51 protein-coding genes and 1 pseudogene (2 of these 52 running past the window's edge) are annotated in these 56280 nt (G+C 61.0%); 32 read left to right on the forward strand and 20 right to left on the reverse strand.

The annotated features are described in order from the left end of the window. The 8 genes from OJHNALOF_RS04595 to OJHNALOF_RS04630 all read left to right on the forward strand — a co-directional run. A protein-coding gene (locus OJHNALOF_RS04595) for a PilN domain-containing protein (RefSeq protein ID WP_094200264.1) crosses the window boundary here: on the forward strand, positions 1 to 537 show its 3' portion. 18 nt of this gene lie to the left of the window's left edge; only the last 537 of its 555 coding nucleotides appear in the window; the start codon falls outside the window, past its left edge; its stop codon occupies positions 535 to 537. Further along, entirely contained in the window at positions 534 to 1118 is a 585-nt protein-coding gene (locus OJHNALOF_RS04600) for a type 4a pilus biogenesis protein PilO (protein ID WP_094200263.1), read from the forward strand. The genes OJHNALOF_RS04595 and OJHNALOF_RS04600 overlap by 4 nt, the downstream gene beginning before the upstream one ends. Then, positions 1115 to 1633 (forward strand): pilus assembly protein PilP, encoded by a 519-nt coding sequence (locus OJHNALOF_RS04605; protein ID WP_165661293.1) that lies wholly within the window; start codon positions 1115 to 1117, stop codon positions 1631 to 1633. Before OJHNALOF_RS04600 ends, OJHNALOF_RS04605 begins: the two co-directional genes overlap by 4 nt. Before the next feature lie 32 nt (positions 1634 to 1665). Continuing rightward, positions 1666 to 3690: a type IV pilus secretin PilQ family protein gene (pilQ, locus tag OJHNALOF_RS04610; RefSeq protein WP_240919635.1), complete on the forward strand. Its 2025-nt coding sequence runs from the start codon at positions 1666 to 1668 to the stop codon at positions 3688 to 3690. A 157-nt stretch (positions 3691 to 3847) separates the two neighbouring features. After that, on the forward strand, positions 3848 to 4366 hold the full coding sequence (aroK, locus tag OJHNALOF_RS04615; protein WP_094200261.1) for a shikimate kinase AroK: 519 nt from the start codon (positions 3848 to 3850) through the stop codon (positions 4364 to 4366). Positions 4367 to 4380: 14 nt separating this feature from the next. Further along, entirely contained in the window at positions 4381 to 5448 is a 1068-nt protein-coding gene (aroB, locus tag OJHNALOF_RS04620) for a 3-dehydroquinate synthase (RefSeq protein WP_165661294.1), read from the forward strand. Between the two features lie 11 nt (positions 5449 to 5459). Further along, a complete protein-coding gene (locus OJHNALOF_RS04625) occupies positions 5460 to 6818 on the forward strand; it encodes an SPOR domain-containing protein (protein WP_165661295.1) in 1359 nt (452 codons plus the stop codon). Positions 6819 to 6880: 62 nt separating this feature from the next. Beyond that, the gene (locus OJHNALOF_RS04630) at positions 6881 to 7702 is read left to right on the forward strand and encodes a Dam family site-specific DNA-(adenine-N6)-methyltransferase (protein WP_165661296.1); all 822 of its coding nucleotides are present in this window, start codon (positions 6881 to 6883) and stop codon (positions 7700 to 7702) included. A gap of 75 nt (positions 7703 to 7777) precedes the next feature. On the opposite strand, the gene OJHNALOF_RS04635 is transcribed toward OJHNALOF_RS04630, so the two are convergent. After that, positions 7778 to 7957, reverse strand: coding sequence for a DUF2970 domain-containing protein (locus OJHNALOF_RS04635; protein ID WP_165661297.1), 180 nt, complete (start codon positions 7955 to 7957; stop codon positions 7778 to 7780). 208 nt (positions 7958 to 8165) lie between these two features. On the opposite strand from OJHNALOF_RS04635, the gene rpe reads away from it, so the two are divergent. From rpe to OJHNALOF_RS04655, 4 genes are all read left to right on the forward strand, one after another. Further along, the gene (gene rpe, locus OJHNALOF_RS04640) at positions 8166 to 8840 is read left to right on the forward strand and encodes a ribulose-phosphate 3-epimerase (protein WP_094200256.1); all 675 of its coding nucleotides are present in this window, start codon (positions 8166 to 8168) and stop codon (positions 8838 to 8840) included. Beyond that, positions 8833 to 9501: a phosphoglycolate phosphatase gene (locus OJHNALOF_RS04645; RefSeq protein ID WP_165661298.1), complete on the forward strand. Its 669-nt coding sequence runs from the start codon at positions 8833 to 8835 to the stop codon at positions 9499 to 9501. The genes rpe and OJHNALOF_RS04645 overlap by 8 nt, the downstream gene beginning before the upstream one ends. Before the next feature lie 23 nt (positions 9502 to 9524). Next, a complete protein-coding gene (gene trpS, locus OJHNALOF_RS04650) occupies positions 9525 to 10532 on the forward strand; it encodes a tryptophan--tRNA ligase (protein ID WP_165661299.1) in 1008 nt (335 codons plus the stop codon). A gap of 106 nt (positions 10533 to 10638) precedes the next feature. Then, complete coding sequence (locus OJHNALOF_RS04655) at positions 10639 to 10851, forward strand: hypothetical protein (protein ID WP_094200253.1); 213 nt, start codon at positions 10639 to 10641, stop codon at positions 10849 to 10851. Between the two features lie 135 nt (positions 10852 to 10986). Here OJHNALOF_RS04655 and OJHNALOF_RS04660 read toward each other — a convergent pair whose 3' ends face one another. Genes OJHNALOF_RS04660 through OJHNALOF_RS04670 form a run of 3 tightly spaced genes read right to left on the reverse strand, consistent with a single transcriptional unit; the run spans position 10987 to position 15084 of the window. Next, positions 10987 to 12936, reverse strand: coding sequence for an acetoacetate--CoA ligase (locus OJHNALOF_RS04660; RefSeq protein WP_165661300.1), 1950 nt, complete (start codon positions 12934 to 12936; stop codon positions 10987 to 10989). Next, the gene (locus OJHNALOF_RS04665) at positions 12933 to 13925 is read right to left on the reverse strand and encodes a fumarylacetoacetate hydrolase family protein (RefSeq protein WP_165661301.1); all 993 of its coding nucleotides are present in this window, start codon (positions 13923 to 13925) and stop codon (positions 12933 to 12935) included. The genes OJHNALOF_RS04660 and OJHNALOF_RS04665 overlap by 4 nt, the downstream gene beginning before the upstream one ends. A gap of 19 nt (positions 13926 to 13944) precedes the next feature. Further along, the gene (locus tag OJHNALOF_RS04670; protein WP_165661302.1) at positions 13945 to 15084 is read right to left on the reverse strand and encodes a homogentisate 1,2-dioxygenase; all 1140 of its coding nucleotides are present in this window, start codon (positions 15082 to 15084) and stop codon (positions 13945 to 13947) included. A 132-nt stretch (positions 15085 to 15216) separates the two neighbouring features. Here OJHNALOF_RS04670 and OJHNALOF_RS04675 point away from each other — a divergent pair, with 132 nt between their 5' ends. The 3 genes from OJHNALOF_RS04675 (at position 15217) to OJHNALOF_RS04685 (ending at position 17429) form a co-directional block, all read left to right on the forward strand. Continuing rightward, positions 15217 to 15678 (forward strand): MarR family winged helix-turn-helix transcriptional regulator, encoded by a 462-nt coding sequence (locus tag OJHNALOF_RS04675; protein ID WP_094200250.1) that lies wholly within the window; start codon positions 15217 to 15219, stop codon positions 15676 to 15678. A 46-nt stretch (positions 15679 to 15724) separates the two neighbouring features. Further along, on the forward strand, positions 15725 to 16117 hold the full coding sequence (locus OJHNALOF_RS04680) for an STAS/SEC14 domain-containing protein (RefSeq protein ID WP_165661303.1): 393 nt from the start codon (positions 15725 to 15727) through the stop codon (positions 16115 to 16117). 151 nt (positions 16118 to 16268) lie between these two features. After that, entirely contained in the window at positions 16269 to 17429 is a 1161-nt protein-coding gene (locus OJHNALOF_RS04685) for a hypothetical protein (protein ID WP_165661304.1), read from the forward strand. Between the two features lie 66 nt (positions 17430 to 17495). Here OJHNALOF_RS04685 and OJHNALOF_RS04690 read toward each other — a convergent pair whose 3' ends face one another. Both OJHNALOF_RS04690 and OJHNALOF_RS04695 read right to left on the reverse strand, forming a co-directional pair. Continuing rightward, on the reverse strand, positions 17496 to 17669 hold the full coding sequence (locus OJHNALOF_RS04690) for a hypothetical protein (protein ID WP_165661305.1): 174 nt from the start codon (positions 17667 to 17669) through the stop codon (positions 17496 to 17498). Next, complete coding sequence (locus OJHNALOF_RS04695; RefSeq protein WP_165661306.1) at positions 17663 to 18271, reverse strand: superoxide dismutase; 609 nt, start codon at positions 18269 to 18271, stop codon at positions 17663 to 17665. The genes OJHNALOF_RS04690 and OJHNALOF_RS04695 overlap by 7 nt, the downstream gene beginning before the upstream one ends. 296 nt (positions 18272 to 18567) lie before the next feature. On the opposite strand from OJHNALOF_RS04695, the gene bfr (OJHNALOF_RS04700) reads away from it, so the two are divergent. Both bfr (OJHNALOF_RS04700) and bfr (OJHNALOF_RS04705) read left to right on the forward strand, forming a co-directional pair. Continuing rightward, positions 18568 to 19032 carry a bacterioferritin gene (bfr, locus tag OJHNALOF_RS04700; protein WP_094200246.1) on the forward strand — a complete coding sequence of 155 codons (465 nt, stop codon included), beginning with the start codon at positions 18568 to 18570 and terminating at the stop codon, positions 19030 to 19032. Between the two features lie 11 nt (positions 19033 to 19043). Continuing rightward, positions 19044 to 19514, forward strand: coding sequence for a bacterioferritin (bfr, locus tag OJHNALOF_RS04705; protein WP_094200245.1), 471 nt, complete (start codon positions 19044 to 19046; stop codon positions 19512 to 19514). Between the two features lie 70 nt (positions 19515 to 19584). Here the strand turns inward: bfr (OJHNALOF_RS04705) and putP are convergent, their stop codons facing one another. The 3 genes from putP to OJHNALOF_RS04720 form a co-directional block, all read right to left on the reverse strand. Then, complete coding sequence (gene putP, locus OJHNALOF_RS04710; protein WP_094200244.1) at positions 19585 to 21081, reverse strand: sodium/proline symporter PutP; 1497 nt, start codon at positions 21079 to 21081, stop codon at positions 19585 to 19587. 161 nt (positions 21082 to 21242) lie between these two features. Beyond that, positions 21243 to 22013 (reverse strand): AraC family transcriptional regulator, encoded by a 771-nt coding sequence (locus OJHNALOF_RS04715; protein WP_165661307.1) that lies wholly within the window; start codon positions 22011 to 22013, stop codon positions 21243 to 21245. A 103-nt stretch (positions 22014 to 22116) separates the two neighbouring features. After that, positions 22117 to 22986: a LysR family transcriptional regulator gene (locus OJHNALOF_RS04720; protein ID WP_165661308.1), complete on the reverse strand. Its 870-nt coding sequence runs from the start codon at positions 22984 to 22986 to the stop codon at positions 22117 to 22119. Between the two features lie 245 nt (positions 22987 to 23231). On the opposite strand from OJHNALOF_RS04720, the gene OJHNALOF_RS04725 reads away from it, so the two are divergent. Both OJHNALOF_RS04725 and fghA read left to right on the forward strand, forming a co-directional pair. Further along, on the forward strand, positions 23232 to 24350 hold the full coding sequence (locus OJHNALOF_RS04725) for an S-(hydroxymethyl)glutathione dehydrogenase/class III alcohol dehydrogenase (protein ID WP_206063614.1): 1119 nt from the start codon (positions 23232 to 23234) through the stop codon (positions 24348 to 24350). A 129-nt stretch (positions 24351 to 24479) separates the two neighbouring features. Next, positions 24480 to 25316: an S-formylglutathione hydrolase gene (fghA, locus tag OJHNALOF_RS04730; protein WP_165661310.1), complete on the forward strand. Its 837-nt coding sequence runs from the start codon at positions 24480 to 24482 to the stop codon at positions 25314 to 25316. A 77-nt stretch (positions 25317 to 25393) separates the two neighbouring features. Here the strand turns inward: fghA and cysQ are convergent, their stop codons facing one another. Further along, on the reverse strand, positions 25394 to 26191 hold the full coding sequence (gene cysQ / locus OJHNALOF_RS04735) for a 3'(2'),5'-bisphosphate nucleotidase CysQ (RefSeq protein WP_165661311.1): 798 nt from the start codon (positions 26189 to 26191) through the stop codon (positions 25394 to 25396). A gap of 148 nt (positions 26192 to 26339) precedes the next feature. Here cysQ and OJHNALOF_RS04740 point away from each other — a divergent pair, with 148 nt between their 5' ends. Genes OJHNALOF_RS04740 through OJHNALOF_RS04750 form a run of 3 tightly spaced genes read left to right on the forward strand, consistent with a single transcriptional unit; the run spans position 26340 to position 29310 of the window. Beyond that, positions 26340 to 27296, forward strand: coding sequence for an HlyD family secretion protein (locus OJHNALOF_RS04740; RefSeq protein WP_165661312.1), 957 nt, complete (start codon positions 26340 to 26342; stop codon positions 27294 to 27296). Next, entirely contained in the window at positions 27293 to 28219 is a 927-nt protein-coding gene (locus tag OJHNALOF_RS04745) for an ABC transporter ATP-binding protein (RefSeq protein ID WP_094200237.1), read from the forward strand. Before OJHNALOF_RS04740 ends, OJHNALOF_RS04745 begins: the two co-directional genes overlap by 4 nt. Continuing rightward, entirely contained in the window at positions 28216 to 29310 is a 1095-nt protein-coding gene (locus tag OJHNALOF_RS04750; RefSeq protein ID WP_094200236.1) for an ABC transporter permease, read from the forward strand. The genes OJHNALOF_RS04745 and OJHNALOF_RS04750 overlap by 4 nt, the downstream gene beginning before the upstream one ends. Positions 29311 to 29324: 14 nt before the next feature. On the opposite strand, the gene yjeH is transcribed toward OJHNALOF_RS04750, so the two are convergent. Beyond that, a complete protein-coding gene (gene yjeH, locus OJHNALOF_RS04755) occupies positions 29325 to 30605 on the reverse strand; it encodes an L-methionine/branched-chain amino acid transporter (protein WP_165661313.1) in 1281 nt (426 codons plus the stop codon). Positions 30606 to 30745: 140 nt separating this feature from the next. Here yjeH and OJHNALOF_RS17130 point away from each other — a divergent pair, with 140 nt between their 5' ends. The 5 genes from OJHNALOF_RS17130 (at position 30746) to OJHNALOF_RS04780 (ending at position 36855) form a co-directional block, all read left to right on the forward strand. Then, positions 30746 to 31171, forward strand: coding sequence for an Lrp/AsnC family transcriptional regulator (locus OJHNALOF_RS17130; protein ID WP_165661314.1), 426 nt, complete (start codon positions 30746 to 30748; stop codon positions 31169 to 31171). A gap of 9 nt (positions 31172 to 31180) precedes the next feature. Continuing rightward, positions 31181 to 33187 (forward strand): UvrD-helicase domain-containing protein, encoded by a 2007-nt coding sequence (locus OJHNALOF_RS04765; RefSeq protein ID WP_165661315.1) that lies wholly within the window; start codon positions 31181 to 31183, stop codon positions 33185 to 33187. A gap of 113 nt (positions 33188 to 33300) precedes the next feature. Beyond that, on the forward strand, positions 33301 to 34377 hold the full coding sequence (hppD, locus tag OJHNALOF_RS04770) for a 4-hydroxyphenylpyruvate dioxygenase (protein WP_165661316.1): 1077 nt from the start codon (positions 33301 to 33303) through the stop codon (positions 34375 to 34377). Positions 34378 to 34514: 137 nt separating this feature from the next. Next, a complete protein-coding gene (locus tag OJHNALOF_RS04775; RefSeq protein ID WP_094200224.1) occupies positions 34515 to 35885 on the forward strand; it encodes a sodium-dependent transporter in 1371 nt (456 codons plus the stop codon). Between the two features lie 217 nt (positions 35886 to 36102). Then, on the forward strand, positions 36103 to 36855 hold the full coding sequence (locus OJHNALOF_RS04780; protein WP_240919636.1) for a M48 family metallopeptidase: 753 nt from the start codon (positions 36103 to 36105) through the stop codon (positions 36853 to 36855). Between the two features lie 173 nt (positions 36856 to 37028). On the opposite strand, the pseudogene OJHNALOF_RS17135 reads toward OJHNALOF_RS04780, so the two are convergent. Both OJHNALOF_RS17135 and OJHNALOF_RS04790 read right to left on the reverse strand, forming a co-directional pair. Beyond that, positions 37029 to 37427: pseudogene (locus OJHNALOF_RS17135) on the reverse strand (2Fe-2S iron-sulfur cluster-binding protein); the annotation flags it as partial. 266 nt (positions 37428 to 37693) lie between these two features. Next, the gene (locus OJHNALOF_RS04790) at positions 37694 to 39013 is read right to left on the reverse strand and encodes an FAD-binding oxidoreductase (RefSeq protein WP_165661317.1); all 1320 of its coding nucleotides are present in this window, start codon (positions 39011 to 39013) and stop codon (positions 37694 to 37696) included. A 221-nt stretch (positions 39014 to 39234) separates the two neighbouring features. On the opposite strand from OJHNALOF_RS04790, the gene OJHNALOF_RS04795 reads away from it, so the two are divergent. Beyond that, entirely contained in the window at positions 39235 to 40179 is a 945-nt protein-coding gene (locus OJHNALOF_RS04795) for a LysR substrate-binding domain-containing protein (RefSeq protein WP_094200221.1), read from the forward strand. A 40-nt stretch (positions 40180 to 40219) separates the two neighbouring features. On the opposite strand, the gene OJHNALOF_RS04800 is transcribed toward OJHNALOF_RS04795, so the two are convergent. The 6 genes from OJHNALOF_RS04800 to OJHNALOF_RS04825 all read right to left on the reverse strand — a co-directional run bounded on the left by OJHNALOF_RS04800 (position 40220) and on the right by OJHNALOF_RS04825 (position 48571). Then, positions 40220 to 40543: a RidA family protein gene (locus OJHNALOF_RS04800; RefSeq protein ID WP_206063561.1), complete on the reverse strand. Its 324-nt coding sequence runs from the start codon at positions 40541 to 40543 to the stop codon at positions 40220 to 40222. Between the two features lie 102 nt (positions 40544 to 40645). Next, a complete protein-coding gene (locus tag OJHNALOF_RS04805) occupies positions 40646 to 42274 on the reverse strand; it encodes a BCCT family transporter (RefSeq protein ID WP_165661319.1) in 1629 nt (542 codons plus the stop codon). Between the two features lie 149 nt (positions 42275 to 42423). After that, positions 42424 to 43674 carry a Xaa-Pro peptidase family protein gene (locus OJHNALOF_RS04810; protein WP_165661320.1) on the reverse strand — a complete coding sequence of 417 codons (1251 nt, stop codon included), beginning with the start codon at positions 43672 to 43674 and terminating at the stop codon, positions 42424 to 42426. Positions 43675 to 43723: 49 nt separating this feature from the next. Continuing rightward, entirely contained in the window at positions 43724 to 44959 is a 1236-nt protein-coding gene (locus OJHNALOF_RS04815; protein WP_165661321.1) for an SRPBCC family protein, read from the reverse strand. A gap of 385 nt (positions 44960 to 45344) precedes the next feature. Beyond that, positions 45345 to 46706 carry a sigma-54 dependent transcriptional regulator gene (locus tag OJHNALOF_RS04820; RefSeq protein WP_094200216.1) on the reverse strand — a complete coding sequence of 454 codons (1362 nt, stop codon included), beginning with the start codon at positions 46704 to 46706 and terminating at the stop codon, positions 45345 to 45347. Further along, positions 46703 to 48571, reverse strand: a complete 1869-nt coding sequence (locus tag OJHNALOF_RS04825) for a sensor histidine kinase (protein ID WP_165661322.1) — start codon at positions 48569 to 48571, stop codon at positions 46703 to 46705. Before OJHNALOF_RS04825 ends, OJHNALOF_RS04820 begins: the two co-directional genes overlap by 4 nt. A gap of 295 nt (positions 48572 to 48866) precedes the next feature. Here OJHNALOF_RS04825 and OJHNALOF_RS04830 point away from each other — a divergent pair, with 295 nt between their 5' ends. From OJHNALOF_RS04830 to OJHNALOF_RS04845, 4 genes are all read left to right on the forward strand, one after another. Then, positions 48867 to 50273 (forward strand): cytochrome ubiquinol oxidase subunit I, encoded by a 1407-nt coding sequence (locus OJHNALOF_RS04830; protein ID WP_165661323.1) that lies wholly within the window; start codon positions 48867 to 48869, stop codon positions 50271 to 50273. 1 nt (position 50274) lies between these two features. After that, positions 50275 to 51270, forward strand: coding sequence for a cytochrome d ubiquinol oxidase subunit II (locus tag OJHNALOF_RS04835; RefSeq protein ID WP_165661324.1), 996 nt, complete (start codon positions 50275 to 50277; stop codon positions 51268 to 51270). Between the two features lie 244 nt (positions 51271 to 51514). After that, entirely contained in the window at positions 51515 to 54154 is a 2640-nt protein-coding gene (locus tag OJHNALOF_RS04840) for a GAF domain-containing protein (protein WP_165661325.1), read from the forward strand. After that, positions 54151 to 55887 carry an EAL domain-containing protein gene (locus OJHNALOF_RS04845; protein WP_165661326.1) on the forward strand — a complete coding sequence of 579 codons (1737 nt, stop codon included), beginning with the start codon at positions 54151 to 54153 and terminating at the stop codon, positions 55885 to 55887. Before OJHNALOF_RS04840 ends, OJHNALOF_RS04845 begins: the two co-directional genes overlap by 4 nt. 88 nt (positions 55888 to 55975) lie before the next feature. Here the strand turns inward: OJHNALOF_RS04845 and OJHNALOF_RS04850 are convergent, their stop codons facing one another. After that, positions 55976 to 56280: the 3' end of a Na+/H+ antiporter NhaC family protein gene (locus OJHNALOF_RS04850; protein ID WP_165661327.1), read on the reverse strand. The gene runs 1180 nt beyond the window's last position; the window shows 305 of its 1485 coding nt (coding positions 1181-1485); its start codon lies beyond the right edge, outside the window; its stop codon occupies positions 55976 to 55978.

Consider the following 56280-nt stretch of genomic DNA (forward strand, 5'->3'; position numbering starts at 1 on the left):
CTGCCCTGGCGGGAAGCGCTCAAGGCCAGACAGAAAAAACACTTCATGGTGCTGCTGGGCGTGGCCGCCACCCTGACCGTGGCGTTGATGCTGCTGGTCAACCTGCGTATTCACCAGCTGGTGGCCCATCAGCAGGAGCGTAATCGTTACCTGCAGGTGGAAACCGCCAGGTTGGATCAGGTGCTGGGGCGTATCGGCGACATCATTAAACAGCGGGATCGGTTGCTGGAGCGCATGCAGCTGATCGAAGGCCTGCAGCAACGTCGCGCCTTTTCGGTGCGGCTGTTCAATCAAATGCCGGCCCTGGTGCCGCCGGGCGTGTACCTGAGCTCAATGGACGTGGCCCGCGATCGCATTGAACTGGTGGGCAAGACCGAGGCCTACCCGCGGGTAGCCAGCATGCTGCGCGGTATTGAGGCGTCGCGCTGGCTGACCGAGCCCCGGCTGGGCTCTATCTATGCCAGCGATACCCAGCCCATCGCCCTCAGCCAGTTTTCCATGCGCATCAAGGTGGTCACAGAAGGAAGTCAGCCATGAACTGGCAGGAACTCAACGAACTGGACTTTGAGAATATCGGCCAGTGGCCCAGGTCGGCCAAGGTGCTGACGGTGGTGGTGATCTCTGTGCTGCTAATGGTGCTGATTGGTTATTTCTTCATTCGCGACAGCCTGGCGCTGCTGGAACGCACGCAGGCCCAGGAGACTGGGCTGAAAACCACCTTTGAGCAAAAGGCCGCCCAGGCCGCCCTGCTGCCGTCCTATGAAGCGCAACTGCTGATGCTTGGGAAACAGCTGGAGGACGAGCTGCGCAAGTTGCCCAGCAACCTGGAAATTGCCGGCCTGCTGGACGATATCAGCTATATCGCCACCGACAATGGCCTGCGCATTGAGCGCATCAACTGGGAGGCGGAGCAGCCCGGCGAATTCTCCACCGAGCTGCCCATGCGTATCATAGTGCGAGGAAACTATCATCAGCTGGGCCGTTTCGTGGCGGATGTGGCCGGGCTGCCGCGTATCGTAATCCTCGACAGCTTCAGCCTGGTGCGGCTTGAGGATGAGCAACTGAGCATGAGCATGCTGGCCAAGACCTACAAATACAATGAACGGGAGGCGCCATGAACAGGGTATTGCTCCTGAGCCTGCTGCTGATGCTGACGGCCTGTTCGGAGCAGGACGATCTGCGCCAGTATGTGGCCCAGGTGCGTTCCCGCCCGGCGGTTCCGCCCGAGCCGGTGCCGGAGGTCAACCAGTATGTGCCCGAAGACTACCGGCCGGATGAGCGCCGCAGCCCCTTTGTGAGTCCGAAGCCGGAAGGCGTGGTCCAGGAGAAACAAGGACCGGTGAACTGCGAACAGCCGAACCTGCAGCGCGCCCGTGAGCCGCTGGAGCAGTACTCCCTTAGCAACCTTTATCTCAGGGGCACCCTGCAAAACGCCGGCGGCATCAAGGCCTTGATCAGTGCCCAGGACGGAGAAACCCACATCATCGACATTGGTCATCATATGGGTCTGAACCATGGCCGGGTGATTCGCATCGAGCGCGACGGTGTGACCCTGCAGGAATTTGTGCCCGATGGGCGGGGGTGCTGGAACAAGAGAGAGACCGCGCTGGAGCTGGCCCAGGGCCAGCCATAACGACATAACAATGATTGCAGGGAGTGCGCATTATGTTGAAAACAACGGCCCTGAGGCTGGTAACCGGCATGGCGTTGGCATTGATATGGGCGGCCCCAGCGCCGACGCTGGCGGCCAGCCTGGAGCAGATACGGATCAATCCCCTGGCGGGCGAACAGCTGGCGCTGGAGCTGGAATTCGACGAGCCTCCCGTCGTTACCGACAGCATGCTGGGTGCGCCTAACCGGCTGGTGTTGCGCATGCCAGGCGCGACCTCGGCGCTGCTGGAAAACCGTATTCCCGTTGAGCGCCTTGGTATCGAAGCCGTAGAAGCGCGCAGTGTGAGTGGTGCCCTGGAGGTGGTGATTTCCATGGCGCAGCCCCTGCCTTATCGCTTGCAGCCGGAGGGCAATCGGGTGCGATTGTTACTGGGCAAGGATTTGGCCGGTACCACCAGCACTGGTACGGCGCTGCCGCCGGGCGCCACCAACGCCATCGGCGGCATCGATTTTCGCCGTGGTCGCGAGGGCCAGGGCCAGGTGCTGATAAGCCTCGACAACCCCAGTGCGGCGGTCGATATGCAGGAGCGGGGCAATCAGCTGATCGTCAGCTTTCACAACACCCATGTGCCGGAGGCTCAGCTCAAGAGCTACCGGGTCGGTGACTTCGCTACCCTGGTGGAACGTATCGAAGTACGACGCGAACGCAACAAGGCACTGATTACCGTGTCCACCACCGAAGCCTATGATTATCACTATGATCAGTCCCGGCGCCTGTTCGTGCTGGAGCTGGTGCCGGCGACGCGGGCCAAGGCCGTTTCGGTCACCCAAAAGCGCTATGACGGCAAGCCCATTTCCATGAATTTTCAGGATATTCCGGTGCGTACCGTGCTTCAGTTGATCGCCGATTTCAATAATTTCAACCTGGTGACCACCGACTCGGTGCAGGGTAACCTGACCCTGCGCCTGGACGGCGTGCCCTGGGAGCAAGCGCTGGACACCATTTTGCAGGTGCGTGGCCTCGGCAAGCGGCTGGACGGCAACATTCTGCTGGTAGCACCGGCGGCGGAGCTGGCCCAGCAGGAGCAGCGCCAGCTGGAACATCAGCAGGCCCAGGAAGTACTGGCACCACTGGAGACCGAATTTCTGCAGGTCAACTACGCCAAAGCCGCCGACGTGGTGGCCCTGCTCACCAATGAAAGCACCGGCCTGCTGACCGAGCGAGGTGCTATTGCGGTGGATGACAGGACCAATATGCTGGTGATCAAGGACACTCGGGCCAGCATAGAAAGCATTCGCCGTATGCTGTCGTTGCTGGACATTCCCATCAAGCAGGTAGTGATCGAAGCCCGCATGGTGACCATAGACGACGGCTTTGAAGAGGCATTCGGGGTGCGTTGGGGTTACAGCAACGACAACACCAGCGGCAGTAACACCCAGTCGGTCAGTGGCACCCTAGAGGGGCTCAGATCCGACAATGACACCTCGCTCAACGTTAACCTGCCGGTGGCCGGCGCCGCCGGCAACGTGGCCTTTCAGATAGCCAAGCTAAATGGCGGGCGTATTCTCGATCTGGAGCTGTCGGCGCTGGAGCGGGAAAACCGCGCCGAGATCATCGCAAGCCCCAGGGTCACCACCTCCAATCAGAAACCGGCGCTGATCGAGCAGGGCACTCAAGTTCCCTATTCCAGTTCGTCGGGAGAAGGTGGCACCGAGGTACAGTTTCAGGACGCGGTGCTGAGTCTCAAGGTGACGCCCCAGATCACCCCCGACAACCGGGTGGTACTGGATCTTACCGTGACTCAGGACGCCATCGGCGAGCGCATTCCCCAGGCCACCGGCGGCGAGGCGGTGGCCATCAACACCCAGTCGATCACCACCCAGGTGCTGGTTAACGACGGCGAAACCCTGGTGCTGGGGGGGATTTTTCAGCAAAATATCACTCGAAACGTCACCAAAGTGCCGCTGTTGGGTGACATTCCTGTGGTGGGCAACCTGTTCAAGACCACTCGGGACAACAACAGCAAACGGGAATTGATTATCTTTGTCACCCCCCGTATCGTGCACGACAGCATATAAGGATTGACCGCCGGTTTACGGGCCGGCGGCGTACACCTTGCCAGCCGGCGGCGCAGTTGCGATAATCCGGCGTCCAGTTTCAGAAAATCAAGGTTAGGTTCATCGTCGACCCCGCGGTGTTCGTGGGGCGCATTTGTTTGTGAGAATTTCGTGCAACATGGCTGAGAAACGCAATATCTTCCTAGTGGGACCTATGGGTGCGGGCAAGAGCACCATTGGCAAATACCTGGCGCAACAACTGCATATGGAGTTTTATGACTCTGATCAGGAAATCGAGCGCCGCACCGGTGCCGACATCAGCTGGGTGTTTGATGTAGAAGGCGAAGAAGGCTTCCGCCAACGCGAAGAAAAGGTAATCAACGAGCTGAGCGAGATGCAGGGCATCGTGCTCGCCACCGGCGGTGGCTCCATCAAGAGCCGTGAAAGCCGCAACCGGCTGTCGGCCCGGGGCATAGTGGTGTACCTGGAGACCACGGTAGACAAGCAGCTGGCCCGAGTGCAGAAAGACAAGCGCCGTCCGCTGCTGCAAACCGAAGAGGCGCCGCGGAATGTGCTGGAGCGCCTTGCCGACGAGCGCAACGAACTCTATCTGGAAGTGGCCGATTACGTGGTGCGCACCGACGAGCAGAGTGCCAAGCTGGTGGCCAACCAGATCGTCGAACTTATCGGCCTTTAAGCCTCGGGAGCTCCATGGAAAGGTTAACCGTCAACCTGGGTGAGCGCAGCTACCCCATCCTGATCGCCGATGGCCTGATGGCCGACGGCAGCCTGCTGAAAGGTGCCATCAAGGGCAACAAGGTACTGGTGATCACCAACGAGGTGGTGGCGCCGCTGTACCTGGATGCACTGTTGGCGGCCCTGGCGCCGCTGAAGGTAGACAGCCTGGTGCTGCCCGACGGCGAGCAGTACAAGAGCCTGGATACCTTCAACCAGGTGATGGGCCGGCTGCTGGAAAGTGGTCATGGCCGTGACACTACCCTGGTAGCCCTGGGGGGCGGTGTGATTGGCGACCTGACCGGTTTTGCCGCTGCCTGCTATCAGCGGGGGGTGCCCTTTATTCAGGTGCCTACCACGCTGCTGGCCCAGGTCGACTCCTCGGTGGGCGGCAAAACCGCGGTCAACCACCCGCTCGGCAAGAACATGATAGGTGCCTTTTACCAGCCCGAGTTGGTACTGATCGACACCGCCTGCCTGCAGACCCTGCCGGCGCGGGAGTTTGCCGCCGGCATGGCGGAGGTGATCAAGTACGGCATTATCTGGGACGCCAACTTCTTTGCCTGGCTGGAGGTCAACCTGCACCGGCTGCAGCAACTCGATACCGAGGCACTGTCTTATGCCATTCGTCGCTGTTGTGAAATCAAGGCGGAAATGGTGGCCTGTGACGAGCGAGAACATGGCGTGCGCGCCCTGCTCAACCTGGGCCACACCTTTGGTCACGCCATCGAGGCGGAGATGGGCTACGGTAACTGGTTGCACGGTGAGGCGGTGGCCGCCGGCACCGTTCAAGCCTGCCATACCGCCCGGCTGCGCGGCGACATGAGTGATGCTGAGGTGGTTCGGGTCGAGGCGCTGCTGGCCGCGGCCGGACTGCCGATAACCGGCCCCGGCAATATGTCCCTGGCCCAGTACCTGCCGCACATGATGCGCGACAAAAAGGTACTGGCCGGAAAACTGCGGCTGGTGCTGCCGATGGGGATAGGCCGGGCTCAGGTGGTGAGTGATGTAACCGAAGCCCAGCTGGCACAAGTGCTGGCGTAAGGGCGACGCGCGTGGCTGCCGAAACAGTGCTGATCCTGTCATCCCAGCAGCAGTTGCTGGAGCGGCTGCTGCACCTTTCCCGTCTTGAACAGGGGCTGGTGTTGCTCAGTGGTCCGCCCGGAGCCGGCAAACGTACCCTGGCCGGCCTGTTGGTGCAGCAGGCCGGGCTGCCCGCTGCTGCCACCCTGGACGCTCGCCAGCTTACCAGCCAGGCCGCCTTTCGCGATGCCCTGCTGAGTGACTGGTTCAGCGATGCCATTTTCGATCCCGATGATCACCTGCTGGAGTCGGTGACCCGGCTGCTGCCCGCGGCCCCGGGCCGACGGCTGCTGGTGGTGGAGAACGGTCAGTGGCTGACCGATCCCCAGTTGCAGGAGCTGGCAGAGCTGTGCCTGGGGCTGCCGGAGGCGCAACGTCCCTTTGTACTGTTGCTGGGCTCGCCGGCCTGGGCCGGTGGCGTGCGCAGCCTGCTGCGCAACCAGCCCGATCTGCCGGTGCTGGAGCTTGAAGTTCCCGAGCTGAGCGAGGAAGATAAACGGCAGTTATGTACACACCTCGGGGTGACGGCGTCCGACCAGCCGGCGACGCTGCGTTATCCCGGCGATCTGGTCGCGACTTCGGAGCCAAGCATGAGAACACCTACCTACCGGCAATGGCTGGAACAAAAACCGGTGAAAATTCTGCTGACCGGGTTGATCCTGCTTGGCCTGTTGCTGCTGGTTAGCTTGCTGCTGGACAGGGAGCCACCGCAGCCCGAGGTGGCTCAGCCGTTCCAGGCAGAGTCGTTGCCCGAGGCGCCGGCCCAACCCCTGACCCTGACGCCCGAAGGGAGCGGTGCGCCGTTATCCGCCGCCGAGCCCTCGGCCGAACGGCTGGCGGGGGAGTGGCCGGCTCAGCCGCTGCCCGAGGAGCCTCGAGTGACTACTCAGGTCGTGGAGTCACCCGATGACAGCAGCAAGGAGCGGGTAGTGATTGAGGACGAGGTGGTCAGCCAGCTGCTGCAGCGCAAGTCTGGCGAGGCTCTGGCCGCGGCCAGGGTGCCGGCCGATGCCACGTCGGCGGCGCAACCGGCGCCAGCCGCTACGCCTGCATCGTCCTTGTCCCAAAAGCCGGCTGGTCACTATACCCTGCAGTTGATGGCGAGCAAGGATCGGCAGGCCCTGCAGCAGCTGGCCAGCCGCCACACCCTGCAGCCGGCCTGGGTATATGCCCGACAGCTGAACGGCCAGCCCTGGTTTGTGCTTATCTTCGGTGACTTTGCTTCGGCGGAGCAGGCCAGACGGGCCATCGATCTGTTGCCTGCCGAATTGCGTGCAGCCAAGCCCTGGCCCAAGCCCTTTGGCCAGGTGCAGAAAGAAGCCAGCCCATAGCCATGGGCGTGGCATGGGGGTACAATGCGCGCCCCTCACACCGTTCGGCAAGCATGGCAACAATGACGAAAACCCGCGCCTTCCTGAAATGGGCTGGTGGAAAATACGGCCTGGTGGACAACATCAACCGCCGCCTGCCCGAAGGGCGCACCCTGGTCGAGCCCTTTGTGGGGGCCGGCTCGGTGTTTCTCAATTCCGACTTCGATGCCTATGTACTGGCCGATATCAATGCCGATCTGATCAACCTTTATCAGCTACTGAAAAACCGGCCCGAGGCCTTTGTTCGTGAGGCTGCCGGGCTTTTTGTGTCCGCCAATAATGACAAGACGGTGTATTACGGCCTGCGTACCGAATTTAACCAGGAGCAGGATGCCTGGCGGCGGGCGCTGCTGTTTCTGTACCTGAACCGACATGGTTACAACGGCCTGTGCCGCTACAACCGCAAGGGCGGTTTTAACGTACCCTTCGGCGCCTACAAGAAGCCCTATTTTCCCGAGAAGGAGCTGTGGTTTTTTGCAGAAAAGGCGCAAAAGGCCACCTTTGTCTGCCAGGGTTACGCCGAGGTATTTGCCGGTGCCCGGCCGGAGCAGGTGTTTTACTGTGATCCGCCCTATGCGCCGCTGTCGAGTACCGCCAGTTTCACCACCTATGCCGCCAACGGTTTCACCTTGGACGATCAGGCCATTCTGGCGCGGCTGGCTCGGGAAACGGCCGCCAGAGGCGTGCCGGTGCTGATCAGCAACCACGACATTCCGCTGACCCGGGAGTTATACCGGGACGCCAGCCTAGATGTGGTGGCGGTCAAGCGCACCATCAGCCGTCATGGTCATAATCGCCAGAAGGTCGACGAGCTGCTGGCGCTGTTTGCTCCGGGCAAAATGTAAGAAGTAAAAGGCAAGACACAAGAGATAAGACATAAAGTGAGTAAGTATGCTTAATTATGTCTTCCTTCTTCCGTTTCAGGCTCCAAGCACCAGCTGCACCACGCCCAGTAGCGCCAGCACAAACAACACAATCACCACCACCCCCATCACCACATAAGGCCAGGGGCTGCCGCTGAACTGGGCCCGGCGATGTTGCTCCGACTGTACTCCGAACATCGCCGCCAGCACCCCCTGCAATCTGTATTTCCAGTTCATTGCGCACTCCGTGACAGTCTGTAAGACGTAAGCGATTAGCGGTCAGCTGCCCGAGGTCGCCAGCGGGCAGGGCATCCCGATTTCAGGCTCCCGTGTTTTACTTACCGCTTCAAGCTTACATCTTCCGGCTACTCATGGGGGATGGACGCTAGAGAATCCCCGGTTGCTGGGGTAGAATCGGTGCGTTTTTTGCGCTCAAGGTAACCCCATGAAAGACTTTTTGATAGCTCCTTCCATTCTTTCTGCCGACTTCGCCCGCCTGGGAGAAGACGTGGCGAAAGTGCTGGAAGCCGGTGCCGATGTCGTGCACTTCGATGTGATGGACAACCACTATGTGCCCAACCTGACCATTGGCCCCATGGTGTGTCAGGCCCTGCGCGACTACGGCATTACCGCGCCCATCGACGTGCATTTGATGGTCAAGCCGGTGGACAGCCTGGTGCCCCAGTTCGCCAAGGCCGGTGCCTCCATCATTACCTTTCATCCGGAAGCCTCCGAGCATATCGACCGTACCCTGGGCCTGATCCGCGAGCACGGCTGCCAGGCCGGCCTGGTGTTCAACCCGGCCACGCCGCTCAGTTACCTGGACTACGTCATGGACAAGGTGGATGTGATCCTGCTGATGTCGGTCAACCCGGGTTTTGGTGGCCAGTCCTTTATCGCCGGCACCCTCGACAAGCTGCGTGAGGCCCGCCGCCGCATCAACGAAAGCGGTCGCAACATTCGCCTGGAAATCGACGGCGGCGTCAAGCCCGACAACATTCGTGACATCGCCGAGGCGGGCGCCGACATGTTCGTGGCCGGCTCCGCCATTTTCGGCAAGCCCGACTACAAGGCGGTGATCGACGACATGCGCCGCGAGCTGGCTGCCGCCCATGGCTGACTTTGATCTTGTTCAGTTCGACCTCGACGGCACCCTGATCGACAGCGTGCCCCAGCTGGCCGAAGCCATCAACGACATGCTGGCAAGTCTCGGTCACGCGACTCAGACGGTGGACGCGGTGCGTCACTGGGTGGGCAATGGTGCCGACATGCTGGTACAGCGTGCACTCACCGCCGCTCGGGGAGAAGCCCCTGACGCCGAGCTGCATCGCCACGCCCGTGGCCTGTTCGATGAGGCCTACGCCGGCCATGCCGACGGTGCCCTGGTGTTTTATCCCGGCGTGCTCGACACCCTTGAGCGGTTGCGCAGTGCCGGCAAGCGCCTGGCCCTGATCACCAACAAGCCCTATCGTTTCGTGCCCGGCATTCTGGCGGCGGCGGGACTGAGCAGCCACTTTGAGCTGGCTCTGGGCGGCGACAGCCTGGCCGAGAAAAAGCCCAGCCCGGCGCCTCTGCTGCATGTGTGCGAGCGGCTGGATGTGAGTCCGGCCCGTAGCCTGATGGTGGGCGATTCGGAGAACGACGTGCTGGCGGCAAAGGCGGCTGGCATGGCGGTGGCGGCGCTGACCTACGGCTACAACTACGGCCGGCCCATTGCCGACAGCCAGCCCGACTGGGTGCTGGACGATTTTGCCGCTCTCGTACCGCTGCTTCGAATTTAACAAATTGATAAACAAGGAATATCATGGCTAAACCCATAGTACTCAGCGGAGCCCAGCCCTCGGGCCAGCTGACCATTGGCAACTACATGGGCGCCCTGCGCCAGTGGGTGAAAATGCAGCAGGACTACGACTGCCTGTATTGCATCGTGGACATGCACGCCATTACCGTGCGTCAGGATCCGCAAGCCCTGCGCTCGGCCTGCCTGGACGCCGCCGCCCTCTATCTGGCCATTGGCCTGGAGCCTGAGCAGAGCACCATTTTTATTCAGTCCCACGTGCCCGAGCACGCCGAGCTGGCCTGGGTGCTCAACTGCTACACCCAGTTCGGTGAACTGTCGCGCATGACCCAGTTCAAGGACAAGTCCAGCCGCTACGCCGAAAACATCAACGCCGGCCTGTTTACCTATCCGGCGCTGATGGCCGCCGACATTCTGCTCTATCAGGCCAATCAGGTGCCGGTGGGCAACGATCAGAAGCAGCACCTGGAGCTGACTCGGGATATCGCCTATCGCTTTAACCAGCTTTACGGCGACGTCTTTACCGTACCCGAGCCCTTTATTCCCAAGGACGGCGCCCGCATTATGAGCCTGCAGGAGCCCACCAAGAAGATGTCGAAGTCGGACGACAACGCCAACAACTTCATCGGCCTGCTGGAAGATCCCAAGAAGATCAGCAAGAAGCTGAAACGGGCCGTCACCGATTCGGACGATCCGCCCGTGGTGCGTTTCGACACCGAAAACAAGCCCGGCGTGTCCAACCTGCTGACCCTGATGTCCGGCGTCAGCGGCCGCTCCATTGCCGAGCTGGAGCAGCATTTTGAGGGCAAAATGTACGGTCACCTCAAGACCGAAACCGCCGAAGCGGTGCTGGACATGCTCACGCCCATTCAGCAGCGCTTTCACGAGCTGCGGGAAGACGAAACCGAGCTGCGTCGTGTGCTGACGCTGGGCGCCGACAAGGCCCGGGCCAAGGCGGTGCAGACCCTCGACAAAGTGTATGATGTCGTCGGCTTCGTGCCACGGGCACGCTGAGCCGGTGGTTCCCGCGCTCGGAGTGCGGGAACCATTTTGCTGTTTTTACCGTCTTATTTTCAGGCTTTGGCCGTTTTTTGTTTCCTCACCGGAATTCACACCGTTAATGAACACACACACAGAGTCGAAGCAAGACCTGCAGGATAAACACTACTGGCTGCGCAAGTTTCGCATGGCTAAAAACGACAAGACCCTGGAACGCATGGTGTCCCGGGCCATAGACGACCATCATCGGGAATCCTCGGTGGTGGCGGCGATTTACCTGGCCGAATGTCAGCGTGAGCGCGAACTGAATCAGGGACGCTACCTCGACAGCTGACAGCGATAAGCAGCCCGATATGGTCCGTAGGTTGGAATGAGCTTCGGCGAATTCCAACATGCCGCAGTCGTCTATATTGGTTGGGACTCGTTTCGCTCATCACAACCTACTCGTACTGATGGCTTCCCGCTGTCTTCAGATAAGCTCCGGCCTGTCCTTGAACTGCGCCAGCGCCTCGGGGTTGGCCAGGGCCTCCCGGTTTTTCACCGGTCTGTTATGCACCACTTCCCGCACTGCCAGCTCCACCAGCTTGCCCGAGCGGGTGCGGGGCACATCGTTCACCGCCAGGATCACCGCCGGTACATGGCGGGGTGAGCAGGCCTCTCTCAGCCGTGTGCGAATGGCCTCGGTCAGCTCGGCCGTCAATGCATGGCCCTTGGCCGGCTGCACAAAGAGCACCAGGCGTTCGTCATTGCCTCGGCGCTGACCAATTACCACCGACTCGGCGATTTCCTTAAAGCGCGCCAGCTGTCGGTAAATTTCGGCGGTGCCGATGCGCACGCCGCCGGGGTTGAGCACGGCGTCGGAGCGGCCGTGAAACACCATGCCGCCCTCGGCCGTCCGAGTGACGAAGTCACCGTGATGCCACACGCCCGGCCAGCGTGCCCAGTAGGCGTCGTGATAGCGGTGGCCATCGGCATCGTGCCAGAACCCCACCGGCCGGTTGGGAAAGGCGTTGCAGCACACCAGCTCGCCGGGCTCGTCGATAACGGCCCGGCCATTGTCATCAAACACTCTGACGTCCATGCCCAGCCCCGGCCCCTGACACTGGCCCCGGTACACCGGGCTGAGGGGATTGCCGAGCACGAAGCAGCCGCAGATGTCGGTGCCGCCGGAAATGGAAGCCAGCGACAGATCGCTTTTAATGTGTCGGTAAACGAAGTCGAACTGCTCCGGTGCCAGCGGTGAACCGGTGGAGCACAAGGTGCGCAGAGCCTCCAGGTGACACTCCTGCCCCGGGTGCAGGCCGCGCTTTTCCAGTGCCTCCAGGTATTTGGCCGAGGTGCCGAACAGGCTGACCTGTTGCTCGGCACACCATTGCCACAGCCGGCCGGCATCGGGGTAAAAAGGGTCGCCATCATAGAGCAGCAGGGTGGCACCACTGCCCAGGGCCGACGCCAGCCAGTTCCACATCATCCAGCCGCAGGTGGTGAAATAGAACACGCGATCGCCGGGGCGAATATCACAGTGCAAGGCATGTTCTTTGACATGGTTGAGCAGGGTGCCGCCGGCGCCGTGTACCATGCATTTGGGCTTGCCGGTGGTGCCGGAGGAATAAAGCACATACAGCGGCGCGTTAAAGGGCATAGAATGAAACCGCAGGGACACGCCCTGGCCCTCGGCCAGCACTTGATGCCAGGGCGTGATACCGGCGGGGGCGGGGGTGTCGTTCAGGCAGGGCACTTCCACCCGATGAGTCAGGCTGTCAATGGCCGCCATGATGGCGTCGGCCCGGGCCCGGCTGTCGTGGGCTCTGCCGTGATAGCGATAGCCGTCGGCGGCAAACAGCACCTTGGGGCTGGTCTGGCCAAAGCGTTCAATCACGCCATCGGCGCCGAAGTCGGGGGAGCAGGAGGTCCATATTGCCCCCAGGCTGGTGCAGGCCAGCATGGCCACCAGGGTTTCCGGCACATTGGGCATAAAGCCCGCCACCACATCGCCGGGCTCCACCCCGGCGGTATTGAGCCAGGTGGACACCGCCGCCACCTGCTGCTGCAACTGGTGCCAGCTCAGGGTTTGAGTATCGCCATCTTCGGTCAGGGCGATAATGGCGGGCTCATGGCCCGGCACCCGATCGTGGGCCAGCAGGTTTTCGGCAAAATTGAGCCGGGCCTCGGGAAACCAGATGGCGTGCTCGGCATCATCGGGGTCCGTCACCGTGATCCCCCCCTGGTGACCGGTCACCCCGGCAAAGCGCCACAGTTGTTGCCAGAACAGATCACTGTATTGCACCGACCAGGCATGCAGGGCGGCATAGTCGGCAAACTCCAGCCCCAGCTCCCGTTTCAGCTGCTGCATAAAGGCGTGCAGCCGACTTTGCCGCACTCGCAGTGGGGAGGGTGTCCACAGCGGCGACGTTGTCATTGGTCCGGCCCGGAGTAGGGCGTCAGCCGCTGCTCAATGGCGCCGAAAATGGAGTGGCCGCCGGCATCACACATCTCCATGCGCACGGTGTCGCCAAAGCGCATAAAGGGGGTGCTGGCTTCGCCAATGTCGAGCAGTTCGCGAGTGCGGCGTTCGGCAATGCAGCAGGCGCCCGCATTTGGGTCCCGGTTGGAAACGGTGCCCGAGCCGATAATGGTACCGGCCCCCAGGCAGCGGCTCAGGCTGGCGTGGGCGATGAGGCGGTCAAAGCCAAAGGTCATGTCGGTGCCGGCGTGGGGCTCGCCGAACAGGACGCCGTTCAGTGTTACCCGCAGGCGGTGGTGTACCTGGCCATTGTGCCAGTGGCGGCCGAGTTCGTCGGGAGTCACGGCCACCGGCGAGCAGGCGGTGGCGGGCTTGGACTGAAAAAAGCCAAAGCCCTTGGCCAGCTCCGCCGGGATCAGGTGGCGCAGCGACACGTCGTTGACCAGCATCAGCAATCGCACATGGTCCAGTGCCCGGTGTTCATTCACTCCCATGGGCACATCACCGGTGATCACCGCCACCTCTCCTTCAAAGTCGATGCCCCAAGCTTCATCGGCCAGTTCAATGTCGTCATGAGGCCCGAGAAAGCCGTCCGACATGCCCTGGTACATCAGGGGATCGTTCCAGAAACTGGGCGGCATCTCGGCGCCCCGGGCCTTGCGCACCAGCTCGATATGGCTGACATAGGCGCTGCCGTCGGCCCACTGATAGGCCCGGGGCAGGGGCGCGGCGCACTCGACGGGATCAAAGGCAAAGGCAGCCTGATGTTCGCCCCGGTTCAGGCGCTGGTAGAGGCGACGCAGAGCCGGCTCGCATTTATCCCAGTTATCCAGGGCGGCCTGCAGGGTGGGGGCCACGCCGTCGGCACTGCAGGCTCGGCGCAGATCCCGGGACACCACCAGCAGACGTCCATCGCGTCCGTGTTTGAGAGAGGCCAGTTTCACCATTTCCTCCTTGGTCGCGTTATTCGGCTCGGGCCTTGCCTTGCCAGGAATTCACATAATCGGGGTTCTCCACCCCGGCGGGCAGGGAGGCCAGCTCCAGGGGACGGCGGCTGTCAATCATCACCGCCACCTCGTCGGTGTCGCTTCGGCCGGGTTGGCGACCGGCGGCCAGGGCCTTGGGATGGGGGCCGTGGCTGAAACCGCAGGGATGCCAGGTGAGCATGCCGGCGTCGATATTGTCCCGGCTGAAAAAGTTGCCCCGGTGATAGAAGAGCACCTCATCGTAGTCGTCGTTATTGTGAAAAAAGGGCACCTTGAGCGCGCCGGGATCCGACTCCATGGGTCTGGGCACAAAGGTGCAGATCACGAAATCGTCGGCCACCCAGGTGCTGTGGGCCGAAGGCGGCAGGTGATAACGGTGGCTCATCAGCGGCCTTATGTCTCGCCAGTTGAGGCGCAGGGCGGTGAGATCCCCTTTCCAGCCAATGGCGTCGAGGGGATTAAAGGGATAGGTGATGGTGTTGAGGCCGCCTCTGGCCTTGAGCCGTACCTGCCATTCTCCCGGTGCTTCGGCCTGGCGAGTAAAGGCCTCGTCAATACGCGGGTGTGCCAGCACGCCGGGGTCAAAAATGGCGTGGCGCCCGGCCGGTCCCCGGTCCGCCAGCCGATAGCGCCCTCGCGTGGCCTCTATCATCAGCAGGGTGACCGGCTGTTCCGGCTCTATTCGCCAGCTGGTGGACCGGGGCAGCACCAGGTAGTCTCCTTCGCCAAAGGGCAGCCGGCCATAATCGCAAAACAGCACGCCACTGCCCTGGTGCACAAACAGGCAGTCGTCGCCGTCACCGTTGCGCACCAGGTGATCCATGGCGGCCTGGCAACGCCATAGCCGAATGCTCAGGCGCTCATTGTGCAGCAGCGGGGCTGCATCCCAGGGCGACGGGCCGAGCTTGGGCAGTTTGTTGGTATCGAGGGCGCGGGGCCGTAGCGGTCCTTCCCAGTGGCTCCAGCCGGTGGGCGGGTGGCGGTGATACATGTGGCTGGCCGGGCCGAAAAAGCCGTCCCGGCCAATTTCCCGTTCGACACTGCCGGCAGGCAGGTCGCAGTGAGCCTGAGGCGAATGCTCGCCTTCGCTCAGGGGAAAGGAGAACTCCGTTTTCATGCTGTGCCCTCCTGCGCTGAATGCATATGCTAAACACTATAGCCGTCCGCCCGCGGTTGTGGCGGCCACTTCAAAGCCGGGCACAAAAATGGTTACACTGCGCCCCCTCAACGGACCGACAGGAAGACCTACATGGATGATCACAGTGATTTTGAGCTGGAACGCTTTTTGCCCTACAAGCTGATGCAGGTGGCCGAACGGGTCAGTAGCGAGCTGGCGGCCTTTTACCGTGAAGAGTTTGGCATTACCCGGCCCGAATGGCGGTTGCTGGCGGTCACCGGTCAGGGCCGAGCCTTGATTGCCCGGGAGCTGGCCGAGCTCACCTGCATGGACAAGGTCAAGGTGTCGCGGGCACTGCAGGGGCTGGAAGTAAAAGGGCTGATTCGGCGCAGCCCCAGCCCGCGGGATCAGCGGGCGGCACGCATTGCCCTTACCCCTGCGGGCAGGGCCCTGTACCGGCGCATGGTGCCCCGTGTGCTGGAGTGGGAGCACCGGCTGGCGCAGGGCCTGGCGGAAGGCGAAACCCGCCCGTTGGTAGACACCCTGAACCGGCTGCTGACGCAGTTGGAGCGCATGGGCGACTCCCGCCGCTGAGCGGCTCTATACTTACTCCCACAGTCACAGCTCGACGGGAGGACACATGCTTGAAGCACACGGCATGGAAGTGGAGATGGCGCGCCAGGACAACCATACCCTGCGCCTGAATCTGCGCATTTTCGGCGACATCGCCTATGACGACTTCAGGGAGATGGAGCAGCGCCTGGAGCAGGAGCTGGCCGCGATGAAGGGGCCGCGCATTCTCGCCCTGGTGGATCTGACCGGCTTTAATGGCTGGGAAGCCCGGGCCTTCTGGGAAGACATTCGTTTCACCCGCAAGCACGGTGACGAATTCAGCAAGCTGGCGGTGGTGGGCTGCAACTTCAAGGAAAAGCTGATGGCCACCCTGATGGACTGGTTTATGCTGGGCAGCGAGGTGCAATACTTTGAAAGCCTGAGCGAAGCCGAGGCCTGGCTCGACGGCAAGGCCGGCTGAACGACCGCTTTGGTCGCGCCCACGCGCAAGCCCGAGTGGTCCAGGGGGCCCAGGCAAGGGCTGGCCGCTGCCGCTGCATTCAGGCTATTGAGATTCGGCGCCAAAGTGTCAGAATCCATGGCAAATTTTTCATTGTTTCGGGGTGTTATTCATGCGCTTTTCTCAAACCGGGCTGCCCTTGCTGGCGGCCCTGGTGCTTTCCGCCTGCGCCTCCAAGGGCGGTGACTCCAACACGGCTTCCGTCAACCTTGAGGTGTTGCACGGGCCCACCTTTATCGAGGGCGGCAATGCCACCGGCGAACAGGATATCACGGTGCGTACGCCGTATTTCGCCTTTGCCATCAGTGCCGACAGTGGCGCCCTGGTGGATCTGGCGCTGGCCGGTGACGGCCGGTACGGCGCCGATCTGGTGCGCTCCCTCGACTTTGTGCCGGGTGAGCAGGCTCCACGCCTGAGCGAGCTCCAGGTGGTGGAGCAAAGCGACCAGCGGGTGGTGATTGAGCTGCGGCGGGAATGGCAGGGCCGCACCCTGACCAGCCGCTACGAGGTCAACCGGGACACCGCCGGCATTCGTCTGTCCACCACGCTGCCGTCTGCCGAGTCAGTGTTCGCCGGCTACCGGCTGGAGCGCAATGAGGGCGTCGCCGCCCGCCCCGACTACAATGATTTGCCCAACATGGTGCAGGCCCACTGGACCGCCGCCAGCCTGCAGAACGAGCTGGGCATTCTCTACGAGAGTGACGATCTGCGTAAAAACCGCAAGGGCAGTAAGGTCAGCGCCTGGCTCAGCGCCGGCTCGCTGGGGGCCCTCAATGCCGACAAGCAGCTTTATGCCGGCCAGGGCCGTGCCGAGCTGGCACTGCTGGAGCTGGCGCCGGCGTCATCCGGTTTTGAGGCTCGGCTGCAGGATCTGCGCCGGCGCTGGAGCCGGGGTGAAAAGGTGTATCTGGGAGGAGACAGCGGCAAGCTGTATGCTTACACCCCCAATGGCCGGCTGACCGCGGACTATGCCAGCGCCGCCGGCAAGGGGCACAGCTTTCTGAGCTTTGGGCCTCAGGTCTATCCCATCACCACCAACTTCGGCGGCACCGCCCAGCCTTTCACTGAAAGCCAGGTGGAGTTTCGCTCCGAGGTGGGCCTGGCCCGGGCCGAGGTCTGGCTGGATGGCAAGCAGGTGGCCGGCTGGAAGATTAACGGCGCCAAGTGGTTCAGGACCGGCGTGCCGGTGCCGCCCAACCACACCTGGATGCAGTGGGTGGTGGAAGACCGCAACGGCAAGCGCGCCTACTCCAACCCCATCTGGATTAAATAACCGCGGCGCCGAGACACAAGCCAGGGTCACAGAGTGGCCCTGGCTTTTTTGTTAAGAGTTGCCTGTTCAGCCCGGCAGGGCGCCGAGCAGGCCTGCCCAAAAAGCCGAATCGGTCCCGAGCAATGCCTCAGCCCCTTGACCGAGCACCAGCCAGGCGCCGGTCACCAGTATGGCCAGCCCCACCAGGGTGCGGGGCCGACGGTAGTCACGCCTGTGGCGCGGCAGCGGCTTCCTCAGCACAGCGCCTCGTAATGTGATGCCACCTCATTCCAGTTCACCACCTGGAAGAAGGCGGCGATGTAGTCGGGGCGCTTGTTCTGGTATTTCAGGTAATAGGCGTGCTCCCAGACATCCAGCCCCAGGATCGGGGTCAGGCCTTCCATCAGCGGGCTGTCCTGGTTGGCGCTGCTGGTCACCAGCAGGCGCTTGTCAGCATCCACGCACAACCAGGCCCAGCCACTGCCGAAGCGGCTGACGGCGGCCTGCACAAACTGCTCGCGAAACGCCTCAAGGCTGCCAAAGGCATTGCCCATGGCATCGGCCAGTCGCCCCTCGGGTTCGCCGCCTCCATGTGGAGACATCACCGTCCAGAACAGCGAGTGGTTGGCATGGCCGCCACCGTGGTTGCGCACCGCGGTTTGCAGCGCCGCGGGCAGGCTGTTTATTTCACGCAGCAGTCGCTCCAGCGGCCAATCGGCGTAGGGAGTATCCTGCACCGCGGCGTTCAGGCCGTTCACATAGGTCTGATGGTGACGGCCGTGATGGATCTCCATGGTCATGGCATCCAGATGCGGCTCAAGCGCATTGTAAGCGTAGGGCAGGGCGGGAAGGGTGAAGGCCATTACGAGTATCCTTATTGTTAGTGTTAATTGTTTTTATTTGCATTTGTGTGTCAAGGCAAGCCATATTTTCATTTTTTCTAGGAACGGCAGGGGAAAATGAAGGAGCCGGCACGGTGGAAAGCGCCGCTTTGCCATGAACGGTTGGGACGGCGTTCCGGCTCAATAAAGAGGGCGAATGCCACTCGTTCTTGTTAACAGTTAAAGTTAATTAAATCAACAACTTATATTGCGTTTAAATTTGAAAAAACGGCCCTTGGCGTCTATCCTTATGGCCATCATTCAAAGGGAGAGTGGTTATGAAAGGCGACACCAAAGTCATCGAGTACCTGAACCAGGTGCTCAGCATCGAGCTGACCTCCATCAACCAGTATTTCCTGCATGCCCGCATGTTCAAGAACTGGGGCCTGCAGCAGCTGAACGATCGCGAATACAAAAAGTCGATTAAGGACATGAAACAGGCGGACGATCTGATCGAGCGCATCCTGTTTCTTGAAGGCCTGCCCAATCTGCAGCACCTCAACCGGTTGCGCATCGGTGAAAACACCGAAGAAATGCTCGGCTGTGATCGCCAGCAGGTGGAAGAACAGCTGCAGGTGCTGAAAGAGGCCATTGCCTACTGTGAGTCGGTGCACGATTTCGTGTCCCGGGAGCTGTTGTGCGAGCTGGAAGAATATGAAGAAGGTCACCTCGACTGGATCGATACCCAGCTCGACCTTATCGGCAAGATTGGTCTTGAGAATTACCAGCAGTCGCAACTGTAACGGAGCAGAACATGAAAGGTAATCAAAAAATCATTGGCGCGCTGAACGAGCTGTTGGCCGGTGAACTGAGCGCGATGGATCAGTATTTTATCCACTCCCGCATGTATGACGACTGGGGTCTGAGCAAGCTGTTTGCCCGCATCGACCACGAATTTGAGGATGAAAAGGGCCACGCTTCAAAGCTGATTGAGCGTATTCTGTTTCTCGAAGGCACCCCCGACATGGTGACGCGAGTACCGCTCAATATCGGCAAGGATGTGCCTTCCATGCTGCAGAGCGACCTGGATCTGGAATACAAGGTGATCAAGGATCTGCGCAAGGTCATGGCCCTGTGCGAACAGGAACAGGACTATCAGACCCGTGACATGCTGCAGGTGCTGCTGGAAGACACCGAGAACGATCACACTCACTGGCTGGAGCAGCAGCTGGGCCTCATTCAGCGCATCGGCCTGCCCAACTACCTGCAGTCCCAGATGGGCTGACAACCGTATTCACCTCGTATGAAAAAGGCCGGCATTTGCCGGCCTTTTGTTTTGGTGCTGTTACGCTCAATCAGTCCAGGGTATCCAGACCCTTCTGGTAATCGTCGAAGGTCGCCGTTACCGAGCGGCTGGCGCCGCCGGTCAGGATGCTGACCAGGACGATGGCCACAGAGGCAAACACAAAGCCGGGCACGATTTCGTAGAGATCGAACAGGCCGCCGGACAGCTGCTTCCACACCACCACGGTCACGCCGCCCACCAGCACGCCGGCCAGGGCGCCGTTGCGGTTCATGTTACGCCAGTACAGGCTGAACAGCAGGGCCGGGCCAAAGGCGGCACCAAAGCCGGCCCAGGCATAGGACACCAGCCCCAGCACGGTGCTGTCGGGGTTGAAGGCCAGCGCCAGGGCAATCACCGACAGGGCAATTACCGCAAAGCGGCCCACGTTGACGATGCTTTCCGAGCTGGCGTCGGGCTTGAATACCCGCTTGTAGAAGTCTTCGGCCAGCGCCGAGGACGACACCAGCAGCTGGGAGTCGGCGGTACTCATGATGGCGGCCAGAATGGCGGCCAGCAGAATGCCGGCGATGACCGGGTGGAACATGGCGTTCACCAGCACCATAAAGATGGTTTCGCTGTCGGCCAGCTCGCCACCGAGTTGCTTGTTCACGTAGAGCAGGCCCACCATGCCCACCATGACGGCGCCAGCCATGGACAGCAGGCTCCAGCTGACCGCAATACGGCGGGCGGTGCCGATGTCCTTGTTGCTGCGGGTGGCCTTGAAGCGCGCCAGAATATGGGGCTGGCCAAAATAGCCCAGGCCCCAGGCGGCCAGTGACAGGATGGCGATCAGCGACAGCGGCTCACCCTGCATGTCGTTCCACAGGGTCAGCAACTCGGGGTTAATGGCGGACAGATCCTGACCGAGCTGGCCAAAGCCTCCTTCCATGGCGGCGATGGGCACGAACAGCAGCGCCGCCGCCATCAGCAGGCCCTGCACAAGGTCGGTCCAGGACACCGCCAGAAAGCCGCCGAACAGGGTGTAGGACACGATGCAGACGGTGCCGATGACCACGGCAACCTGATAGTCCAGTCCGAACACCGTTTCAAACAGCTTGCCGCCCGCGACCAGGCCGGAGCTGGTGTAAAACAGGAAGAACAGCAGAATGAAAAACGCCGCTATGGTCTGCAGCAGTTTGGAGCCGTCTTCAAAGCGGCGAGACAGATACTCGGGAATGGTGAGGGCGTTGTCGGTGATAATGGTGTAGGTACGCAGGCGTTTGGCACAGAACTGCCAGTTGGCCCAGGTGCCCAGTAGCAGGCCGCCGGCCAGCCACAGCGACTCCATGCCGGCGGCATAGGCGTAGCCGGGCAGGCCGAGCAGCAGCCAGCCGCTCATGTCGGACGCGCCGGCGGAAATGGCCGCGGGCCAGGGGCCGAGCGAACGTCCGCCCAAAAAGTAGTCTGACGAGTTGGCAGTACGCCGATAGGCGTAGTAGCCAATCGCCAGCATGCCGAGAAGATAAACGATAAAGGTGCCGGTAATGGCAAAGCTGGGTTCAATCATTCCCTATTCCTCCAGGATGGATTCCTGACTTGCACACGCAGGACGCGTGGTCCTTGGTTAAGGTTTTGTTATAGTCGAGGATAGTAGGGCCTGGCCAATGATGAGTCTTTTGGAATGCTCCGGTTTTTTTTAGTAAAGCTCCGGTTTTGGTGTGGTTGTGATCAGGCGTGCAGTTTGCGGTAACGGGCCGGAGACACATTGTGGTGCCGGCTGAACACCTGAGTGAACAGGCTCTGGCTGGAAAAACCGCAGCGCTGGGCTATGTCCGCCAGGCTGTGCTGGCTGAAGACCAGCAACCGACAGGCCTCGGCCAGCCTTTGTTTCAACACGTACTGATAGGGCGATAGCCCGGTCTGCTCCTTGAACAGCTGGTGAAACTGGCTCTCCCCCAGAAACACGCAGCCGGCCAGCTGGGTCACGGTGATCTTGCGGTGCAGGTGCAGCCGAATGTAATCATCGATCAGATCCATGTTCAGTTGGGGGCGCCGGGGCCGGGCCTGGGCAAAGGCCATGTGCCGCTGCAGTGCACACATCAGGGTATGGGCGCAGGCCTGGCCGAGCAGCTCGTCTTCCGGCTGGCTGCTGATTTCCTGACTGAGCGCCGAAACCAGCTGCCGGGCCTGTGGCGGCAGCTGAAAATAACGAGGCTGGTCAAACAGGCCCGACAGCCGCTCGTCGCCGCCGGGCAGCCATGAGGTGACCAGCGGGGGCAAATTGACCACCAGTATGCTGTTGCGACCCAGTCCACCAAAGGCATGATCCTGCTCGGAGGCCACCAGGCAGCCCTGACCGGGGCCGAGCAGGCAGCCACTGCCGCCAATATCGAATTCGGTTTGTCCGTTAAGGCCGATGACCATCTGGTTGTAGTGATGCTGATGGGTGGTCATTTCGGCAGGAAGCGTCAGAATTTCACAGGGCTTGAACGAGGACATGTCGGCTTCCTTGCGGCGGGGCGGGCTGTATGAAATGTTGCCAATTGTATACTCGCTGCCGGGATAAAGTCAGCTGGGCACCATTCAGAACCTTGTTTGCTTTCTAGCCCAGTTGTTCCACCAGGTAGTCCACCAGCAGTCGCACACGGGGCGACAGGTGCCGGTTATTGGGGTACACCACCCAGACCCCGTCGTCCGGCAAGCGGAATTCATCCAGCAGGCTGACCAGCAATCCCTTCTCCAGCTCTTCGGTGACGTAATAGTCGGGCAGCTGCACTATGCCCAGCCCCTTGATGGCCGCGTCCTTCAGGGCCAACCCGGAATTACAGTGCCAGCCCGATGGCAGCCGAAAGGCGCGGGGCCTGCCCTGCTCCAGAAAGCGCCAGTGATCCACGGTGCCGGCCAGACAGCGGTGCCGGCCCAGATCGCCGATCTGCCTCGGGGTGCCGTAGCGGCTCAGGTAGTCGGGGGCGGCGCACAAATACTGGGTGCGCCGGGCTAGTTTGCGGCACATCAGGCTTGAAGAGTCCAGGGTGCCCAGGCGAATGGCCAGGTCAAAGCCTTCCTGCACCAAATCCACCGTCTGGTTGGTGAGCACCATGTCGAGCTTGAGCTCCGGATAACGGAGCAGAAAGTCGTTCACCAGCGGCGCCAGGAACTGCTCGCCGTAATAGACGGGGGCGGTAATGCGCAGCTTGCCCGCCGGGTTGCCTTCCATCGCCATCACCTGCTGCTCGGCGGCCTGCAATTCGTCCTGCACCCGGCGTACCTGACGGTAATAGATGCGTCCGGTCTCGGTCAGGTGCAACTTGCGGGTGGTGCGATAGAGTAGTTTGGCTCCCAGTCGTTTTTCCAGCTGGTTGATGCGCCGGCTTACGTGTGCCACCGACACGTTCAGCCGGCGGGCGGCGGCGGTGAAGCTTTCCGTTTCTACTACACTGATGAACTCGTTAATGCCTTCCCAGTGGGTCATTGTTACTCACAGGTAAAAATCATTTGCCTTGCTGAGCATTATCATTGGAAACGGCCGTATTACAATAGCCGGCATCCCCTTCGGGGAGCGCTGTACGATTTGCCCGAATAAACTCGGGCCTACAAGTGCAATATTTTTACATGTTGCGCCCTTGGTAGGCCCCGTTTTAACGGGGCGAAATGTTACAGACGCTGACGTTACTGCAATTTATCGCTTTAAAAAGCAAACAGGAGCAAACCATGGAAATGATGAAAACCCGCGCCGCCGTCGCTTGGGAACCGGGCAAGCCGCTCAGCATTGAAGAAGTGGATCTGATGCCGCCCCAAAAGGGTGAAGTGCTGGTTCGCATTGTGGCCACCGGGGTTTGTCATACCGACGCCTACACCCTGTCCGGTGACGACGCCGAAGGCGTATTCCCGTCCATCCTGGGCCACGAAGGCGCCGGCATTGTGGAAGCCGTGGGCGAGGGCGTGACCAGCCTTGAGGTCGGCGATCACGTCATTCCGCTGTACACCGCCGAGTGCGGCGTGTGCAAATTCTGCAAGTCCGGCAAAACCAACCTGTGTCAGGCGGTGCGCGCTACCCAGGGCAAGGGCCTGATGCCCGACGGCACCACCCGTTTCTTCAAGGACGGCAAGCCGATTTTCCATTACATGGGGTGCTCCACCTTTGCCGAGCACACCGTGGTGCCGGAAATCTCCCTGGCCAAAATCAACAAGGATGCGCCGCTGGAGAAGGTGTGCCTGCTGGGTTGCGGCGTAACCACCGGTATGGGGGCGGTCAAGAACACCGCCAACGTGCAGGAAGGCGACACCGTGGCGGTGTTTGGCCTGGGCGGCATTGGCCTGGCGGTGATCATCGGTGCGGTACAGGCCAAGGCCGGTCGCATCATCGCCGTCGACATCAATGAAGACAAGTTCGAGATCGCCAAAAAGCTGGGCGCCACCGATTGCGTTAACCCGAGCAAGTTCGATCGGCCGATTCAGGACGTGATCGTGGAAATGACCGACGGCGGCGTGGACTTCTCCTTTGAATGCATCGGTAACGTCAAGGTGATGCGTTCCGCCCTGGAAGCCTGTCACAAGGGCTGGGGTGAGTCCGTGATTATCGGTGTGGCCCCGGCCGGTGCCGAGATCTCCACCCGTCCGTTCCAGCTGGTGACCGGCCGGGTCTGGAAAGGCTCCGCCTTTGGCGGTGTAAAAGGTCGCTCTCAGCTGCCCGGCATTGTGGAGCAGTACATGAACGGCGAATTCGAGCTGGACACCTTCATCACTCACACCATGGGCCTGGACGAGATCAACCACGCCTTTGACCTGATGCACGAAGGCAAGTCCATTCGCTCCGTGATCCTTTACGATAAGTAAGTTCAGGCCTCTTCCAGGCCATCATTCCCGCGCAGGCGGGAATCCATGACAGCGGCGCCGCGCTGTAAAATGGGCCCCCGCCTTCGCGGGGGCGACGGCAAGATGTCATCGTTTTACAAGGGATCTTCAATGCAACTGATACAAGAGCAAAAGTGCTTTGGTGGTCGCCAAATCCGCTATCAGCACGACTCCAACACCCTCAACTGCAGCATGCAGTTTTCCGTGTTTCTGCCGCCTCAGGCCGAGCAAGGTGCGGTACCGGCGGTTTACTGGCTGTCGGGACTGACCTGTACCGACGAGAACTTTTCTGCCAAGGCCGGTGCCCAGCGGGCGGCCGCCGAGCTTGGCCTGGCGCTGATCATTCCCGACACCAGCCCTCGGGGCGAGGGCGTGGCCGACGACGTCGACGGTGCCTACGATCTGGGCCTGGGGGCGGGTTTTTATGTGAATGCCACGCAAGCGCCCTGGAACCACCATTATCACATGTATGACTATGTGCTGAGCGAGCTGCCGGCACTGGTGGAAAGCGAACTGCCGCTCAACGGCAAACGGGCCATCAGCGGTCACTCCATGGGCGGCCACGGCGCCCTGGTGCTGGCGCTGCGCAACCCGGAGCGGTTTGTGTCGGTATCGGCCTTTGCGCCCATCTCCAACCCCACCGACTGCCCCTGGGGCCACAAGGCCCTGGGCGCCTATCTGGGTGAAGACAAGGCGGCCTGGGCCGACTACGACGCCAGCCTGCTGCTGAAAGCAAAGGGTTGTTCCCTGCCGGTGCTGGTGGACCAGGGCGAAGCCGACAACTTTCTGGCCGAACAGCTCAAGCCCCAGGCGCTTAAAGCCGCCGCCGAAGAAAGCGGTGCCGATCTCGAGCTGCGCCTGCAGCCCGGCTACGATCACAGCTACTACTTCATCGCCAGCTTTATTGCAGAACATCTGCGGTTTCACGCCCGCCATTTGGGCGCATAAGCACAGCCCAGGCCTTTACTGAATAAACCAAGGGCGGCTTATCGCCGCCCTTTTCGATTCGGTGATGGCCGTCCGTGTCAGCCAAACAGCGCCGGCCAGTCCACTCCATTTTCGCCCAGTGCCAGAAAGTACGGATTAAGCACTTCCCGAGTATTGGCGTAGCCCAGCGGTTCACCGTTCAGCTGCAGCACTCGGCCGCCGGCCTGTTCCACCACACACTGGGCGGCACCCGTGTCCCACAGCGAAGTAGGGCCCAGTCGCGGATACACATCGGCCTTGCCCTCCGCCACCAGGCAGAGTTTCAGCGAGCTGCCCATGGCCACCAGCTCGTGCTCACCCAGTTTTGCCAGCAAGGCCGGCAATTCGCCGCCGGCATGGGAGCGGCTGCCCACCACCCGCCAGGGCTGGCCCTCTTTATGCTCCACCACGCGAATGGCTTCAGGCTCCCCATTTCCCTCCGTTTTAAAGGCTCCCAACCCTTTGGCGGCCATATAGCCCAGGCCCAGTGCCGGGGCATAAACCACACCCAGTACCGGCTCGCCCTGTTCGATCAGGGCAATGTTGACGGTGAACTCGCCATTACGCTTGATGAATTCCTTGGTGCCGTCCAGAGGGTCTACCAGCCAGTAGCGGCCCTGGTCATCGGCCCCGGCAAAACCTGCGGTGTCTTCCTCCGACAGAATGGGGGCGGTGAGCGGCAGTGTGTTCAGCCCGTTGACGATGATCTGATGGGCGGCGGCATCGGCCTCGGTGAGCGGAGAGTTGTCTTCCTTGTGTTCGACGGCAAAGTCCCGGCCGTAAATTTCCATAATGGCGTCACCGGCCTGGCGGGCGAGGGCATCGGTCTGGTTAAGCAGTTCCTGAGTGATGGGCATGGGTGGTTCCTTTCCTTGACGTCGGGACAATGTATGGGGCGCTATGTTACTCGGATTGTCGGTGAACTGCATGCCGGGCTGATGTAGCGCAAACCTCAACGGCCCGCACTCGGCTAAGCTGAAACCATCAATTCCAATGGAATCCCTTATGTCCGCTTTATGCCGCCTGTTGTTTTGTGCCTTTGGCCTGTTGCTGGCTGGTTGCAACCCCGCTGGGCCGGTTCCCTGGCTGGGTACCCTGGAGCGGGACCGCATTGAGCTGCTCGCCCCGGCGTCCGAGCTGGTGTTGGCGCAGCCGGTGACGGAGGGTGACCGGGTGTCGGCCGGTGCCCTGCTGATGCAGCTGAACCCGGAGCGCCTGCGGCTGGAAGTGGCGCGGCAAGGGGCCCGGTTGCGCCAGGCCGAGGCGGGGCTGGCGCTGTTGCAGGCGGGCAGCCGGGTGGAAGACATCAAAACCGCCCGGGCCGAGCTGGCCCAGCTGGAGGCGTTGTTTCCTGAGGCGGGACGCAACCTGGAGCGAGTGCGGGTGCTCACTTCAAGCCGTCTGGCCAGCCGGGCGGAGCTGGACCGGGTGCAGGCAGAGCATGATCGTCTGCAGGCCCAGGTTGAGGCGGCTCGGCAGCGGCTGGCGCGGGCAGAAACGGGCAGCCGGGCGCAAGACATCACCGCGGCCGAGGCGGCGCGGGATGCCAGCCGGGCCGAGCTGGCCCTGGCCAGGTTCAGGTTGAGTGAACTCAGCATCGAGGCCAGTCGCGCTGGCGTGGTTGAGCAGCTTCCCTACCGGGTGGGGGACAGGGTGGCGGCGGGTGCCGTGGTGGCAATACTGGAAACCGACATCGCCCCTTATGCCGAGGTCTATGTGCCGGCGCCAGCGCGCACCGGGTTGCGCCTGGGGGATGCCATGCAGGTGTGGGTGGAAGGCCTGACCGAGCCCTTCGGCGGTCGGCTCGGCTGGGTGGCCACAGAGCCGGTGTTTGGTCCCTACTATGCCCTGAGCGAGGGCGAGCGCAGCCGGCTGATGTATCTGGCCCGAGTGCAGTTGCCGCCGGAGGCGGCGGAGCTGCCGTCCGGCGTGCCCGCCTGGGTGGTGCCGGAGGGACCATGAGCGAACTGGCCATAGAGGCGCACGGCCTGACTCGACGATTTGGGGAGCTGGTGGCGGTGAACCGGCTCGATCTGGCCATTCCCGCCGGCACCATCTACGGCTTTCTCGGCCCAAACGGCAGCGGTAAGTCGACCTGTTTGCGCATGCTTACCGGCCTGCTGCTGCCCAGTGATGGTCAGGTGACCGTGCTGGGGCTGCCGGTTCCCCGGCAGGCCGAGGCCCTGCGCCGGCGAGTGGGGTACATGACCCAGCGCTTTTCCCTTTATGAGGACCTGTCGGTACAGGAAAACCTGGCCTTTGTGGCCCGGGTGCAGGGCTTGAGTGGCCGGCAGGCAAGGGAGCGTATTCATGAGCTGCTGGCCACCCACGAGCTTGCGGCACTGTCGGAGCGGCTGGCGGGCTCTTTAAGTGGCGGTCAGCGCCAGCGGCTGGCACTGGCGGCGGCCATAGTGCACCGTCCGGCTCTGCTTTTTCTCGACGAGCCTACCTCGGCGGTGGATCCGGAGAACCGCCGTGATTTCTGGGAAACACTGTTCGATCTGTGCGACACCGGTACCAGCATAGTGGTCAGTACTCACTATATGGACGAGGCCGAACGTTGCCATGGCCTGGCGATTCTGGATGAGGGGGTCAAGCGGGCCGATGGTTCGCCGGAGCAGCTGATGAATGGGTTGGGGGTCACCGTGGTGGAAGTGCTCACTACCGGGCTGCGCGAGCTGAAACGTGATCTGTTGGCGCTTGGGGAGGTGCATTCCGCCGCCCAGTTGGGCCTGCGCCTGAGGGTGTTGGTCGATGGCCGCATCGAGCAGCCGGAACACTGGCTGCGCCGGCAACTACCCGAACGCCTGAACGGAGCCGAGCTGACACGGGTACGCCCCAGCCTGGAAGACGTGTTTGTGAGCCGCACCGGGGCTTCCCCATGAACCTGCTCATACGTCTGCGTCGTATTCAGGCCATTACCGTCAAGGAGTTCCGCCAGTTGTCCCGGGACCGACTCACCTTTGCCATGGTGATCATGGTGCCGCTGTTGCAGTTGCTGCTGTTTGGCTATGCCATCAACACCAAGGTGCGGCATATTCCGGCGGCGCTGGTGGATCAGGCGCAAACCGCCGGCAGCCGGGCGCTGGCGGCGCGGCTGGAGGCCGGAGGTCTGGTTGTCTTCAGGGAGCGGCTGGTGCGGCCGGCCGACGCCGAGGCGGCGATAACCGCGGGACGGGTGAAGGCGGCGCTGGTGCTGCCGGTGGATCTGGCGCGCCGGCGTCAGGACGAGCGACCGCTGGGACAGTGGCTGGTGGATGGGACGGATCCCTTGCTGGCCAATGCCCTGTTGCGCCAGGCGGCCCTGCCGGAAATATCACAAGCGCCGGGGCGGAATGCGCCCTTTGCGGTGACCCTGCTGTTCAACCCGGAGCAGCGGGCGGCGGTAAACATTATTCCCGGGCTTATCGGGGTGATCCTGACCATGACCATGGTGCTGTTTACCGCCCTGGCGGTGGTGCGGGAGCGGGAGCGGGGTAACCTGGAGTGGTTGATCACTACCCCGGTGAGTCCCATGGAGCTGATGATCGGCAAGATCGTGCCCTACATTTTTGCCGGCCTGGTGCAGCTGGTGCTCATTCTGGCGCTGGGGGTGGCGCTGTTTGATGTGCCCATCAACGGCAGCCCGCTGCAGCTACTGCTGGCCACCCTGTTGTTTATTGCCGCCAGTCTGGTGCTGGGGCTGGTGATCTCCACCCTGGCCCGCAACCAGCTGCAGGCCATGCAGATGACGGTGTTTGTGCTGATGCCGTCCATTCTGCTGTCGGGCTTCATGTTTCCCTACGAGGGCATGCCGGTAGCGGCCCAGTGGCTGGCCGAAGGCCTGCCCGCCACTCATTACATGCGACTGGCCCGGGGCATTTTGCTGCGTGATGCGAGCCTTGCCTCCCTGGCTTTTGACACCCTCTGGCTGGCCGGTTTTACCCTGCTCGGCCTGGTGGTGGCTGCCCGCCGCTTTCACAAGCGGCTGGACTGAGTCGCCAACGGCGTTTAAAGGCGCTGGCGCTTTGCGGCCAGTTGCGGACGGGCCCGTCGCGCGCCGAGCGCCCTTGCGCCGATAAAGCCGGCGCCCAGCACCAGGGCGTATCCCGCCTCCAGCCCCAGCGACACAAAGACGCCGGCGCACAGCAGGGTGGCCACCAGGGCCAGGGCACGCCAGAAGCCGGTAAGCAGCCTGACCCCGGCGATCATTGCCAGCAGGTAGACCAGCACAAAGTTGCCGTTGGCGTAGCGCATCAGGGTTTCCAGCGGCAGTCGAAACAGCCAGGCGGCAAGCACGCACAGGGTGCAGGCCGCCACCACCCAGCACAGGGCGCGAAAGGGAGCGCCGTGGCGGTTGAGCCGGCCCAGAGATGCCGGCAGCTTGCCTTCGTCGGCCAGGCTCCATAGCAGCCGGCCAAAGCCCTGCACATAGAGGTTGAGGCCGGCAAAGCAGGCCGCGTAGCCGACCAGGGCGGCAACCCAGCGGCCGGGCTCGCCAAACAGCATGGCCAGCAGCACCGGGAAGGAGGTGGTGTTGGTGCGCTCGTCACCATAGAGTCCGAATTTCACCACCGCCATGGCATAGGCGAAATATACCAGGCCCGCGAGCAGCACCCCCAACAACAGCGCCAGGGGAAAGTCCCGCTCCGGGCGACGAAACTCCTCGCCCATGTGGGTAAAGGCTTCGAGCCCCACAAAGCACCAGAACATCACCGCCAGCACTGCCGGCAGCGTGCCCCAGCTAACGGTGGAGGGCGCCGGCAGGGTGGCGGCGGCACTGGCGGCCAGGCCGCCCGCCAGCCACACCGCCACCAGCAGCCCGACGATGGTGATCGCAATCATCAGCTGCACCAGCCCCGAGGCGCCGCCGGGGCGGCTGCCCAGCAGCAGCACCAGCCCCAGGCTGCCGAGCTGGATCAACAGATCGCCGGCGTCATTGAGTGGAAACAGCGCATGCCAGAAACCGGTGGTCAGGGTCAGCATGGCGGGCAGGCCCACCGGCAGCACCGCCAGAAACAAAAAGGCGGCCAGTTTTTCCATGGGCAGGCCCAGGGCCCGGCCAATCAGGTGGGGTGCGCCACCGGCATGGGGAAAGGCCCGGCCCAGGCGGGCAAAGGTAAAGGCCACCGGTAACACCAATACCATCAGCAACAGCCAGGCCCACAGCGAGTCTGCCCCGGCCAGGCCGGCGGCCACCGCCGGCACCACGAAAATGCCGCTGCCCAGCAGCGAAGTAGCCATCATGCCGGTGCCATAGCCCAGTCCCAGTTCTTTATGCAAACGTCCCATCGAGTTTCAAATCCATATTCAGGAATTCTGATATATTACCGCCACACAATAATAATCAGACTCGGCACTATGACGCTTTCCGTCGGCGAAACGTCGCTTTTGCCCGACGTTTCGTTCGGCAGCGTGAACAAGAGGTAGCAGTGGACAAGTTCGACCAGAAAATTCTGTCTTTGTTAACGGAAAACGCCCGCATGGCGGTAGCCAGCATCGCCCGTGAGGTGAGCCTGTCCCGCTCGGCGGTGTCCGAGCGCATCAAGGGCCTGGAAGAGCGCGGCATTATTTGCGGTTATCATGCGCGCCTGGGACGGCCTCAGGGAGTGGTACGCGCCTATTTCGCCCTTTGTTACCACGTACGCCAGTGCGAGCAGTATGCCGAGGCCCTGCGTGCCGTGCCTGAAATCAAACTGTGCTATACCATCAGCGGCGAAACCGACATGCTGGTGTATGTGGAGGCCGAGTCGATGGAGCGGCTTGACGCCATTCGTCACATTATTGAGCACACTCCCCATATCAAGACGGTGCGCACCCACATGATTCTGGGCGAGCTCATTAACACCCTGTCCTGAGGCGTCATCATGTCCATCTGCAAGGCCCACTGGCTGGGCCAGCTGTTCAGTCATCCCTTTTCGGGAGTGGAGCCCACCGATCAGGGGCCGGTGCTGCACCTGCGGCGGGAACGTCACCCGGTGCCCTGGCAGGAACTGCTGGCGCCGCCGTTGCTGGCGCCCGGCCGACTGTTCCGGCAGCTGGTGCTTAACTGCCGGCAAGGACAGCTGGTGTGTGCCTGGTTGCCTAAAGCCCGTGCCGAGGCACTGCAGCGGCAACTGGAGCTGGGCTGGTTCGCGCATCATGCCGCGCGCGTGGTCCCCCTGGCCGAACGTTGCCTGGCGTTGCTGGAATCCGGCTACCTGCGCCAGTCCCGCTGGCAGCAACTGCAGCACTGGCTGGCCGAAGAGCCGCTGCGCTGGTGTGACCTGACCCTGCCGTCCTCTCTGGATGACCGCGCCCGGGCCGCCTTTGAGCTGGTGGCCACCCTGCAACAGGCCGATGATCACTGGCGCGAGCAATGCCAGCGGGAGCATTGCGAGCAGGTGCTGCAGGAACACCAGGCGCTGTTCGATACCCTGGAGGCCCATCCGCTTACCCCGGCCCAGCGGCTGGCCTGTGTGACCGATGAGGATCACAACCTGGTGCTGGCCGGTGCCGGTTGCGGCAAGACCAGCGTGATGGCGGCGCGCACCGCCTTTCTGCTGGCATCCGGCCAGGCCGAACCCCATGAGCTGCTGTTGCTGGCTTTTGGCAATGAGGCGGCGGCGGAAATGCGCGAGCGCCTGGCCCGACGCCCGGAAAACGCCGGGGTGCAGGTCAGCACCTTTCACGCCCTCGGGTTGAACATCATCACTCGGGCCACCGGGTGTGCGCCGGCGCTGAGTGAATTGGCACAAAGCGAGGCGGTCAGGCAGCGTGCCTTTTCTCGCTGGCTGGAGCAACTGGCCGAGGAGGAGCACTATGGCGTGCGCCTGCTGGCCTGGTTGCGCATGCACCGGTTTCAGACCGTGCCCACTCCCGACTTTGCCCGTCTGGCGAGGGAATGGGCGCCGCTGGTGGCGGCGCTCAAGCAGTACGGCGAGCCCGAGGCCCCCACTCCGGAGCAGGCCGAGCAGCTGGCGCTGGTGCGTCCCCTGCTGCAGCGCTACCAGCAACGCCTGGCCGAGGCCGGTGAAATTGACTTTGACGACATGATAGAGCAGGCCACCGCCCTGGTGAGAGCCGGCCGCTTTGCGGTGCCCTGGCGCCATGTGCTGGTGGACGAGTTTCAGGATATCTCGCGGGATAGGGCCGAGCTGTTGCTGGCGTTGCGTGATGCGGCTTCGGAGTTGTCACTGTTTTGCGTGGGTGACGACTGGCAGGCCATTTATCGTTTCAGCGGTGCCGATGTATCGCTCACCACCGATTTTGCCGGCTTTTTTGGCGCCACCGCCGTTACCGCCCTCGATACCACCTTTCGCTTCAACAACGTGATTGAGCGAGTGGCCAGTCGCTTTGTCACCCGCAATCCCCATCAGGTGCCAAAAAACCTGAGCACCCTGGAGCGCAGCGACGGCCCCTGCGTGCATGTGCTGCCGGTGGCCGATGACGAGCGTATGGACGTGGTGGCCCGGCTGCTGGGGCAGATCGCCGCCCAGCGGCCCAATGCCTCCGTTTATCTGTTGTCCCGCTTTCGTTTCAGCCTGCCCGACGAAGCCCTGTTGGCGGGCTGGCGCAAACGCTTTGCCGGCCTGCACATTGACGCTCAGACCCTGCACGGCGCCAAGGGCAAGGAAAGCGACTGCGTAATTCTGCTGGGCCTGGCCCGGGGCCGTTATGGTTTTCCGCCGGAAAAAAAGCAGGCCTCGCTGCTCGACGCGCTGCTGCCCGTCGAGGAAGACTATCCCCACGCCGAAGAACGCCGGCTGTTTTATGTGGGCCTGACCCGGGCCCGGGATCAGGTTTTTCTGCTGGCCGACCGGCAAATACCTTCTCCCTTCGTCAAAGAGCTGCTGGAAGGAGGCTATCCCGGCGTCAGCCGCTGGCAGGGATGAATGCCTTCAAAGGGCTGTCATTATTTCTTTACACCTGTTTTCCCTGTCACCCGCTCGTTCATGGCTTCCGCCCTTATACTTAACCCGCATCATTCAGGGGAAAGGAGGGCACCATGGCCGAAAGCAGCAATCACCTGTGGGAAAACCCGCTGGGCACCGATGGTTTCGAGTTTGTGGAATATGCCTCCACCGAGCCCGAACGGCTGGCGCAACTGTTTGAGCACCTGGGCTTTGTGGCGGTGTCCCGCCATCGCAGCAAAAACGTTACCCTGTATCGCCAGGGCGACATCAACTTTATTCTCAATGCCGAGCCCGACAGTCAGGCGGCGCAGTTTGCCAAAAGTCACGGCCCCTGTGCCAACGCCATGGCGTTCAGGGTGAAAGATGCCGCCATCGCCCTGAAACGATTGCAGGCCGATGGCGCCAAAGTGGTGCCGTCCGGTGCCGGCCCCATGGAACTGCAGATCCCGGCCATAGAAGGCATTGGCGGCTCGTTGATTTACCTGGTGGACAGGTACGGTGATCACAGCATCTATGACGTGGACTTTCGCCCCCTTGGGGGAGTGGCGCGCCATCCCAAAGGGGTGGGACTCACCTACATCGATCACCTTACCCACAACGTGGCCAGAGGCCATATGGATCTGTGGGCGGGCTTTTACCAGCGGTTGTTCAACTTTCGGGAAATCCGCTATTTCGATATCGAGGGCAAGCTCACCGGGCTGCGCTCCCGGGCCATGACCAGTCCCTGCGGTAAAATTCGCATTCCCATCAATGAGTCATCCGACGAACACAGCCAGATTGAGGAATTTCTGCGCCAGTATCGAGGCGAGGGCATTCAGCATATTGCCCTCGGCACCGACGACATCTATCGCACCGTGGAGCAGTTGCGCGCCGGCGGCATGAGTTTTATGGATACCCCCGATACCTACTATGAGCGCCTGAACGAGCGTCTGCCCGGCCACAATGAGGACCTGGGGCGGTTGCAGCACAATCGCATTCTGATGGATGGTGCCCCCACCGAAGGACAGGGGTTGTTGTTGCAGATCTTCACCGACACCGTCATCGGTCCCATCTTTTTTGAAATTATTCAGCGCAAGGGCAATGAGGGTTTTGGTGAAGGCAACTTTCAGGCTCTCTTTGAATCCATCGAGGAGGATCAGATACGCAGAGGCGTGCTGAAGGCGGAATAATCTTCAATTTTTACACTCAACCGTTTTTTATTTGAGCGTGTGGTGGCAAAATAGCAGGACATACTGTCAGCTATTCTTTACACCTTGGCCGGGGTGGCTGATAAATAATAACAGGCCGAAGATTTGATGGAGTGGGTGTGAGTAACAACGTGCAGGGAGCCGGCGTGCGTCCGGCCCAGTGGTCCAGCCGGTTTGCCTTTATCATGGCGGCGGTCGGCTCGGCGGTCGGCCTTGGCAATATCTGGAAATTTCCCTATATCACCGGTGAGAACGGCGGCGGCGCCTTTGTGCTGGTGTATCTGGCCTGTATCGCGGTGATCGGCCTGCCGCTGATGATGGCGGAAGTCATGCTGGGCCGGCGCGGAGGCCAAAGCCCCATCGGCACCATGGCGCAGGTGGCCGCCGATGAAGGGCGCAGTCGAAGCTGGGTGGGCATTGGCTTTATGGCCACCCTGGCGTCCTTTCTGATCCTGACCTTTTACAGCGTGATTGCCGGCTGGACCATGCCCTATATTCTGTCGGCGGCCAGCGGCGAGTTCGGCGGCATCGCGGCGAAAGACTCCGACGCCCTGTTTGGTGGCCTGCTGGCCTCGCCGGGGCAACTGTTGCTGTGGCACTCGGTGTTTATGGGGCTGACGGTGCTGGTCTCCGCCGGTGGCGTGCGCCATGGCCTGGAGCGGGCGGTTACCAAACTGATGCCGGCGCTGTTTGTACTGTTGCTGATCCTGGTGGGTTATGGCATGACCTCCGGGCATTTCGGTGAAGCCGCCGCCTTTCTGTTCAGGCCCGATTTCTCCGCCCTGACCGCCGAGGCGGTGCTGGTGGCCCTGGGCCACGCCTTCTTTACCCTGAGCCTGGCTAGTGGCGCCATGATGGCCTACGGCGCCTACCTGAAAAAGGAAGTGCCCATTGCCCGCACCTCGGTGGTGGTGGCGCTGATGGATACCGGCGTCGCACTGCTGGCGGGTCTGGCGATTTTCCCCATCGTATTCGCCAATGGTCTGGAGCCGGGCGCCGGCCCCGGACTGATTTTCGTGACCCTGCCGGTGGCCTTTGGCCAGATGCCGGGCGGCAGCTTTTTCGCCACCCTGTTCTTTGTGTTGCTGCTGTTTGCGGCCTGGACCTCGTCCATTTCCCTGCTGGAGTCCCTGGTCAGTTACCTGAATGAAAAGGGCGTGAGCCGAGTAAAGGCGGCCATCGGTGGCGGACTGGTGGCCTGGCTGGTGGGCATTACCACAGTGCTGTCGCTGAACGAGTGGTCGGGCTTTACCCCTCTGGACATGTTTGCCCGTTTTGAGGGCAAGACGCTGTTCGATCTCTATGACTACCTCACCGCCAACATCATGATGCCCCTGGGGGCCTTTTTCACCGCCCTGTTTGTGGGCTGGAAAATGAAGCCGGCCCATTCCGCCGCCGAACTGGGTGGCTGGCACCGAGTGTGGTTTCCGGTGATCCGTTACCTGTCTCCCATTGCCCTGCTGATCGTGTTTTATTTCAACCTCTGGTAAGGCGGCACTTAGGTGCGTTTGCATCAGCCCAAAAAGCCCGCCCTTGCGGGCTTTTTTTGAATCGGGATCACTCGCTGGCCGGCCCGAGCCCTTCGCAGGCTTGCAACTTACCCCCTGCTCCTTTAAGTTGCGAAACTTGCGAAATGGGATGCAAATGAGGATGGTACTTCCTGGTGAGGGAGTATCTGCCATCAATAACGAATACGAGAGAGCCAAAATGAAACAAACCATGATAGCGGCACTGGTTGCCGTGGCCGGCCTGACCGGTTGCGTATCCAACGACACCAGTGGCCTGCTCGGCGCCGGCATGACCGCCTTTAAGGGGGTGACCCTGTCCAAGGCAGAACTGCAGGCCGAGGCCAGCCTGTCTGCCGAGCAGATGGATGCCCAGAGCAAACTGTCCGCTCCCAACAGCCAATACAGCAAACGGCTGGCGAAGTTGACCAGGGAGCTGACCAGCATAGATGGCACTCCGCTGAATTTCGCCGTCTATGAGTCTGACGAAATCAACGCCTTCGCCATGCCCGACGGCACCGTGCGGGTGTATTCCGGTCTGATGGATGTGATGGATGACGCCGAACTGGTGGCGGTTATCGGGCATGAAATTGGTCATGTCAAATTCGACCACTCCCTTAACCAGTTCAAGACCGCGTACCTGACCGAAGCCGCCAAGCAGGCCGCCGTGGCGGCCGGCGGCACCGTGGGCTCGCTGGCTTCGTCCCAGTATGGCGACATTGGCGCCAAGTTCGTGAGCGCCCAATTCTCCCAGCAGGATGAGCTGGAGTCCGATGCCTATGGGGTGGAGGTGCTGTGCCAGCTGGGCATGGATCCCTATGCCGCGGCCCGCGCCCAGCAAAAACTGCAGAAGCACGCCGGTAACGGCGGCGGACTGTTCTCCAGCCATCCAGCTACCGACACCCGCATCAAAAAGGCGGAAGCCGCGGCGGCCAACGCGTCCTGCAGCGGCTGAGACGAGCTTGCCTGTTGTTGACCATGCCGGCCTTGGGCCGGCATTTTTATGTTCTGCGGGCCGTTGAAGCAGGCTGGCGTTAGCCAATCTCGGTAGGCGATAACGGTGTTTGCTGTCGGAATACTGCAGCAGCTGAGAATATAGCCCTCGGCGATATCGCCCTCGGAAATTCCCCCGTTTTGCTCCATGATCACATCGCCGGCGACTTTGCGTACCTTGCAGGTGCCGCAAATGCCCATGCCACAGGCCTTGGGAATATAGAGCCCCAGCTTGGCGGCGGCGGTATGCACGGTTTCACCCGGAGCAATACTGACGCTCTTACCTGACTCGCTGAATTCGACCTGAACCATGTCTGCACTGGCCAGGCTGTCGCTTTCCTCCTGGGCCAGCTCAATTTGTTCCACCACGTCGGTCTTCACCTCATCGGGGGTCGCGCCAAAGCTCTCTTCATGATAATGCGCCATGGGATAGCCCAGGCGTTCCAGCAGGGATCTGACTGCCCTCATATAGGGCCTGGGGCCGCAGCAAAAGACCTCTCGTTCCATAACGTCGGGGGCGATCAGCCTGAGCATGTCTTTGCCCAGGTAACCGGTAAAGCCGCTCCAGGGTGACAAACTGACCCGGTTTGAAGAAAAACATCACCGGTTGCTCGGCCATAAAACAAAAGGTTTTCACATCCCAGGTTTCCTGAATGACCTTGACGCAGCGCACGGCATGGCGGCCATTGACCCAGGTTTGTGTGTTAACGGCGTGTACGGCTGGGGTCATGGTGGCGACTCTCCTGAAAGATGAATAATGTCGAAAGCGAAAAAGGCCCGGTCACGGCCGGAGTGTGAGTTCATATTTCACCGCCGGCCTTGCCGGACTCGTAACGCAGGCGAATGCGGGCGCCCACGGCGCGCAGGGGGTCGGGCGGAACCCAGCTGGGCCGGTTGCTTTGCCGAATAAAATCGAGTTCGCTGCTGTGGTGGCCGGCAATCCATTCGGCCAGGTAATACCCCAGGTAGGTGCCCTTGGCGACGCCGACCCCGTTCATGCCACTGAGTGCATACAGGTTGTCCGTCGATTGCTGGAACACCGACTGATGATTAAGGGTCATGCACAGCATGCCGCCCCAGGTGTATTCAAAATCGAGTCCGTCCAGCATGGGAAAGCGGGCGGAAAAAGAGGCTTTGTGCTGTTGCCAGGCGCGTTCCAGCTCCGCCTGGCCGGTGCGCAACGAGGTATTAAAATTGAAGCTGTTGCGAATGAAAATGCGCCGGTCCGGAGTCAGGCGTACCGTGGTGCCGGCCGGGTGGGCCGAGGTCAGCCCCCAGGGAGCAATGTCGGGAAAGTGATGTGCGGCCTGGTTCTCACTCATGGGGCGGGTCAGGCTGGCATAGGTGAACACCGGGGCCAGGCGGTGCTGGAACAGGCCAAACTCTTCACCGAATGAATTGGTACTGAGCACCAGGGTTTTGGCCTCGATCTCGCCACCCAGGAAGCGGGCCCGATGCGGGCTGCCAAACTCCATGCCGGTGACCGGGCTGTTTTCAAACAGGGTGACATTGGCGGGCAGTGCCTGGGCTACCCCTTGCGCCAGGGCCGCCGGGTTCATCAGTATGTTATTCGGCGTATACACCGCCTTGCGGTAATACTCCGTGCCCAGCCGCTGCCGCAGGGCATGGCCTTCCAGCACTTCGTAGGGCGTGTTCAGTGCATTCAGCGTATGGGTGAAGCCATCGATATGGCGAAGGTTGTCGGCTTCGTGGGCGGCAAGGTATTTGCCCGCCTGTTGCCATGCACAGTCGATATGGTGTTGCCGGCGCAGCCGATCCAGTCGGTCAATGGCAAAGCGGTTGAGCTGGTGAATCTTTTTGTCTTGCTCGGGATCGGCATTGGCATCCAGGTTATGGGGCAGATCGATGATAAAACCGGCATTTCTGCCTGAGGTTCCCTGACCAACACGCAAGGCATCGACCAGGGCAATACGGGTGTCGGGCCAACGTTCGGCCAGCCGGCCGGCAACCGAGAGCCCGCTGAAGCCGGCCCCGACAATCAGAACGTCAAAGCGGTGCCTGCCCTTGAGGCGACGAGCCGAACTGCGTCCGGTGAGCGGCGAGGTTTCATACCAACCCAGTTCACCGTCAATGGCAGGAAGGCGAAGTATCTTTTTCATGGTCTGGCTCCCAATATGTTATGGAGCTGATACTAAATTTTGATAAAAACTTTACAATCGACAAATAAGCACCGATAGATTCCTGTCAGGAATCTAAAGCCGAAGTGCGTTATAAAATAAGAAACGAACAGAGAAGCCAGCAGGCCTGCTCCTTGTGTGAGCAGGCCGAAATGTGATTGTGTCGTGAAGGGAATGCATTCCCAGTATATGGAAGTACCATCATGAAGCCCTTGTTTAAACAATTGCCGCCACTGCAAACCCTGACCTTTTTTGAAGCCGCCGCCAGGCACGCCAGTTTTACTCGTGCCGCCGACGAGTTGTGCGTGACTCAGAGTGCGGTCAGCAAGCAGATAAAGTTACTGGAGGAATATCTGGGGGCCGAGCTGTTTTATCGAGAGCGCCGGCAGGTAATGCTGACGGATGATGGCCTTGAGCTGTTTGCCGAGGTTAAAACAATGCTGGGGCAATTGGCCGACAGTTGCAACCGCATACGATCCCATGTTTACAGCAAAAACGTTACTATTGTTTCAACGGTGGCGGTGGCACATTACTGGCTGTTTCCTCGCATTGCCCGTTTTAATATGGAATTTCCGGATATTAATATCAATATCTACGCCACCGATGAAATCACCGAAGATCTTTGCAGAAAGTCGGATATGGGCATTCTCTACGGTTACGAGCAGTGGCAGTCAAACCTGACCGGGCATTACCTTTTTCGGGAACGTATTTATCCCGTTTGTGCCCATGATCTGCCACTGACCGACATCAACAGGCCCGAAGACCTGCTGAATAACCGCATTGTGCATCTGGATCCGTTGAAGTGGCGCTGGGTTAATTGGGGCGACTGGTTTCGTCATTTTGGTATTCACTATCAGGTGCCCGGTCATGCCCTTGTTTTCAATCAGGTTCCCTTGGCCATGAATGCGGCGCTGCAGGGAATGGGGATCACCCTGGGGTGGGAATTTATGCTCAGGGAGATGCTGGAAAACCGATTTATCCGTATTGTCGGCGATGATTATGTGGAAACCGGCAGGGCCGATTACCTGGTTTACAGCTCGGCAAAACCCCTGTCGACCTCGGCTTGTGTTTTTCGTGACTGGTTGTTGCAAGACGCCGAAGCCGATACCGCCCGGCTGGATGCCATGGTTAATCATGGCAGCGAATAGGCCACAACAAGCCCACAGTGAATACTGTGGGCAATATTGATTATGCACTCAGACTCAGGGCTACCGCCTGTGCTTCAATCAGGTAGCCGGGGTCGGCCAGCGCCGACTGCACGCAGGCCCGAGTGGGTTGGTTGCTATTGCCGAGCCAGGCTTCATAGACTTCGTTCATCTCATCGAAATGCTGCATGTCGCTCAGCCAGATATTCACGCTGATTAACCGGGACTTGTCAGAGCCGGATTCGGCCAGCCATTTCTCAATCTTTGCCAGTACCTCGGTGGTCTGCTGCTGAATATTGCCCTGCAGGTGATCGGCCACCTGGCCGGATAGAAAAACGAAGCCATTAACGGCGATGGCCTGGCTCATTCGTGGGCTGGTTTCTTTTCGCTGAATTGTCGTCATGAGTGCTCCAATAGCATTGGTTTGCTGATGTATCGGTTAAGGAGGGCGGGAATCATCCCGCCCGGCTCAGGCCGCGTTATTCTCGGCGTTGGCGGTTTGTTGTTTGCTCAACGCGGATTTAAGGGTGCCGGCACACATCAGGATCATGATCACCGAGAAGGGCAGGGCACCGATAACCATGGCCTTTTGAATGGCCTCCAGGCCACCGGCAAACATCAGGGAGCCCACCACCAGGGTGAGTATGGTTCCCCAGACCACGCGATGGCTGGCACCGGGTTGATCGTTCCCCCCCGCCATAATGGTATTCAGTACCAGCACGCCGGAGTCTGCCGAGGTAACCAGGTAGGTCAGGATCAACAGGATCACCATCAGCGACATGCCCAGGGCGGCATTGGCCGGCAGCATTTGCTGCAGGGTGACGAACATCTGGGATTCGATAACGGAGCCCACTATGCTGCCATTGGCACCGCCGTTCAGCTCCAGATCTAGGGCGGTGCCTCCCAGCAGGGCAAACCACAGGCAGCACATCAGGGTGGGGATTATCATGGCGCCGATAATAAATTCCCTGATGGTGCGCCCGCGGGAAATACGCGCCAGAAACAGGCCGACAAAAGGTGCAAAGGCTATCCACCATGCCCAGTAATAGATGGTCCAGCCGCCTTGCCACTGACCCAGTTCCGATACCTGATCCCACACGGTAAAGCTCATGGCCGGCAATGCGATCAGGTAATCGGCCAGGCTGCTGACATAGGTGGAAAAGGCAAAGGCGGTGGAGCCGAACAGGGCGAACACCGTCAGCAGCACAAAGGACAGTGCCAGATTAACGTTGCTGAGCCATTTAACGCCCTTGCCGACACCGGTCATGGCCGACAGGGTAGACAGGCCCATGACCAGCAGCAGGGCGAAGACCATGGCCGAGCCGGTTGGCTTGCCTTCTCCGTTCAGCAACCAGGCCGCTCCGGTGACGCTTTCAAAGCCGGAGATCAATTGCAGAACGCCGGTGCCCACCGTGGTGGAAATGCCCAGCACGGTCGCCACCACGGCAATAATATCGATGGCATGGCCCAGGGAGCCATTCAGGCGATCACCAAACAAGGGGATCAGGGCGGAGCGAACGGTCAGTGGCAGTTGCTGCCGATAGGCGAAATAGGCCATGGCCAGGCCGATAGACACATAAATGCCCCAGGCATGCATCCCCCAGTGTAAAAACGAGTATCGAATGGATGATGGTACCGTATCGGCAGTTTTGGCACTGACCATCCCCTTGATGACATCCGGGTTGCCGGCGAAGTGATACATGGGCTCGCCAATGGAATAGAACATCAGCCCTATGCCCATGCCGGCACCGAACATCATGGCAAACCAGGAAAAGTTGGAAAACTCGGGGCGTTCATGTTCCTGTCCCAGCCGTAGTTTTCCGAACGGGCTGAGTGCCATGGCCAGGCAAAATATCAAAAACAGGCTGACCGAAATAATATAATAGGAGTTGAACATGGCGAGTAATGCCGTATTGATTGATCCCAAGGTCGATGCCGCCTTGCTGGGCATGACAATGGCAAACAATACCAGCATTACAATAATCACTTTACTGATGATGGTAATGGTCGGATTCAGGCCTTTATAAAACCCTTGGCGAGAGGTGGGAATATTTACCTCCGGCCCTATGCTGCGGTTTGTTGTGGTTTCCTTAAGCATGATATCTCCTTGTTCGTTTTAATCTGATGATTAAAACAAATCTTCCTTGGGTGAATCGTGGTAAATCTATAGGCGTCCTGCTGGTAAATCATGATGAAATGGGCGAGTGAAGAATGGGCCGTGGCTGATATCAGCCACGGCCCATTCATTCAGATAAGCCAGTCTTCTTCCCAGGGGTAGTTGGAAAGCGGCACACAGCCATTTTTGGTGATCAAGACCTGCTGCTCCAGTTTGATGCCTTCCTGGCCGCCTTCCACGGCAATGCAACTTTCTACGCAGATGGTCATGTTTTCTTCGAGAATACCGTCATAACCCGACTTTTCCCAATCGTCCCCCGGATGGGCAATGGCCGGGTATTCGTCTGCCATGCCGATGCCGTGGGCGATGCAGCAGTAACGGTTCTTGTAGAACTCGTCGGGAATGGGCCAGCTTTTGTCGACAAATTCCGTGATGCTCATGCCGGCTTTCAGAATATCCATGTTGTGGTGTATCTGCTGGTAGGCGGCACTGTAGAGGCGACGCTGTTCGTCTGTGGGGCGAACATGCCCCACCGTCCAGGCACGGGAGATGTCGGCACAATAGCCATAAGGGCCAATCATGTCGGTATCGAAGGCGATGATTTCCCCCTCGTTCATCACCCGGTTGCTGCATTCCTGCATCCAGGGGTTGGTGCGCGGCCCCGACGCCAGCAGCCGGGTTTCGATCCACTCACCGCCATGACGAATGTTCTCGAAGTGCAGGTGGGCCCACAGCTCCTGCTCGGTCATGCCCGGTCGCAGCTCCTCGAACATGCGTTGCATGCCATGCTCGCACACGGTGATGGTCCACTTCATCAGCTCAAGCTCTTCTGACGATTTAACGGAGCGGGCCTGCTCCAGCAGCGGCTGGCCCTGCTGAAGCTGAACGCCCAGGGCGGTGAGGCAGGGCACGCCTTCTGGCTCCATCTTGTCGACCGCCAGGCGCATGTTGCCGCCACCATGTTGGCGAAGCAGGTCGGCTATCTCGGCGGCCCACACTTTTGCCTTTTCCGCGACTCGAGGACCGGCGCCGAAATAGGCCCAGTTCACGGCCAGGCGGACTTCATCCACGGTTTCCAGGTGTTCGCACAGGTGTTCGCAATTGTGGAACTCCCAGATGATCACCGGGCCATCGGCAAACACCATGGCATAGCGGGAAGCATTGTGGGCGGTCCAGACCTGCATGTTGGATGCATCGGTGGCATAGCGAATATTGACCGGGTCATAGAGCAGCACGGCGGCGCAGTCATGTTTGAGCAACTGCTCCCTGACCCGTTGCAGGCGATAGGTCCGGGCCGCTTTGTGCACCTTTTCCGTCACCGGGTTACGCAGTGGTTGCTCCCTGGCGATGTCATTAAGATAGGTATGCTTGGTTTCGAACATGGTTTACCTGCCTGAAAGAATGCGATTGAGTCGATGAACAACGGGTTTGTCAGATACCCGATTGCCACTGCTTGATGTACCAGCCGATAAAGTTCATCACCAGGCCTTCGGTTTCTTCCGAATACTGTCCTGGCTGATAGGCGTCGGAACGAATGCCGGCGTGGTTGATTTCTGCCAGCCATCTGTCCTGATCATTGGTCTGAACCCAGACATGGGTCAGGTTATCCAGGTCATAGTCGACCCCTTCCTGAGCGTCTTCATGCACCAGCCAGCGGGTGCGCACCAGGGTTTCGCTTTCTGAAATGGGAATGGCCATGGTGGTGACCACATGGTCACACATAAAGTGATGCCAGGAGTTGAAATGGGTCCACATGGACAGGTCGCTGTTGTCCGGCTCAGTGAATCCGGGCAGCAGCTTTTTACAGGCCAGCTCGCCGTTCATGGTCTGCGACAGGGCGCCGTTTTCCAGAATCATCATCATGGCCCGGTACCAGCGATCCGCGGTCAGATCCAGCGGCTCGTGGGTCATGCCCATGCTGTCCCACAAGGGGCGTTTGACTGCATAGGCCTCATCGATTTTTTTGGCAATGGCGGCGGCTTCCCGAGGGTCGTCCGGCCAGCCAAAACCGGCACCAAAAGGCGGCCAGCTTTTTAACAGCTCCGGATGGTTGGCATTGCAGTGGTAGCACTCCCGGTTATTTTCCACCACCAGCTTCCAGTTGGCCTTTTCGATGATGTCGATTTCCTTGGCAACCTTGAGCCTGTCGAGTTGATAGAAGCCGACATAGGGCGCCAGATCTGTCTTCATCTTCTCAATATCGGCATAGGAAGGGTCTTTCGACAGGTTGATAAACAGCAGGCCGGCAATGGACTCTATGGCGACGGGCTTGAGGCCATTGCCTTTGCAGGAAAACGACTCTCCCATGCGCCCGGCATAAATCAGATCGCCGTTCAGGCCATATACCCACTGGTGATAGGGGCACACCAGTTTGGGTACATTGCCTTTTTCGGTAACACAGATTTGCGCGCCTCTATGGCGGCAGGAATTATGAAAGGCACGAATATCTCCCTGTTCATCCCGCACCAGTATGATGGAGTTATTATCAACCTGCACAACCCTGAATTCGCCTTTTTTCTTGAATTCGGATACCACACCAACATAAATCCAGGTTTTCTTGAATATTTGCTCAACATCAAATTTAAATATTTCATTTGAGGTGTAGAACGCAGCGGGCAATCCTTTACCCTGACGATATTGGTGTAACAGCTCAGCGATTTTTTCCATTGCTCATTCCTCAATTGCCCAGCTTGATTAAAAAGGCGTAGGGTTGTTATTAATGCCCTGACCACGGTGCATTCATTTTTTAAATGGTGAATTGTCGGTCAGGTTTTAATTGGCCGTATCAACAAGTCCAATTTAGGCAGCAGTGAATCTGCATCACTGTCTGTTTTGATGCATTTTTTATTAACAAGTTGTTATCATCAAGTGACTTATCAGACTCGACAGATGAGTAAGAGGAATGTATCTCTCATCTGTGTTTGTTAAGCCGGGTCTTCAGCAATGCTTTTCTGATTGCGACCCATTGATTGCCCGTTGCGATGCCGGACATGGGGGGCATATGCCGAATTTTCTGCCGGCATATGGCACCCGGGGGCGAGCGGTATGCAGCTTACAATCCGTAGCGTTCTATTTTTTTCAGCAGGCCCTGGCGCGATAGCCCCAGGGCCTGGGCGGCGTGCGTGCGGTTGTTGTCGTGGCGGGTGAGGGCATCGGTGATCAGGGCAATTTCCAGTGCCCGCACCTGGGCGTCCAGGGTGTCTCCAGCAGGCTGGGGCCGGGCCGGCGCCTGCTCCCGGGCGTCGGGATAGAGCAGGGCGATGTCGTCCAGGGTGATAATCCCCCCTTGTGCGATGGCGGCCACGCTGTCGAGGGTGCTCTTCAGCTCGCGCACATTACCCGGCCAGCGGCGCTGAATAAACCAGTGAAAGGCCGCCGAGTCCGGGTGCAGGGGGGGCTGGCCACAGCCCTGAGCCTGCAGCTCCAGGAAATGGCTCACCAGCAGCGGAATGTCTTCCGGCCGTTCATCCAGGGGGCGGGTTTCAATGGTCACGCCCTTGATGCGGTAAAACAGGTCTTCCCGAAACTCGCCACTGGCTACCCGGTCGGGCAGGCTGGCGTTGGTGGCGGAGATCACTCGCACGTTGATGGTTTCCAGGGTGCGTCCACCCACCGGATAGAAGCTGCCTTCCTGCAAGACTCTCAGCAATTTCACCTGCATGGCCAGAGGCATGTCGCCGATCTCATCCAGAAACAGGGTGCCGCCGTCGGCCAGCTTGAGCAGGCCGTCCTTGTTGCGGTCGGCACCGGTAAAGGCGCCCTTGGTGTGGCCGAACAGCTCGCTTTCCAGCAGCTCGGCGGGAATGGCGCCGCAGTGCACCGATATAAAGGGGCCATCGGCTCGAGTGCTGAGATCGTGAATGGCGCGGGAGATCACTTCCTTGCCGGTGCCCGAGGGCCCGGTGACCAGCACCCGCACGTCGGTGGGCGCAATGCGCCCGACCAGGGCGCGAATGGTGTTCATCGCCGGGGAGGCGCCAATCAGGGTGCTGATGGGATGTTGCCGGCCCATGCGGGTTTTCAGGCTGTTGAGTTCGCGCACCAGTTGGTGCTTGGTAATGGCACGGCGAATCACCACCGCCAGCAGATCCGGATCCATGGGTTTGGCCAGCAGATCCCAGGCGCCCTGGCGCAGGGCCTCAAGCGCCAGCTCGCGCTCGCCGTGGCCGGTGAGAATGATTACCGGCCTGTCGGTGAATTCGGGCAGGGCGGCCAGGGTGTGGTGCGGATCAAACAGGGGCGGCAGGGACAGATCCAGCAGGATCAAATCCGCATCCACCCGTCCCAGCAGGGCACGCAGCTCGTCAAGATCGGCGCCGGTATGGACTTCGTAGCCTTCCGAACGCAGCCACTGGGCACTCAGGGTGCGAAAGGCGGGTTCATCGTCGATCACCACAATGCGGGCCATGGTCATGATGCGGGCTCCTCGGGAAAGGAAAATTCAAAGGTCACCGGCCAGCCGGCGTCGTTGCGGTGGCGAATATGGCCGCCGTGGGCTTCCATGATGCGTTGTACGATGGCCAGGCCCAGGCCGCTGCCGCCCTGGCGACGGGTTACAAAGGGGCGGAACAGCCGGCCCTGCATGTCGGCCTCGATGGCCGGGCCATTGTTGTGCAGCCACAACACCCCGGGGGCGTCTCCGGCTTCCAGCCGAATATGACCCTGTGGCTGGTTGCGTACAAAGGCCAGGGCGTTGTCGATCAGGTTGGTCAGCACCTGCTGCAGGCGGTAGGCATCGGCCCACAGGGTGTAGTTTGCCGGCAGCACATAATCAAACTGCACTCGTTGCCAGTCGAACTGGGGTTGCAGGCTTTTCAGCAGGGGCTCCAGGGGCACGGCGCGGGCCTGGATCTGCAATTGGCCGGAATAGGTCAGCAGATCCGCAATCAGCCGGTCGGCGCGCTTGAGCTGATCCTGAATCATGTTCTTGCGCTCGGCGTCCAGGCCGGCGGTGGCCATGGAGATGGTATTGAGCGGGTTGCGCAGCTCGTGGGCCATGGCCGCCGACAGCCCGCCCAGCTCCACCAGGTGCTGTTCCGAGACCCGTTTGCGCTCGGCTTCGGCCAATTGCAGCGAGCGTTCCAGCAGGCCACAGCGGGTAGCCAGCAGGGAGCCGAACACCTCGGCGGTGAGCCGCATGCCGGGGGTAACGTCATCAAAGCCCTTGAGCCGGAACTGCCAGCCCTGGGCATGATGCAGGCACCACAGCTCCAGCCCGGGGCCGGGTTCGTAAAACGGTGTTTGGGTCAGCAGGCGTATGGTGACCGCCTGACCCATCTGCCGGGCCAGCAGGCGCTCGGCGGTCTGGGCCAGGGCATTCCAACCGCTGGCGTCGCGCAGCTGTGCCAGCCAGGTTTCCAGCAGTTGCTCATCAAGCCGGCTGCCCGGGTAGACCAAGCGCTCTACCAGGGCGCTTACCGGCCGGTATAACGCCAGAGCCAGCATCAGCAACAGCAGTGAATACAGCCACAACTGCCACTGGGGCACGGCGGCCAGCGCCTGCATGCCCAGCCGTCCGGCCATGGCACTGAACAGTGCCATCAGCCCCAGCAACAGGCCGGTCATCAGAATCCACAGCAGCGCCCGGTTGGCCCAGGCGTTGATTTCCAGCATTTGATAACGCACCACGCCGTAGACCAGCAGCAGCACATAGCTCGGCAGCAGCAACATGGGCCAGGGGTACCAGTGCAGCCCCAGGGAGGGAAAGATAAAGCTGGTGGCCAGCAGCAGGCCCCAGGCACCGGCGGCGAACATGGCGGCAATGGAGCGGCGCCGGTTGCCTTTGTGGTGCACAAAGCCCCACAACAGCAGGGCATGAGCCAGCACGCCGATGAAAATGGTGTAGCCGATGTTGAACCAGCCACTGCCCTGAAACACGAAATAGTGCTCAAAGGGACCAAAGGCGATGATGCCGCCACCGCCTTGCCACAGGGTGATGATACTGACCAGTACGGCGGCGCCGTACAGCAGGCCGCGATAGCGCGCCAGCCGGCTCAGCCAGGGGCGCAGGCCCGGCCCCTGGTTGACAAAGCCGATGGCGAAGTCGAGAAAAAAGGTGGGCATCAGCGGGTTGGCGAGGATCAGCGCCATGCCCAGGGTGTCCAGGCCGTAAAACACCGCCACATGGCCGGCGCACCACAGTGCCATCATCACCCCAAAGCCAGCCAGCGCCTTCATGCTGCGCCGGCTGCGGGCGCGCCAGAACAACCAGGCCGATACCAGCAGGGCGCAGCCGCTGGTGAGCATCATCATGAGTTCAAAGGCGAGTTCCAGGGGCATGGCAACCGTGGCTTCCGGTGTAAATGAAATTGACAGTTCGAGCGTCTGGAACTGTAAACCCTGTTGTCAGTGAGCACAAGTTTTCGCGTCGTTATTGATCCAGGGCAAGGCGGGGCGTGCTTTTTAACAGGCTGGCACGCTTTGTGCTTTGTATGCATCACCAAACCAGCAAGTGAGCATAACCCAAATGAACATGACCGCCCTGTTGATGGAATTTTCCGCTATTGTGATCGTTCTTCTGATGGCGGGCCTGCCGGCCCTGGTACGCCGCCAACTGGCCCGTTAAGGAGGATCCATGGAACTCGATGCCGCCATACTGTCGCGAATACAGTTTGCCTTTACCGTCAGTTTTCACATTATCTTTCCGGCCATCACCATTGGCCTGGCTACCGCCATTGCTATCTGGGAAGGGCTCTGGCTGAAAACCCGTAATCCGGTGTATTTTCAGCTGGCCAAATTCTGGATCAAGCCTTTTGCCATCACCTTTGGCATGGGGGTGGTGAGCGGCATCGTGCTGTCTTACGAGTTTGGCACTAACTTCTCCCGCTTTTCCGAAATCACCGGTGCCGTGCTCGGGCCGCTGATGGCCTACGAGGTGCTGACCGCCTTCTTCCTAGAAGCGGGTTTTCTCGGGGTCATGCTGTTTGGCTGGCAGCGGGTGGGGGAAAAGCTGCACTTTTTCTCCACCTGTGTGGTGGCGGTCGGCACTTGGATCTCCGCCTTCTGGATCATCGTCGCGAATTCCTGGATGCAGACGCCAGCGGGGTACGAGCTGGTGGACGGCCGCTTTGAGGTGGCCAGCTGGATGGAGGTGATTTTCAATCCGTCCATGCCCTACCGCCTGACCCACATGTTGCTGGCGGCCATGCTTAGCGCCACCTTCCTTATCGGTGGTGTCAGCGCCTGGTATCTGTATAAAAAACGGGATCTGGCCTTTGGCCGCAAGGGGCTGTCCATGGCACTGTGGGCGGCGCTGCTGCTGGCACCGGTGCAGGCCCTGGTGGGGGATTTTCACGGCCTCAACGTAAAAGAGCACCAGCCCATCAAGGTGGCGGCCATGGAGGGGATCTGGCCGGAAACCGAGCGCGGCGCGCCGCTGCTGCTGTTCGCGGTGCCCGACATGGAGGCCGAGACCAATCATTTTGAGATCAAGATCCCCAAGCTGGCGTCGCTGATCCTCACCCACGAGCTGGACGGCGAGCTGCAGGGCCTGAAGTCGGTACCCGCCGACGAGCGCCCCTATGTGCCCCTGATTTTTTATTCCTTCCGCATCATGGTGGGCCTGGGCATGCTGATGATAGGTGCCGCCCTCTGGGGCCTGTGGCTGCGCAGAAAGAACGGCCATTTTGAAAGTCGGCCTTTTCAGTGGCTGATGATGCTGATGATCCCGTCCGGCGTGATCTCCACCCTGGCCGGCTGGTACGTGGCCGAGGTGGGCCGTCAGCCCTGGCTGGTGCATGGCCTGGTGCGCACCATGGAGGTGGTGTCGCCGCTGCCGGCGGAGCGGGTGCTGTTTTCCCTGACCCTGTTTGTGCTGACCTACAGCCTGCTGTTCTGTGTATACCTCTATTTCATGGCCAAGCTGATCCGCAAGGGCCCGCCCGACATGGCTCGCCTGGAGCAACACATGATTGGCATCAAGGCCCCCGGTTTTGCCCTGGCCTGGGTGAAGAAACTGCAACACGACGTGGTGGAGAACTGAGATGGATCTGGCGCTGTTTTATTATTTGCTGCTGGGCTTTGCGGTCCTGATGTATGTGGTGCTGGACGGCTTTGACCTCGGCCTCGGCATTCTTTACCCCTGGTTTCGCAGCGAGGGCGAGCGGGATCACATGATGCGCTCCATCTCCCATGTGTGGGACGGCAACGAAACCTGGCTGGTGTTTGGCGGCGTAGTGCTGTTCGCCGCCTTTCCCGCCGCCTATGCCGGCATACTGGCCACCCTGTACACGCCCATCATCATCATGCTGATCGGGCTTATCTTTCGCGGCGTGGCCTTTGAGTACCGGTTCAAGTCACACCGTTCCAAGCCCTGGTGGGACAAGTCGTTCTGGCTCGGCTCCACCGTGGCCACCTTTTGCCAGGGGGCCATTCTCGGTGCCGTGGTGCAGGGGGTGGACGCCGTGCCGGGAGAGCTCGGCGCCCTTGACTGGCTCAGCCCCTTCAGCCTGTTTACCGGCTTTGCGCTGATGGTGGCCTATTCCCTGCTGGCCTGCTGCTACCTGGTGCTGAAAAGCCGGGACCCCGTGCTGACCCGGGCCGCCCACCTGGGACGCCGGCTGGTGCTTGCCATCATGGTCATTCTGCTGGCGCTGAGCCTGTGGATGGTGCTGGACAACGAACAGGTCAGCGCCCGCTGGTTTGACGGCCTCAATTTTATCTGGCTGTCGCCGCTGCCGCTGCTGAGCATGGTGCTGGGCTTTTTACTGTACCGGGATCTGGACGGCGAGCCCCATGAAACCCGGCCCTTCTGGCTGGCCTGTGGCCTGTTCCTGCTCGGCTTTGGTGGCCTGGTGGTGAGCCTGTTCCCTTACCTGATCCCCCATCAGCTCACGCTGTGGCAGGCCAGCGCCCCCGATACCAGCCTCAAGTTCCTGCTGCCGGGCATTCTGATTTTCCTGCCGCTGATCTGCGCCTATACCCTGTGGGGCTACCGTATCTTTTCCGGCAAGGTGGAAGATTTCGAGGAAGGTTACTGATGGCCGGGAAAAAGGGCTGGCTGTGGTTTGCGGCACTTTACCTGGCCGGAGTGGGAGTGATCACCCTGGTGGGGATGGCCGTCAGGCTGCTGCTGGGCAGCCCCTGAGCCCCGGTCCGTCGCTGAACAAAAACGACCCGTATGGGTCGTTTTTGTTATGGGGCCACGTTAAGATGCCTGCCTCAGTAATAGGCGTTCCGGCCCGCGCCGCCGTTGCGACATACGCTCAGACACGGGATGTTACCATGCACAGTTCTGCCCCCTTTCCCTCGAACGAACCGGCCCGCCTCGCCTGCCTGCACCAGTTGCAGCTGCTCGATACTCCCCCGGATCCGGAATTCGACCAGCTGGTGGAGCTGGCCTGTCTGCTGCTGAATGCGCCCATGGGGCTGGTGTCGCTGACGGACAAGGAGCGGCAGTGGTTTCGCAGCCAGCGCGGACTTGGCGCACAGGAAGTCCCCCGGGACGCCGCCTTTTGCAGTTGGGTGGTGGCCGACGGGGCACCGCTGGTGGTCAGCGATGCCAGCCAGGACGCGCGCTTTGCCGATCACCCCCTGGTTGCCGGGAAGCCTGGCCTGCGCTTTTACGCGGGCATGCCCCTGTACCTGGAATCCGACCTGGTGCTGGGCGTGCTGGCGATACTGGATACCAGGCCCCGCACCCTGAGCGAAGAAGAGCTGCGTCGGCTGGAATTGCTTGCCGGTCAGGCCCGGGCCCTGCTGCGGTTACGCTGGAAACGGCAAATGCTCAATGAACAGGGCAGCCTCAGCGACAACCGGCTGGCCCGTTACGAGGCCATTACTCAGGGGGCGGCGGCCGGCATCGTGCGCATCGACGGCCGTGGCCACATTCAAGAGATCAACGACTACGCCCTGAACCTGCTGGGTTACCAAAGAGACGCCCTGCTGGGGGAAAATGTCAGCCGGCTGATGCCATCCCGCTGGGCCGAGCACCACGACCAGTATCTGCGTCACTATACCGAGGGCGGCGACGCCCGCGTGATCGGCAAGGGACGCAAGGTGGCGGCCCTGCACCGGGACGGCCACTCGGTGCCGGTACACCTGGCGGTGGGCGAGGTACGCCTGGACGAGCACCACGGCGAGGCGGAGTTTATCGGCATTCTGACCGACCTCAGTGAAATGCATCAGGCCGAGCTGCGGGAGCGGCAGGCCGCCCGCCAGCTGGAGCGGCAGCAGCGACTGCTGAGCGTGCTGCATAAGGGACTGACCGACTATCATGCGTTGATGTCCGGCAACCGGCTGTGGGGATTCTTGCAGGAGGCGCTCAGGGAGCTGACCGGCAGTGACTATTCCCTTATCGGCGAGGTGCTGCCCGGCGACACCGGGCCGGCGCTCAAGGTCCACGCCATTACCGACCTGTCCTGGAGCGAGGAGTCCCGCCAGCTGATGCTCAGGCTGCAGGCGGGGGAAATGCTGCTGACCAACCCCGACAGCATGCTGGGTCAGGTGTTTGCCGGCGGCAGGACAGTCCTCAGCAATCGCATGGCGGACGACCCCCGCCGGGGCGGTTTTCCTCCCGGGCATCCGCCCCTGCACAACTTCCTCGGGGTACCGATCTTTGATGATGGCGAGGTGATCGGCATGTATGCCATCGCCAACGGCCGGGAAGACTACGATGAGAAGCTGGTGTCCTGGCTGGAGCCCTTTACTTCCACCTGCGCCCTGCTGATTAACCTTTATCGCCAGCTGCGCGAACGGGAAGCGGTCACCGAGCAGTTGCGTCAGGCCCGGGATCAGGCCGAGCAGGCCAGCCGTGCCAAGACCGAGTTTCTGTCGTCCATGAGTCACGAGCTGCGCACGCCGCTCAATGCCATCATGGGCTTTGCCCAGCTGCTGCAAAACAACCGGCGAGCGCCGCTGGGCGAGCGCCAGTTGCGCCAGGTGGAACAGATCTACAAAAGCGGCAGCCACCTGCTGAAGCTGATCAACGAGGTGCTGGACCTGGCGCGCATCGAGGCCGGCCGCATCGACATGTCGTTCGAGTCCATTGAGGTGGCCGACGTGGTGCGCGAGGCCTGCGACATTCTTTCGCCCATGGCCGAACAGCATGGCATTCGGCTGCTGGCCCAGATGGGCCGCTGCGGCACCGTCACCGCCGATTACACTCGACTCAAGCAGGTGCTGATCAATTTGTTGTCCAACGCCATCAAATACAACCGCCCCGATGGCCAGGTCGATATCCGTTGCCGTCGCGACGGCGAACGCCTGCGCATTTCGGTGCGGGACACGGGCGAGGGCATAGATCCCGACTACCTCGATCAGCTGTTTCAGCCCTTTAACCGCCTGGGTGCCGAGAACGGTGCCATTGAGGGCACCGGCGTGGGCCTGGCGCTGACCAAGAGCATAGTGGAGCAGATGCAGGGCGAAATTGGCGTCGAGAACTTTCCCGGAGACGGCTGCGAGTTCTGGTTCTGCCTGCCGCTGGCGGCCTCCGGGCCGGCGGCGGCCTTGCCCCAGGAGCTGCCGTCCCGGGAGGTGGCCGCGGCCGGCGGCAAGACCGTACTCTATGTGGAAGACAACCCGGCCAACCAGCGGCTGCTGCGTGATCTGTTCGAGGAGCTCGACGACTTTGAACTCGCCTGTGTGCACTCGGCGGAGCTGGCCTTTGAAATGGCCTGTGCCAGCCCGCCGGATCTGATCCTGATGGACGTCAACCTGCCCGGCATGAGCGGGGTGGAGGCGGCGCAGTTACTGGGGCGCCATCCGCGTACGCGCCAGGTGCCCGTGGTGGCGCTGTCGGCCAACGCCATGCCGGCAGAGGTGCGCCAGGCCCGCAAGGCCGGGTTTCGCGACTACCTGACCAAGCCGGTGGACATTCCCCGTTTGCTGGCGCTGCTGGATGAACTGACCGGGGAGGCATCATGACCGCGCCGGCTCATGCCGGTGCCCATATTCTGGTGCTGGATGACAATCCCATTAACGTGGAGTTGTTACTCTGCCTGCTGGAAGACGAGGGCTACCGGCAGGTGCGTGGTGAAACCGACCCGCGCCAACTGGCCCGGCACATGCAGGAACAGCCGATGGATCTGCTGCTGCTGGATATTCGCATGCCCCACCTGGACGGCTATCGCGTGCTCGAGTGGCTGGAGGCCGAATGGGGCGAGCGGGCACCACCGGTGATTGTGCTGAGTGCCCAGACCGATGCCGACACCCGGTTGCGGGCCCTGGGCCTGGGCGCCAGGGATTTTCTTAACAAGCCCTTTGATCAACTGGAGGTGTTGCAGCGTATTCGCAATACCCTGCAGGCGCACTTCCTGTTGCGTGAGCGCAGCGACCGGGCCAGGGGGCTTGAGGACGAGGTGCGTCAGCGTACACGGGAGCTGCAGCAACAGGCCATCAGTGATCCGGTGACCGGCCGGCTGAACCGACGGGGCCTGCTGGAGTGCCTGGGGGAACGCCTCAAGGGGGGCGTGGTGCTCTATTTTATCGCCCTCGACGGCCTGGAAGACATTGCCAGGCTGCACGGTTTACGGGTGGCCGAAACCCTGAGCCTTACCCTGAGCTCGCGGCTGCAGGCCCTGCTGCAAGAGCCGGACTGTGTGTTTGGCCCCTGGAGCAGCAGCGAATGGCTGGTGCTCGACTTTGGCGTGCCGAAGGCGGCCGGTATGGCCCGGCGGGCGGGCGAGCTGCTCGGCCGCCTGACGCAGGGCATGGAAGTGGAGCAGTTGCTGTTGCACCTGGACTGCCGCATCGGCGTCAGTCACAGCGGCCTTGCCCACTCCGGTGAGGAGCATCTGGTGCGTCAGGCGGCCATGGCGCTGCCGCACAAGGCGGGGGAGTGGCGCTGTTTTGAGCCCGAGCTTGAGCAGCGGTTGCTGACCCTCAGTCATTATCGCCAGGCCCTGCGCACCGCCGCCGAGCAGCGGGAGCTGTTTCTGGTGTACCAGCCCAAGGTGGAACTGGTGAATGAGCGGGTGATCGGCGCCGAAGCCCTGTTGCGCTGGACCAGCCCGGAACTGGGGCGCGTGTCGCCGGCGGACTTTATTCCCATTGCCGAGAGCAGCGGCGATATTCTGCGGCTGGGTGACTGGGTGATCGACACCGCCATAGGGCAACTGGAGCGGTGGCTCGAGCAGGAATGCGTGCCGCCGAATTTTCGCGTGGCGGTGAACGTGGCGGCGCTGCAACTGATGCAGCCGGGCTTTGCCGACAGCCTGATCACGCGGCTGGGCCGCAGCCGCCTGCCTGCAGGGGCCATTGAGATTGAGGTGACCGAGTCGGGGCTGATGCAGAACCTGGATCTGGCCCTGGCCCAGTTGCGCCAGCTGGCCGCGGCGGGCATCGGCATTGCCATTGATGATTTCGGCACCGGCTATTCGTCCCTGGCCTATCTCAAGACCATGCCGGTGTCTGTGCTCAAGATTGACCGGGCCTTTGTCGACAGCATGGATACCGACGAACAGGACAGGGGGTTGGCGCAGGCGGTGATCCACATGGCCCGTATTCTGGGTTGCGATACGGTGGCGGAAGGGGTGGAGCGCCCCGAGCAGGTGGCCCTGCTGCGGGCCATGGGTTGCACCCAGATACAAGGCTACTGGTTTTCACCGCCGCTCCGGCCCGAGGTGTTTATTGACTATTGCCAGGAGCAAAACGGGTAAACCCTTGTAGGCCCCACATCAGTGGGGCACTCGAGGGGCAAGAAATCTAGTGCAGGCAGATTAGCCCGGCGAAAGCCGGGCCCGTCTGTTACATCAGCCAGAAACCCGCGGCCAGCAGGGTGACCAGGGCGATGGCGCCGCCGATCAGGGCATAGGGCAGCTGGGTCAGGGCGTGATCCATGGTGTCGCAACCGGCGCCCTGGGCCGAGAGCACGGTGGAGTCACTGAAGAAGCAGGCGTGGCTGCCAAAGGCCGAGGCCGACAGCAGTGCACCCACCACCAGCGGCATGGGCACGTCCATGGCCTGGCCCAGGGGCACTACGATGGGCAGGGAGATCACGAACACGCCCCAGCTTGAGGCGGTGCTGAACACCACCGCGGCCATGACCACAA

The organism is Oceanimonas sp. MB9 (genome assembly GCF_011319775.1).
Taxonomy (GTDB): Bacteria; Pseudomonadota; Gammaproteobacteria; order Enterobacterales; family Aeromonadaceae; genus Oceanimonas; species Oceanimonas doudoroffii.

Excerpts from the sequence above, each read along its gene's own strand:
- OJHNALOF_RS04600 (WP_094200263.1), top strand. The coding sequence starts at position 534 with ATGAACTGGCAGGAACTCAACGAACTGGACTTTGAGAATATCGGCCAG.
- OJHNALOF_RS04605 (WP_165661293.1), top strand. The coding sequence starts at position 1,115 with ATGAACAGGGTATTGCTCCTGAGCCTGCTGCTGATGCTGACGGCCTGT.
- pilQ (WP_240919635.1), top strand. The coding sequence starts at position 1,666 with ATGTTGAAAACAACGGCCCTGAGGCTGGTAACCGGCATGGCGTTGGCA.
- aroK (WP_094200261.1), top strand. The coding sequence starts at position 3,848 with ATGGCTGAGAAACGCAATATCTTCCTAGTGGGACCTATGGGTGCGGGC.
- aroB (WP_165661294.1), top strand. The coding sequence starts at position 4,381 with ATGGAAAGGTTAACCGTCAACCTGGGTGAGCGCAGCTACCCCATCCTG.
- OJHNALOF_RS04630 (WP_165661296.1), top strand. The coding sequence starts at position 6,881 with ATGACGAAAACCCGCGCCTTCCTGAAATGGGCTGGTGGAAAATACGGC.
- OJHNALOF_RS04635 (WP_165661297.1), bottom strand. The coding sequence starts at position 7,957 with ATGAACTGGAAATACAGATTGCAGGGGGTGCTGGCGGCGATGTTCGGA.
- rpe (WP_094200256.1), top strand. The coding sequence starts at position 8,166 with ATGAAAGACTTTTTGATAGCTCCTTCCATTCTTTCTGCCGACTTCGCC.
- OJHNALOF_RS04645 (WP_165661298.1), top strand. The coding sequence starts at position 8,833 with ATGGCTGACTTTGATCTTGTTCAGTTCGACCTCGACGGCACCCTGATC.
- trpS (WP_165661299.1), top strand. The coding sequence starts at position 9,525 with ATGGCTAAACCCATAGTACTCAGCGGAGCCCAGCCCTCGGGCCAGCTG.
- OJHNALOF_RS04655 (WP_094200253.1), top strand. The coding sequence starts at position 10,639 with ATGAACACACACACAGAGTCGAAGCAAGACCTGCAGGATAAACACTAC.
- OJHNALOF_RS04660 (WP_165661300.1), bottom strand. The coding sequence starts at position 12,936 with ATGACAACGTCGCCGCTGTGGACACCCTCCCCACTGCGAGTGCGGCAA.
- OJHNALOF_RS04670 (WP_165661302.1), bottom strand. The coding sequence starts at position 15,084 with ATGAAAACGGAGTTCTCCTTTCCCCTGAGCGAAGGCGAGCATTCGCCT.
- OJHNALOF_RS04675 (WP_094200250.1), top strand. The coding sequence starts at position 15,217 with ATGGATGATCACAGTGATTTTGAGCTGGAACGCTTTTTGCCCTACAAG.
- OJHNALOF_RS04680 (WP_165661303.1), top strand. The coding sequence starts at position 15,725 with ATGCTTGAAGCACACGGCATGGAAGTGGAGATGGCGCGCCAGGACAAC.
- OJHNALOF_RS04685 (WP_165661304.1), top strand. The coding sequence starts at position 16,269 with ATGCGCTTTTCTCAAACCGGGCTGCCCTTGCTGGCGGCCCTGGTGCTT.
- OJHNALOF_RS04695 (WP_165661306.1), bottom strand. The coding sequence starts at position 18,271 with ATGGCCTTCACCCTTCCCGCCCTGCCCTACGCTTACAATGCGCTTGAG.
- bfr (WP_094200246.1), top strand. The coding sequence starts at position 18,568 with ATGAAAGGCGACACCAAAGTCATCGAGTACCTGAACCAGGTGCTCAGC.
- bfr (WP_094200245.1), top strand. The coding sequence starts at position 19,044 with ATGAAAGGTAATCAAAAAATCATTGGCGCGCTGAACGAGCTGTTGGCC.
- putP (WP_094200244.1), bottom strand. The coding sequence starts at position 21,081 with ATGATTGAACCCAGCTTTGCCATTACCGGCACCTTTATCGTTTATCTT.
- OJHNALOF_RS04715 (WP_165661307.1), bottom strand. The coding sequence starts at position 22,013 with ATGTCCTCGTTCAAGCCCTGTGAAATTCTGACGCTTCCTGCCGAAATG.
- OJHNALOF_RS04720 (WP_165661308.1), bottom strand. The coding sequence starts at position 22,986 with ATGACCCACTGGGAAGGCATTAACGAGTTCATCAGTGTAGTAGAAACG.
- OJHNALOF_RS04725 (WP_206063614.1), top strand. The coding sequence starts at position 23,232 with ATGATGAAAACCCGCGCCGCCGTCGCTTGGGAACCGGGCAAGCCGCTC.
- fghA (WP_165661310.1), top strand. The coding sequence starts at position 24,480 with ATGCAACTGATACAAGAGCAAAAGTGCTTTGGTGGTCGCCAAATCCGC.
- cysQ (WP_165661311.1), bottom strand. The coding sequence starts at position 26,191 with ATGCCCATCACTCAGGAACTGCTTAACCAGACCGATGCCCTCGCCCGC.
- OJHNALOF_RS04740 (WP_165661312.1), top strand. The coding sequence starts at position 26,340 with ATGTCCGCTTTATGCCGCCTGTTGTTTTGTGCCTTTGGCCTGTTGCTG.
- OJHNALOF_RS04745 (WP_094200237.1), top strand. The coding sequence starts at position 27,293 with ATGAGCGAACTGGCCATAGAGGCGCACGGCCTGACTCGACGATTTGGG.
- OJHNALOF_RS04750 (WP_094200236.1), top strand. The coding sequence starts at position 28,216 with ATGAACCTGCTCATACGTCTGCGTCGTATTCAGGCCATTACCGTCAAG.
- yjeH (WP_165661313.1), bottom strand. The coding sequence starts at position 30,605 with ATGGGACGTTTGCATAAAGAACTGGGACTGGGCTATGGCACCGGCATG.
- OJHNALOF_RS04765 (WP_165661315.1), top strand. The coding sequence starts at position 31,181 with ATGTCCATCTGCAAGGCCCACTGGCTGGGCCAGCTGTTCAGTCATCCC.
- hppD (WP_165661316.1), top strand. The coding sequence starts at position 33,301 with ATGGCCGAAAGCAGCAATCACCTGTGGGAAAACCCGCTGGGCACCGAT.
- OJHNALOF_RS04780 (WP_240919636.1), top strand. The coding sequence starts at position 36,103 with ATGAAACAAACCATGATAGCGGCACTGGTTGCCGTGGCCGGCCTGACC.
- OJHNALOF_RS04790 (WP_165661317.1), bottom strand. The coding sequence starts at position 39,013 with ATGAAAAAGATACTTCGCCTTCCTGCCATTGACGGTGAACTGGGTTGG.
- OJHNALOF_RS04795 (WP_094200221.1), top strand. The coding sequence starts at position 39,235 with ATGAAGCCCTTGTTTAAACAATTGCCGCCACTGCAAACCCTGACCTTT.
- OJHNALOF_RS04800 (WP_206063561.1), bottom strand. The coding sequence starts at position 40,543 with ATGAGCCAGGCCATCGCCGTTAATGGCTTCGTTTTTCTATCCGGCCAG.
- OJHNALOF_RS04805 (WP_165661319.1), bottom strand. The coding sequence starts at position 42,274 with ATGCTTAAGGAAACCACAACAAACCGCAGCATAGGGCCGGAGGTAAAT.
- OJHNALOF_RS04810 (WP_165661320.1), bottom strand. The coding sequence starts at position 43,674 with ATGTTCGAAACCAAGCATACCTATCTTAATGACATCGCCAGGGAGCAA.
- OJHNALOF_RS04815 (WP_165661321.1), bottom strand. The coding sequence starts at position 44,959 with ATGGAAAAAATCGCTGAGCTGTTACACCAATATCGTCAGGGTAAAGGA.
- OJHNALOF_RS04820 (WP_094200216.1), bottom strand. The coding sequence starts at position 46,706 with ATGACCATGGCCCGCATTGTGGTGATCGACGATGAACCCGCCTTTCGC.
- OJHNALOF_RS04825 (WP_165661322.1), bottom strand. The coding sequence starts at position 48,571 with ATGCCCCTGGAACTCGCCTTTGAACTCATGATGATGCTCACCAGCGGC.
- OJHNALOF_RS04830 (WP_165661323.1), top strand. The coding sequence starts at position 48,867 with ATGGAACTCGATGCCGCCATACTGTCGCGAATACAGTTTGCCTTTACC.
- OJHNALOF_RS04835 (WP_165661324.1), top strand. The coding sequence starts at position 50,275 with ATGGATCTGGCGCTGTTTTATTATTTGCTGCTGGGCTTTGCGGTCCTG.
- OJHNALOF_RS04840 (WP_165661325.1), top strand. The coding sequence starts at position 51,515 with ATGCACAGTTCTGCCCCCTTTCCCTCGAACGAACCGGCCCGCCTCGCC.
- OJHNALOF_RS04845 (WP_165661326.1), top strand. The coding sequence starts at position 54,151 with ATGACCGCGCCGGCTCATGCCGGTGCCCATATTCTGGTGCTGGATGAC.